The organism is Trichocoleus sp. DQ-A1, assembly GCF_039961955.1.
GTDB lineage: Bacteria > Cyanobacteriota > Cyanobacteriia > Cyanobacteriales > FACHB-T130 > FACHB-T130.
In genome coordinates this window covers 1-57,671 of sequence record NZ_JAMPKE010000007.1, presented here as the reverse complement: position 1 = coordinate 57,671, position 57,671 = coordinate 1, and the positions used below count along the sequence as shown (strand labels likewise).

Here is a 57,671-nt window from a genome sequence, read left to right as displayed (position 1 = left end):
ATTCCTCGAATTTTTTTCAGATCCCACTGCCAACATCCCTGTTTTAGGTTAAAGTTAAACAAATTTTCTTCATAAAGAGATTTTAAGAACTGAGTTAAAAAGAAGGGATTACCATTAGTTTTATTAAAAACTAACTTTGCCAAAGAATTCGTTTTTGTTGATTCAGATTTAAATGTGTCGGCAATTAGTAAATTAACATTGTTAATAACTAAAGAGTTAAGAGAGATATTATTTACTGCAATATTGCTCTTTTTCAGTTCGTCCAATGTCAGCATTAAAGGATGAGTTGCACTCACTTCATTATTTCGGTAAGCCCCAATCATGAGTAAGTATTTACTATCCGGATCGGTCATTAGCAGATAAATTAATTTTAATGAGGCTGAATCGGCCCATTGTAAGTCATCTAGAAATAAGACTAGGGGATGGTCTTTTTTCGTAAAAACACTGAGAAACTTTTGAAAAACTAAATTTAATCGATTTTGGGCTTCTGTCGGAGCAAGTTCCGGAACTGGTGGCTGTTTGCCGATAATGAGTTCCACTTCTGGAATTACATCAATAATGACTTGACCGTTGCAACCTAGAGATTCTAATAGTTGTGTTTTCCAAAAGTCTATTTTTTCTTGGGTTTCTGTTAAAAGTTGTCGAACTAATTCTTGAAAAGCTTGAATTAAGGAAGCATAGGGAATATTCCGTTTAAATTGGTCAAACTTGCCGGAAATAAAATAGCCTCTTTGCCGTACAATTGGTTTATGAATTTCATTAACTAAAGCTGATTTACCAATTCCAGAGAATCCTGAAACTAGCATCATTTCAGTCGAGCCAAGGCTGACTCTTTCAAAAGCTGCCATTAGAGAAGCAATTTCAGAGTCTCGACCATAAAGTTTTTGGGGGATTTGAAATTTATCAGAGATATCGTGTCTACCGAGTGGGAAATCGCTAATTTTCCCTGTACTTTCTAGATGGGTTAGACAAGTCTCTAGATCGGCCTTGAGTCCAAAGGCACTTTGATAGCGATCTTCAGCATTTTTAGATAATAATTTCATTACGATGTCAGACACCGCTGGTGGAATGTTTGGATTCAGATGATTGGGTGGAATTGGAAGGCTGGCAATATGGCAGTGAACTAACTCCATCGGATCGTTAGATTGAAAAGGCACCCTTCCAGTTAGCATTTCGTAAAAGGTGACACCTAAGGAATAAAAGTCGGTACGATAATCAATGGAGCGATTCATTCTCCCCGTTTGTTCTGGTGATATGTATGCAAGGGTGCCTTCTAGCAAATTGGGGTTGCCAATCATCTGGTTTTCTCTGGACAGACGCGAGGCAATGCTAAAATCGGTAATTTTTACCAATCCCGTTTCCGGATTAATAAGGATATTTTGAGGCTTAATATCCTTATGAATAATGTTATTTTGATGGAGTTGACTAATTGTTTCTGAAACATTAATAATTATTTGAATAATTCTTTTTAAATCAATTTTGTTTTTCAAGAGAAAATTTTGTAGCGAATCTCCTCCAAAATCTTCCAAGATTAAAAACAAATATTGATTATATCTTTCTAGTTCTAAAGGTTTAACAATTCCTGGGATAGGTAAGTTATAAGCAATTTCATATTGATGTTTAAGCTTGGCAATTTCCGTGAGAGCTGGATACTCTTGCCAAAGACTCTTAACAATAACAGGTTGCTCATCATGATGGCGATATCCTCGATAAACAACGGTTTTTGTTCCCTCGTAAATTTTTGATGTGATTGTATAACCTGGAATTTTTAGCATAATTTGGTTTGTGTCTCAACTGGTAACTAGAGTCAAATACAGTGTTCGACTGGTCAGGAATATGCCAGGGTATTTATACAGTAATCGTTCGCCAAAGTGCAAAGTTAATAATCTGGCTACAAATGTTGCTGTCAGCCTATCTTTGGTATAAGGTTAGCCACAAAAGTAATGACGCAGACTAAATTTAAACGGGGAATCAGTGTAAGAACTTCTGTATTTAAATGTTCAATCTGCTGGCAACACAGCGTCAGAATCGCTGATTCTGCTCTTGATGCCTGAAAAACAATCCAGCTTTGCTGTTTTCTGGGCATAGTGGTCTACCAAGGCCGTGAGTATTCTGATTGTACAGAGTGACGGCTGTGGCATCACTCTGTAGTAGAAACAAGCAATATTAAAACTCTTAATATAACCAATCTTTACGGGTAAACGGCAATTTCCACGCTTTATCTGCTCGTCGCCGCAATAGGACTTGATAAAGCCCCATGTGGTTCTGTTCAAAGGCAAGAGCGAAACCGATGAGATAGAGCCGCCATAATCGGACTTTACGTTCGCTGCTGAGGGCGATCGCTTTCTCCATCACTGCATCCAAATTAGCTGCCCAACAGCGCATTGTTTTAGCGTAGTGCATCCGCCAAGCATCAACATCGACAATCTCCCATCCCGTCTCTTCAGCGACAGCTAAAGAATCGGACAGCCTGGACAGCTCTCCGTCTGGGAAGATATAACGTTGAACAAAGCGTTCGTTGAGGCTGGAACCGTCCCATTTTTCTGACGCGGTGATGCCGTGATTGAGAAACAAACCCTCAGGCTTCAAGGTAGAGAAGGCACTCTGAAAATAAATCGGGTAGTTTTTAATTCCTACGTGTTCAACCATCCCAACTGAAACAATTTTGTCAAAGGTTGGCGTTTGGGGTAAGTTTCGATAGTCGAGAAGCTCGACTTTTAGCTGGGTGTCCAAACCTTCTTTCGCGATCGCTTGTTGGTTAAAAGCCAGCTGCTCTTTACTCAGAGTAATGCCATATCCCTTCACTCCGTAATGAGTTACAGCCCAGCGTAGCAAAGCTCCCCAGCCACAGCCAATATCTAATAAATATTCGCCGGGTTTTAATTGGAGTTTACGGCAGATCAAATCAAGCTTTGCCTGCTGAGCTTCTTGCAGGCTCATCTGAGGATGTTCAAAATAGGCACAAGAATAGACGAGTAAAGGATCGAGCCAAAGACGGTAAAAATCATTGCCAACATCATAGTGATATTGAACAACTGCCAAGTCGCGATCGCGACTATGAGCGATCAATTTCTGCCAAGGTGATTTCTCTGGCTGCGATAAAGGCAATTGGGGTAGACTCAGTGCTTCCATCCAAGCTTTGATTGCTGTGCTGCGATCGCATTGGGAAAAGGAAAGCGCTTCTAAGAGCATCAGATCGTCGATGTTACCTGTAAAGTCCAAAAAGCCCCGAAGGTAAGCTTCCGCTAGAACCAAAGGATCTTGACTCAGAATTAGCGTCCGGATGACTCCGGGATGATGAATCTGCAAAGTGAGTTGAGGAAGCAAGTCATCAAAAGTTTCATTGGTCATTATCTTGTCTGTCCCCCAGCAATCGATGCAGAATTTCAGAGGCAGGAGAGAAAACCGTTCGCTCAAGATATCTCGGATGCCGGTAGGAACAGAAGAATATGGCATAGTTGATTTAGCGTGTTAATGGTTATGTGTCAGTAGCAATTGGGGATTTTAGATTTGCTCTCACCAAACGGTGAGGCAACCTTAGCCTGACGATGTAGAGCAACAACGCCGAAATGGTACTAATGATGAGTTTTCAACTCAGCACCATTCATATCTACAGAGGAATAACCATTAATCACTAACAGCGCGTGAAATTTTTCTACACCTGTCTAATCGCAGGCGAGACAACTGCGCGATCGCAGATTCGCCAAAGTTGCATAAACATAGCGGTAGAAAATCTAGCAATTCTCTATCGGATACAGTATGGTTTAACCCCACCCCAACTCCTGCCCGCTTTTCCGGGAGGGATTCAATATTCCCTCTCCGTTCACGGAGAGGGGTTGCGGGTAAGGTTCTTTATATTGCACTAAGAGTGAAAACCCCTATAAACCTAATTTGTAGAGGCAGGTAATCTCCACTAAAAGTAGGGGCACGGCAATGCCGTGCCCCTAGGAAATTTTCGGATATCAGGGTGTAACGCTTTCTAACAACGCCTAACAACATTTTTGAGTTAGTCCAGGCGTTTTATATCAAAATGAGATGCTTTCAGCGGCTAATGGATCAAATTCACTCACTATCCAACTGAAGAAGTAATGCTTTTCAGTTCGATTTCGCTTGAGGATGGAACTTTGACATTCCAGACAAGCCCTAAGCGATTGAGGGCGAGGATACCCAACCAACCGAAATCAAGTTGCCACCATCTGAGTCCAAACCTTGCCGAGTGCTGGAAAGCATGGTGGTTATTGTGCCATCCTTCACCGAGGGTCATGATGGCGACGAAAAGGTTGTTTTTACTTTGATCGTCTGTAGGAAATTGGCGTTTTCCCCAAAGGTGGCAGACTGAGTTGACGCTAAAAGTAAACTGGTGCAAGAGGAAAATCCGGATACCTCCGCCCCAGATTAAGCCTCTCAATGCTCCCGACCACGACCCGGTTAAGACTCCACCCAGAAGCGTCGGAATTAACAGAGAAAGTAGCACCCAGAGGATGTAGAGCTGGTCGATTTTTTGGACAACTTTGTCACGATTGAGATCCGAGACATAGGGGTATGGGGGCGTCCAATCGACGTTTAGCAGCCAGCCAGTATGGGCGTGCCAAAAGCCTTGAACAACTCCCCAAAACCCTTCTCCGTGAATATTTGGTGAGTGGAAGTCTTGTTGAGTATCTGAGTAGAGGTGATGACAGCGATGGTGGCTCACCCAGCTGGCGACTGGGCCTTGACCTGCCATGCAGCCAGCGATCGCTAAAAAGGCACGCACAAATGCCCCAGCCTGAAAGGCACGATGGGTGAAAAACCTGTGATACCCCACAGTGATGCCAAAGAAAGTCAGGACATACATTCCTACGAGTAGGCTCAGATCCAGCGGCTGGACCCCACGTTCCCAGAAGATGATAGCCAGGGTCGCCGCGATAAATCCCACCACAGGCATGGCGACGACGATGACATTCAGTGTTTTCTGAAAATTGCTGATTTTAGAAGGATTCGAGAAAGAGATTGACACTTGTTTGGTTGAAATAGACTACTCGCGCAATAAAACTAAGAATATCTGATTGTTTGCCGTTAAATTCCCGGATAATTGTCCAGTTTAGGGCTGATACGAGTCAGTTTTCATGAGCCTAAAGGAAGGTAATCGGGTCTACAGGTGTGCCATTTTTACGCACCTCAAAATGGAGATGGGGTCCCGTAGAAAAGCCAGTAGAACCAACCGCCGCGATCGCATCGGCTCGGTTTACAGATTGTCCTTCCGAAACATAGATTTCGCTGGCGTGACCGTATAAGGTAGTGATGCCATTGCCGTGGTCGATAATTACCGCCTTCCCGTAACCTCCATACCATCCGGCAAAAATTACCTCTCCGCTGTTGGCGGCGCGGATCGTGCTGCCATAACTTCCCCCAAAGTCAAGACCAGAATGGAAACGGCGGTAGCCCAGAATCGGGTGGACTCGCCAACCAAAATTGCTTGTAATTCCCGCATCGCTGGGGTAGCTGAAAATACCCGTGCCGCGAATAATGTCCCTCCCGCGAAGAATGGCTTTGCTCGCTGCCGCTTCTCTTTCTCTTTTTGCCTTCGCTTCTGCAACTCGTTTTTGAATGAGAGTGCTAATCCCTGCGGAATCCTCTGCTAAAACGTTCTCGGCGGCTTCTAAGGCTTGCCGGTTAGTATTCAAGCGTTGAATGAGCTGCTGCTGAGCCTGTGTCTGAGCTTCAAATTCGGCTTTTTGTGCCAGCAATTGCTGGGTAATCAGAGCAATTTGGTTTTTCTGCTGTTCGATCTCGGTTTTTTGGCGATCGATTTGGTCGGCTTCCGCCTTCAAGTTTTTCAAGATTTGTTGGTCGGCTTGAAACACCAATTTGATCTGGCGACGCCGGTCGGAAAACTCACTGAGATTTTGGCTAGAAAGCAGCATTCCCCATCCTTGGTGAGAGAGCTGCTGGCGTTGCAGGAAACGCAAACGGGCGACTGTGGCGGCTTGCTTTTGTTGATAAGAGCGTTCCGCGATCGCCAGATCCTCTTGTAACGTCTTTAATTCCTGAGTGGCTCTTTGTAATTGGTACTGGTAGTCATTAAGCTGGGTGCCCGTTAATTCCAGGTTTTGCTGCAAGCCACTGAGTTGTCCCTTCGCGGCTTTTTGGAGTTTTGATAAGCGATCGCGTTCTTTAGAATAATTAGACCGCTGCCGATCTAGTTGTTGCTGCATCTGTCGCAGCGTTTCTATTGTGACGGGTGACGGCGATGGTAAATCTTCAGCGAGCACCGGCATCGCTAGCAAAAGCCAAAGGAAAATTAGGCTACAAATTAGGCTACCAACAACCGGCAATCGGCACTGATGCCAAAAATTTTTCCTTTTTCCTGAAGATGGTGCTTTCATCCTTTCAAACTCAGTCGTGCCAAAACGCCGAATTTCATCATGATGCCACCAGAAATTTTATTCACCTAATATTCCAGTCGGCTTGCCGAACAAGCATTGCCGAACCACTGCATTTGCTGCCCTCTCCACCCCCAACCCCTAAGCGAAAAGACAGAGGGATTGGGCGTGAGGTGTTCTAATCACGGGCAATTATCCAGGCTTGATATGACTGCAAGCTGCGGCAGTTTAACAATTTAGCATTTAGCTAGAGTGTCGATGCTGGACACTGGCGACGATTTGTTTTGACAACCGAATGAGTTGATAAGCACCAGCTTTGCCTAAATTTTGGTACTCCTTGGGCTGTATTTTTGTGTTCTCTAAATATTTAGGCTCAGTCAAAATCAGTACTGAAGGTGGCTTGGGTTGAGTCGCCGCGATCGCTTCAATGTATTCCATTGCCGAGCTAACTTTGGCAAAGTAATTCACCGGGCGCTGCGTGTAAAATACGACACTCGGTTTTTTGAAACCAATCATTAATATGGCTTCCCCTGGCTGCTGGACTTGGGCGATCCGTGCCGATAATTCCCGCAGCGGCATCTGACGTGCTCGATCCATCATGAAGTAGGCAGGCGTTACCACAAAGATGATAAAAGCCATAAATCCGATTAGATTTGAAGTCCACAGCCAACGCCACCGCCGTCGTTTCAGCAGCAACCACCCTGTCCAAATAGCGGTTGCTCCCCAGATGATGCCTCCCCACACCGTCAAACCGGATCGTTGAACCATTTGGCGCAGATCGGGCACAGCCGGGTCATATCCTAAGAAATTTGGGCTGTATAGAAGCGCACCTGCCAGAACTGATAAAAACACCGCATTGACAACGCCACTCCAAAACAAAGGACGGAGGAATGAGGGCTGAGGACTGAGGACTGAGGACTGAGTGGGGAATTCTCCTTCGGGCTGGTTAACTGCTAATTCTGAACTACCGACTTCTTCCTCAGTTCTCAATCCTTTCATCCCAGTCCTCAATTGGTCGCTGAACAAAAGTGCCACCAAAATTCCTGCTGCTGGCATTAAAGGCAGCACATAGCTGGGGAGTTTTGTCACCGCAACGGTGAAGAAGCCGAAGATCCCGGCAAACCAAAACAGAGCAAATAAACCTAAATGAGTAGAACGGGGGGAGTCCCGCCATTTGCCGCGCTGCCAAAAGCGGAGACGGGCGATCGCTACCGGCAAATAAATCGACCAAGGCGCAAAACCCAGCAGCACCACTAGGAAGTAAAAATACCAGGGTGCCCAGTGGTGATTAACAACGCCTGTGAAGCGTTCCAAGTTGTGATAACCAAAAAACTTATTAACGTAGTTTTCGCCGTTCCGCAAAATCACCAAAACATACCAAGGCACTGCCAAAACCAACACCAGTGCCAAGCCCCGAATCGGAAACATCTCCCGCAACACTTCCTGAGCCTTGCCCAGGTAAAGTAGAAAAGCCCCAATAATCAGAACGGGTAAGACAATGCCGACCGGCCCTTTCGTCAAGATTGCCAAGGCAACTAGCACGTAGAAAGCGAGATACCAACGAGTTTGGATCGCGGGTTGGTTGGTGTTGACATAGCCAAGAAAAAAAGAAAGTAGCGCACAACCCACGCAGCCGGTTAGCAGCATATCAGAGACACCTGTGCGTCCCCAGACAATCATTTCTGGATTTAGAGCGATCGCAGCCGCACCTAGTAAAGCCGATAGCCACAACTGACGCTGCGTTATCATCCCATCCCTAGCTTGCCCCGTCACCGCACTCGGAGAAGGAAGCCCATAGTAGCGCAACGTATAGAAGCCTAATCCCGTCACAGCGATCGCAGACAGCGCCGAAGGCAATCGCACCGCCCATTCATTGACGCCAATCAGTTTATAAGCGATCGCCATCAGCCAGTAAACTAACGGCGGCTTATCAAAGCGCGTCTCCCCGTTAAAATACGGTGTAATCCAATCTCCCGTCACCGTCATCTGGCGGGCAGCTTCAGCAAACAGCGGCTCAGTTTCATCAACCAGACCGATATTCCCTAAATTCCACACAAAAGCCAGCCAGCAAACCACTAGCACCCACAGAATCGATAGACTCACCAGCACGCTGGGATGCTTCTCCCAAGATTTCCACCAACTTCTAACCGTTCGCTCAACCCTAAATTTCATGAACCCCCGAACCGTCCGTCAGTAATGGGCAACCTCAAAAGGCATTTTCCCAGACCTTAATCTAGCTGGAAATGCGACGCCAGCGCACCCATTGCAAGATGTCATGACTCCCGCCTACCCAGCAGCACTTCCTGACTCTGGCAAAACCTATGTGTTCCCTAAATTGTCAGCGGTGAATGGGTACATTGATAAGAAGTCATGGGTAATTCGTCCGTAGAGGAGAAAAAACAACTGACTCCTAACTGCTGACTATAAACGAATGACCCCCGACTATCTACGACCTAAGATTGCAAAACCAGTTGCCATTCCGACACCTGAGCATTCCAGACAGGCAGAGGCGTCTCACCCACAACATACGGTCCCCAATACCGGCGGGAACCATCTTGGGCAAATGCCACCAGAATATCCCCCTTTTTTAGCTGCAAATCCCCTCCAGGCAGCGATAAAGTCACGCCCTGACTCCCCCCTTCTCCTGGAGCAAAATCCCAGTGTGCTGGCTCCCCATAAGATGTCGTGGGTGGCTGATAAGTCAGCAACGCCAGCCGTAGCGGATACTCCGTTTGATTCGTCACCCGTAAAGGCCCTTGACGAACCGCAATTAGCGGTATTGGTCGATCGTCTGTAGGTGAGGTAACTGGTGTAGAGTTCGGCAACTTTCCCGCGCCGGGAGGATTTTCCCGCAGTGAAGCATTCGTTTTTGAGAGCAACGAAGCATCTAACTTTGCCCAATTGAGTTCCACCCGCTCCTGAAGCAGTCCCAGTCCTAACCCGATGAGTCCTAAAAGCACAGCAATCAGAAACCCAGGGTAAACCTTTAAAATCATAAGCTTTTGGATAGTCTTTCAGGAGTTTACCTTCCTTGATGGCAAAAAGCTCCGCCAAAGATGGACTCCTCGCGTGAGCGATCGCGCCCATCGCCATTTTTCATCTACGCCACAAAACAAGAATCTTGGGTGAGGCTTCTAGACACTCAAGCTTTGGATGTTTCCCGCCCCTATAACACTTTTGAAAGGGCTGTCCTGAGCGGAATCTCAATCATAAACTTCGTCCCTTCTCCTGGCGCTGAGATACAGCTCAATTGCCCACCATGTTTATCTACGACAATCTGATAGCTAATGGATAAACCTAGCCCCATCCCCTTGCCTACCGGCTTCGTTGTAAAGAAGGGTTCAAACAGACGTTGCCGAACTTTTTCCGGCATTCCCGGTCCGTTGTCAGCAATCTGAATCGCTACTTTCTCACCATTAATTAGTTCCGTGTGAATCTGAATCTTTGGCAAGGGGTAATTCGCACTTTCGGGTCGATTATCGATTCCCCGTATCTTCTTACTCATTACCTCATCGATTGCATCAATTGCATTCGCCATAATATTCATAAACACCTGGTTAAGTTGTCCGGTGTAACATTCCACTAACGGCAACTCACCATACTCTTTCACCAGCTCAATTGCCGGACGCTCCACGCTCGCTTTTAGACGATGATGTAGAATCATCAACGTGCTTTCTAACCCAGCATGAATGTCCGCAGGCTTTCCGATTGCTTCGTCAACCCGCGAGAAGTTGCGTAAAGACTGCATGATCTCTCGAATTCGGTCAGTCCCTACTTGCATCGAAGTGAGCAATTTGGGCAAATCTTCCATCAGATAATCCAGCTCGATTGTCTCAGCTTCCTCTTCAATTTCGGCAGGTGGATTGGGAAAATGTTACTGATAAAGATTAACTAAGTTAAGTAAATCATGTACATACCCAGAAGCATGATGCAGATTACCGGAAATGAACCCAACAGGATTATTTACTTCATGGGCTACCCCCGCCACCAGTTGTCCCAGGCTAGATATTTTTTCGGTTTGAACTAATTGAGTCTGAGTTTGTTGTAACTGGTGAAGGGCTTGTTCTAGTTCCTGAGTTTTTTCCGATAAAGCGCTATTCTTAATTTCCAGTTCGTGAGAGTAAATTTGCAAGTTTTTGTAAATTTGGGCATTCTCTATTGAAATGGCGACTTGGGATGTCAATACTTTTAAAACTTCTAAGCGTTCTGAAGTAAAAACTCCTTGAGCCAAGCCATTTTCCAAGTAAAAAATCCCCGTCAACTGTCTTTTGTGAAAGATAGGCAACCCTAAGATGGGCTTGGGTTGGTTTTTCAGAATGTATGGGTCATTGATAAAGAGTCCTTCTGTAGTTGCGGAGTCTAAAACCACCGTTTCTTTAGTTCTTTCGATGTATTGGATTAAAGAAATCGGTAGATCATCGCAACTTTTAAGGGAAATTAAAGGTAAAGCCAAACAACTTTGTTTGCCCAAAAGTTTTTTAGCAACTAGCAACCATTGATTTGCTTTTTTTTAACAGAAGAATTCCTTTTCTCGCTCTGGCTGTCTCAACCAAGATATGGATCAACTTCTCCAGCAATTGTTCGAGAACAAGTTCTGATTAAATCGCAATTGACGCCTTTACAATTGCTGCTAAATCTAGTGCAGCAGAACCTGTTCCTGTTGTGGAAGTTGTTGTCAAATTTCTCTCAATGCTAATCGTTTCTCTAACAAGTAGCCGGGAGAAGAAATCAGAATATTTTGCTTCTAAATCTTTGGATTTTGCCGTTGCTCCCCACCGAATAAAAGTATAGTATGCTTCAGTTAAATAAAACTGAGCTAACTTCTCTCTACCAAGCGAGAAATAAAACTCTGCCGCTAGTTCATTAGCCAGTGCTCCTTCTTGGATATATCCTTGCTGTCTGGCTCTTTGAATGCTGATGTCATACAACTCCATCGCGCTAGAAGTTTGTTTTAATATCCGCGCCTTCTCTGCCTCTACTAAATCGTACTTATGTTGATAATTCAGTGGCGCATGGTACGCCCAATGTTTCATATTTTCTTGATTGGCATTTCCTGTATTTAGGTATTGTTGTTTCTCAGTATCGTTAACTTGGGGATAATGAGCCAAAAGAGCCAAGGAATGGTAGAAATTCAGTACGGCAACCTGCATAAAACCAAATGCAGAACCAGCTTGCTCTGCGGCTAAAGCTGCGCTTGCGATCGCACCCTCGTAATCTTTAAATTGATACAGAAGAATTGTCTTAGCAACATAGGCGACAAACAAGCCAGTGCCACCTTTCGATTCAATTAACTGGGGCAAGGTTTCGGCTTCATTAAAACTTTCTCCAATCAATAGGAATTTATCCGCAGCTTTGCCTTGAAAATTTAATCCCAGTCGTATCTAAATATTCGCAAAATGGATACCCGTAGGCAGGTTTATCTTTACAAGTACCTCAATGTAAGGGGCTTGTTGCTACACGATAGAATCTAAGCGATCGCCCGTAAAATATAAATATCCGCAAAAGTTAGCGCCACAATAACTCGCCCATTCAATGTCTCCCGTTTCCAAGCCGCTTTGAAGCCCTTGTTGGAAGTGAACAACACTATTTTTAGCGTGTTCTTTCCACGGTCTAATATTGGCGTTAAACAAGTTATAGACTTTCGCCTTGAGTTCTTTAGCATCAAATTGTTCTAGAAGCTTCAATGCCAATTTACCCGCATGATATCCAGCATCTATCTTTCCAAGCCCTGACAACAACAAGCTATAAAAACCATAAGCGAAAGCAGATATTGCCGAATTACCATGTTCAATGCAGATATTAATCATGGTTAATATTATTTGTGGAAAAATCTCTGGCTTTGCCATGAAGACAGGCGCACAAATCGTTTTTAAAATTCGCAAACCGGCTAGTTTATCCGGAGCTGTCATTAGGGGAATCTTGTCTAAGTCCGCGAGTCCGGGCAACTCAACTACCAAACTCTCGTCACTTGTTAACGTTACGAGAGTAATTCCCAGCCGTTCCAAAACTTGTAGCCCTGTATCGACGGCTTTAACCATCTGAAATTGACAGATATAAATCTGGATTTGTAGCTCGTTTACCTTTACTTCGTCGATTAAACTTGTAGATTGTTCTAGGGCAACTTCAGCTAAAGTAGCTGCCTGCTCAAAGTTGATATTTAAGTATTCTGCTTCCGCCGACTCAAGATGAAGTGTGAGCGTTAAATCATAGTGGCTTTGCCAGCTATTTTCAGTAAGCAGTCTTAGCCCTGCGGTTAAGTATCTGGCAGATGCTTCATAAGCCGATGCTGCTTTGGCTTTTTTCCCAGCCATCAGATTGAGTTGGGCAAGTTCATCTTTGTCTGCTTGGTTAGCAAGCAACTCCACCCCGATATTGAGCTGGTTGACAATATCAAAAACATTCTCTTCCAGCGCATATTTAGCTGTTTTATGTAACAACTGTTAACCAATTTTTAGGTGAGTTAATTTTTTCCGATCTTCCGGAATCAAAGAATAAGCTGCTTGCTGCACCCGGTCATGTAAAAATTTATAACTAATCCTGATATCCTCAATCAGTAAATCTCCTTTTTCTGATTGGTCAAAAAATAGAGGGATTTTATAGGTATTGCTCTTTCTCTAGAAAGACGCGATGAAATGCTGAAATCTATAATCTTAACTTGACCAGTTTTAGAATTCATCAGGATATTGTGTGGTTTAATATCTTTATGAATAATCTGGTTTTGATGCAAGGCGGCAAGGGTATCTGCTAGCTGAATAGCAATCGGAATAAACTGGTTTAAATCAGTTTTTAGGGGAGATTTGATAACTTTTTCTAGAGATTTTCCGTCAAAATATTCTAATACTAACGCTAGGCCGTTGTTATAGTTTTCTAATGCCAGTGATTTAACAACCTCTTCTATATCAAAAGGAAGTAAAATTTTATATTCATGTCTCAATCGAAAAATTTCTTCAAGAGCGGGATATTCGGCTTTAAAGGCTTTTACACTCACAGAGGTTTGTTCAGCCTCTCTATTACCCTGATAAATAACCGTTTTGGCTCCTTCATGAAGGGGCAAAGGAGAAAGCTGATAACCCGTTAAGTTGATGCTAATTTTTGGAAGTTAGATAAGTATAGTATTGATGTGTGATATTAATAGATTCTAGGAGAGGAGACTTCTTTCGAGAAATTTCTCCGGCATAAGTTGTCGCGAAATTGACACAAATTGAATTTATACCTTTTTTCTATAAACTCCGAATTCAATTTTTAAATCTTATAGAGCGTATGAGAGGTGTTGGGTTTTGGTTATTGCGTTTTATAAGTTACTCACGATTAGAAAATGAATTTGGACGAAGTGCAAACCTACGCTGGATATGTAAAATGGAGCGATCGCTGCGGCAATGGGGTAGCGCGATCGCTCCAATCCTAAGTTGTCTCCTGATTACCGTTGCCAGGGCTATCTGTATGCTGGTTGGCATAGGAGAAGGCACGGACACATCATCTCATCTGTATTGAGAATGCCCTTACTTTTAAGAAAATTTTTGATTCTAAATAAATCTCTATATTACAAACACAAATCTTTATTAAGGCGGCGCTAAGCGCGATCGCCGCCTCCAGCTTTATAAAACTTCCCAATCGAGGAAGTGGTAGGAGCATCAGATAATTAAAAAAAGCTTTTGGAAAGCAGGACATTACTTCGGAGTCAGCCTCAACGATGCAAAGGACTCGTCTCAACAATCTCTTTGATGTTGTCAGCCAACAGCTGAGGCGATGGTTTCGCAATCCCTGGCGACGGATATCGCTGGTGGTGATGAGCCTATTAGTGGGCGTGTTTCTAGGAACCGCTATTCCCACAACAGCGGGACAAACCGCTAACTGGGATGTGATTGCCGCTGGATTTTTAATTTTTTTCACCGAAACCGTGAATCGGTTCGTTTACGGCAGAAACCGGCGAGTTGTGCCAACAGGTGAAGGCGTTCCCAACCGCTTATTAGTGACAGAAATGTTGAATGCGCTGAAAATTGGTCTGACTTACAGTTTATTTATTGAAGCCTTTAAACTTGGTTCGTGATGGACTCTCTTCGCCAAATTTTTAACGATTGGATCGCTAGAAAAACGCCGACTTCAGCACAGTTGGAACATTTGGCAGCACAGGCGCTAGCAGATGACTTCCGGGCGAAAGCTTTTGGGATCGCACCCGCCAATGTGGAGGAAGTCATCCGCAAGCGATCGCATTTGTTCCTCTTAATCTATCCCCATCTTTCCTCAGTCCTTAGCCCGCAGTTCCTATCCCTCAGTTTAGAAACGCTGTGGAACCTCTGGCTTCCCCTAGCCACAAAACTAGCGCAGGATCGGCAACAGTTAGGACGCCCCCTCATCCAGGGAATTTTAGGGGGACAGGGAACTGGCAAAACGACTCTGGGAGCCGTCCTTACCTTAATTCTCAAACACCTAGGGAACTCGACACTCAGCCTGTCTCTAGATGACCTCTACAAAACCTATCGCGATCGCCTTGCCTTAAGACAGCAAGACCCCCGCTTGATCTGGCGCGGGCCACCCGGAACCCACGATATTCAATTGGGTTTAGACGTTTTGGACTGTCTGCGTCAGCCATCCGGGCAACCGATTCCAGTCCCTCGCTTTGATAAATCTGCCTGGGAAGGTGCCGGTGATAGGACGCAGCCAGAAATTGTCCAAGACATCGATATCATCCTGTTTGAAGGGTGGTTTGTCGGCGTCCGTCCCATAGACCCTGCTGTCTTTGACAATGCGCCACCGCCGATTCTAACCGCTGCTGAGCGAACGTTTGCCCGTGACATGAATGCCCGATTGCAGGACTATGTACCTTTGTGGGAACGGTTAGATCGGCTGATGATGCTGTATCCCGTTGATTATCGTCTGTCTGTGCAGTGGCGACGGCAGGCAGAACACGACATGATTGCTGCTGGTAAATCTGGCATGACAGATTCGGAAATTGATGAATTTGTCAAGTATTTCTGGAAATCGCTCCACCCAGAGTTATTTATCAAACCGCTGACGAGAAATCCTAGGACGGTAGACTTGGTGATTGAGATTAATCCCGACCACTCCCCCGGTGACGTTTATCGACCGAGCGATCGCACTGATTAAAACCAATAGCAGCCTAACAAGTAAACTCGCGGCTACTTCTGAAAAAATCTAGAACAAGTGCTGGAACTGGAGATTCACATGAATAATGGATTCGAGCGGATAGAAGCGGACAATGTTTTGTGTGTTAATACAAATACTCAGAGACTTTTAATTAATCACTCCACTTTCCAAGTGGGTGAATTCATTAACCGGATGCAGGCTCAGGTAGGAGCAACTGGTGAGCAAATAAAGTGGTTTAGTGAGGGTATAGATTGCAAGGTTCTAAGACCCGGTGCTAACTGGAAACAAGGAAAGGTTAGAGTAACTCTAGAATTTTGCCCGGATGAGCCAGAATCACCACTAGAGGATATTCGTCAGCAACTCAAAGAAGATGATAGCTAATGCCTAATCTTCCCCCTTGGACGCCTCTCCATGCTCAATTGCATCGAATTTTACGCGATCGCCATCTCTTACCGCGAAACCAGCCCCTATTAGTTGCAGTCTCTGGGGGACAAGATTCTCTCTGCTTAATCAAATTACTGCTAGATTTGCAGCCAAAGTGGGGATGGCATCTAGGAATTGCTCACTGCGATCACCGCTGGCGTCCGGATTCCCAAGCAAATGCTAACCATGTGGAACAGTTGGCGAGAACCTGGCAAGTCTCCTATTACTTGGAAACCGCCCCAGAAACGCCATCTATCACCTCAGAGGCAGCGGCGCGGCAGTGGCGTTATCAAGCCTTGAGTGCGATCGCCCAAACCAACAATTTCCCATACATTGTCACAGGTCATACAGCGAGCGATCGCGCCGAAACCCTCCTTTATAACCTGATGCGCGGCAGTGGTGCCGATGGATTACAAGCCCTAACCTGGCAGCGTCCGCTGACTTCAACACTGCATCCAACACTGCAACTGGTGCGCCCTCTTCTAGAAGTCACTAGGGCACAAACCGCTCAATTTTGCCAAGAATTTCAGATTCCCGTTTGGGAAGATTCCACCAATCAAGACTTCAAGTATGCCCGTAACCGTATCCGCCAAGAGTTACTGCCATACTTACAAACTCACTTCAACCCCCAAGTCGAGCAAACACTGGCGAAGACAGCAGAACTTTTACGGGCAGATGTGCAATATCTTGAAGAAGCCGCTCAGAAGCTGCTGCAACAAGCCTTAGAAAACGAAGACTCGCCACTCAACCCTGAGTATAGGCAGGGAGACGCCGCCCCTACAGCACTCAGCACTGACTCCAGACGTGACCCCAGACTCAATCGCCTCGTATTGCGTCAAGCCCCCCTAGCCCTGCAACGTCGCGTTATGCGGCACTTCCTCGCCTCAGTTCTACCCATCGCCCCCAGCTTCGAGCAAATCGAAAAACTGACTGCCTTAATTACAGCCCCCAACCGCTCTCAAACCGATCCCTTTCCTGGGGGCGCGATCGCACAAGTAGATGGAGCTTGGATTTCAATTAAAAACTAAAAATCCAAAATTAAAAATTCAGAACGACTCATTTTTAATTTTGGATCTTTAATTTTTAATTCTCATGCCGCATTCAACTAACCACCGATCAAGGTGAGGAGAACTTGCCGCATCTCAGTAATTGATTGCAGCTGATAGTCACCCGTTTCCTGAACCTGAGCCAACGTCCCCACGATTGCCTCCAACTTCTGCCGCATCTCATTCAGGCGATCCTGCATTGGCTGTAGCGTTTCCTGATAGGTATTTACCTTGCCCACGAGTTCCGCCGCCGCCGCCCTCATTTCCTGCAATTTCTGCTCTAGCTGCTTAATCTGCTGGCGCTCTTGCTCCTGTTCGCCAGCTTGATGGTCAATCATGCCTTGAGCTTGCTGAATGCTCATCCGCACCTGCTCAATCTGGCTTTCCAGCTTTTGTAGTTCCTCTGCCTGTTGTTGTCGTTGGCCCTCCAATTGACTCAGAACTGGACCCAAATCAATCTTTTGATTGTCCTGCCCTTCATTGTCCACAATTCCTTGCCGTCGCCGCAGCACCCGCAAGTGTTGATTTAAAACTTCTTCTCGCTCCCGCAGGTAGATGCGTTGGCCCACCAGCGTCTCATCCAGCATTTGGTAGCAATCCTGCTCCTCTGCTAGCTCATTTTCCAAACTGAGGCGGTCATACTCGCTGGCTTGCTCGATCTTCGTCTGCAATTCCTCAACCGTTTGACGCTGCAAGGTCAACTCTTCTTCTTGGTCATTGACAAAGCGCATCACTTTTTCCAAATCTTGCTGAAGATTTTGCACGGTTTCTTGCAGCTCGCCTAGGGGCATTTTCTCCAGCGCTTCCAGATCGACCTTTTGGCTAATCTTGACACCCGTTGAAGTTGTTGCCAGACGGTGAAGTTGCTCGTACAGCTCCTCCTGATTTCGCAACTGGAGACTCTGCATCTGAGCATACTCCTGCTTGATCTCCAGGGAATTTTGAAGCACCATCCGCTCTAAACGCACTTTTTCCAGAGCCTCTTGAGCCTGCTTTAACTCCTCCGTGCGTCTTTGCAGTTCCTGAGTTTGCTGGTCTACTTCCGCTTGCTTCTGTTGGGCATTGTTGCGTTGTTGCTCCAGATTTTGCCAGTGCTGGTCTAGGGTTCCCTGCTGCCCGTTGACAATTTCAAAAGCCAGATTCAGTTGTTCTCGCACTGCTTCCGTAGGAGGGATCGCCGAAGCTAAACGATCTAGTAATTCCCGAATCTTTTGACCTTGCTCCTCATCTAATACCGTTCCCTGTTGGAACTCCGCCTGTCGTTCCTCCAAGCGTCGCTGCTCGCCCCGCAAGTGTTCCCACGCTCCCTCCATCTCGATGCGGTTGCGATCGCACTCTTCCCGCAGTCGCTCAATTTCCTCCCGCGAACTGTCAATTTCTTGACGTTGCGCCTCCAACCGTTCAAAGTCTTCCTCCAACTGTTGCAGTTGTTCCACCCGCGCTTCCATTTCCATTTCGCGCCGGTTTAGCTCCTGACTCTGATAAGTCAGCGACTGCTTCCACTGTTCAATTTCTTCTTCCTGAGTTTTCGACTTTTCCAGTTGGCGAGAGAAATTCTGCAAGATATTCACCAACTGACGCCCCGCCTCTGTCGGCGGACGCTGCACTTGCCGATTCCCGCTTAGCTCAACCAGCACCAAGACGCCACCATTAAAATTATTGGCTTCTTCAGGAGCGGAAATCACTTCATCAGACGCAGCACGCCAACTCTGGTCATTCTGCTGACAAGCCAGCAGTTTTAGTTCGGCCTTGCCACCACCAAAAACACCGCCACTCTTTTTTTGTACTTCTGCTAGATACAGCACGCTGATGGTCCTCTTGATGTATCTTGTGCCCGCTTGTTGACCGATCTCTGGTCCCACCAGAGCCATGCCGCCATAATTCTCGCCCAGGCTTCATAACCAGAACGATCCTAACCTTTTCAGACCTTGTTGTGGAAGTGCCGACCCACGAGGCGCTTCCACCTTTGAATTCACACCCCGATCTAAAACGCGATCGCCTTTTGGTCAGTTTCTCCCTGAAGACTCCGTAATTTAGCCCGTGTTGGCAGCTACGTCAAGTCTTAAATTAAACTAAATATGTTTCGATTTCTTTCTTATTTAATATTTAACTTGAATCCTAGGCAATCCTGCCACAGACAATTCTCGGCTAGTTCCATTTCTAATTGAACCCGGCAAAAGCAACCAGACAAATAACTTGCATGGGTTTGACTTTTGTCAGTAAAGATTGTGCCTTCGCCAGAATCTCTTTCCCTGGTACTGTATTATCTGGCTCCATCCTTTACTCAAAGAAAAACTACCTAATTGTAAAGATTTTTATAGCAGGCACCGCGGAAAACTTGACAAATGCAACATTAACTCAGATTCAAACGGTTATTAGGAGCGCATTTTCATTACATGCAGGGAACGTTAAATGAAATTGATATACGCAGCATCCTGCAACTGATCGAATTAGGTCAGCGAACAGGCGAATTATTCGTGGAGGCATACAGCTCACCCGTTCAAGGAACGGGTGAGCATGTAGGGGCGCGACGTACCAGCATCCCCTACCGAGACGCAAAACTCAAAGAACCAGGGCCGTTCTGGTTTGTCTTCTTCCTCAACGGACAAATCGCCTATGCTAGCGATGGAACCGGCAGTTTGTTGCGTTTGCGCGACTACCTACGCCGTTATCGAGCCGAAACCTCCCTCAAAACTCTGGAAGTCCCCTTAATTGATGCGATTAATGCGCCCGAATACGGCTACTTGTGGGCACTGTTGGAAAATCATATTTTGACCCCCGCTCAAGGGCGCAGCATCATCCGCAGTATGGTGCATGAAACCTTATTCGACCTCCTCAGCCTTCATCAAGGCTCCTTCATCTTCGACATTGGCCCAGCGCTAGCACCACAACTTACCACCCTAGAAATTGCCCCCCTCGTCGCCAAGATCATGAAGCAGGTGCAGGAGTGGAAACAATTTCATCCCCACATTCAATCTCCCAATCACTGCCCAGTCATTGCCGATGCAGTTTCTTTACGCGCTGCCCTGCCAGAAAATGCTTTTAAAACCCTAGATCGCCAGCTAGATGGAAAAACCTCCCTACGGCAGCTAGCCCGATATCTAAATCGTGAAATTTTAACTGTGGCAAGAGCCATTTATCCCTATGTACAACAAGGTTGGGTACAACTGCAAAGTTGTACCAGCGACGAAACAGCAGCCAGTCGCCGAGTCGGAATTAGCATAGAATCCGATTCGACCCCAGCCAACAAAATTCCTCGCGTTGTCTGTATCGATGATGACGTTGCCATCGGTAAAACCGTCGAATATATCCTAAAACCACAAGGTTATGAGGCAACCGCGATTAGCAATCCTCTTAAAGCACTCAGTCTCGTCTTCCAACTCAAACCCGACTTGATTCTTTGTGATATTGCAATGCCCGACCTCGAAGGCTATGAGATTTGTGCCATGCTCCGGAAATCAACCGCTTTTCGACAGACCCCCATCATCATGCTGACTGGCAAAGATGGATTTATCGATCGGGTCAGAGCCAGGATGGTAGGCGCAACCGACTACCTAACTAAGCCTTTTGGAGAAAGTGAGTTATTAATGCTACTAGAGAGATATATTGGCCCTGGTGAAAAGGAATCAACGATATCAGAACCTTTAGACCCTACAGAGTTAAATCGAGAGATAGAAGAAACAGATGTACGAGTCGGGTAGAATTGCCCCACCGATGAGGCGGGGCTTCATTCAATGATGAAATTAGGAATAGACTATGGACTAGGGACTATCAACGACGGGCTACCGACTACAGATACTAAGCAAGTCGTGGGGGCAATCGTTTACCAGCGACTCTCCAAAGCAGGGGAGATATTTCGTAAACAGCGCCCGTACAGGAGTCTAAAGTTAGATGGGATACTTAAGTCATGACATGGTTGAGGGGTGAACCAATCGTGGCTTACGAGCGTTCATGTTTGAACCGGCAGACAGGTAGGTAGGGAGTTATGAGTGTAGTTCTGGTTGTAGAAGACAGTCCCGCACAACGGGCAATGATCTCAGACCTCCTCAAGGGAAGTGGGTTAACCGTAACGATTGCCACTGATGGTGTCGAAGCCTTGGAACAAATTCTCAAGTCTTGCCCCGACTTAGTGGTATTGGATATTGTCATGCCCCGAATGAACGGTTATGAGGTATGTCGTCGGCTCAAAGCCGACCCAAAAACCCAGAATGTTCCTGTGGTAATGTGTTCGTCGAAAGGAGAAGAATTTGACCGCTACTGGGGAATGAAACAAGGTGCAGACGCTTACATAGCCAAACCCTTTCAGCCAACCGAGCTAATAGGGACGGTCAAACAGCTGCTACGAGGCTAACAAGCCATTAGCCATTAGCCCAAAACTACTGACCTCCAAAGTTCTAGTAGCTTTTAGGTTTCGAGAAGTAACAAAAGCTAACAGCTAACAGTTAACAGCTAAGGAGATAGAATGGTCGGCAATCCGGACTTTTTAACAGGCAGCGGTCAAGATCACTCACCCGGATTTCAGGAACTGGAGAGTCCTGAAGGTGAATTACACCTGCGGTTTTACGTTCCATCCGGTAACGAATTTGCCCTAGGAGCCAGTGGAATCCGTGAAGTGGTTTCTCCATCACCAGACAGGATTACTCCAATTCCCAACGCTTCTCCCCTCCTGTTAGGAACGCTGAACTGGCGCGGGCAAGTGATTTGGGTCGCAGACCTCGGGCAGTTTTTAGGGGATTCATCTGCCCTGAACACAGACAAACCTGAGATTCCAGTGATTGCCGTTGAAGACCAGGACACCATGTTAGGCTTAGCCGTTGAGCGTATTGTCGGCATGGACTGGCTCGATATCGATCAGGTACAGATGCTTACTAACGTTCCAGACAGTATGGCACCTTTTCTTAAGGGTGAGTGGTTATTAGACAAAGAGAAAAATCAGTTTCTCCGACTATTAGACCAAGTCGCAATTGTTCGCTCAGCGCGATGGGCAGCATGAAATCAATTAAAAATTAAAAAGTAAAAAGGCAAAATGAATTTTTTAATTTTTAATTTTTAATTTTTACTTGTTTTGGGGGAAGCAAATGAAATCAAGTACAGATTACACACAAGAATATCAACACGCATTTTCGGCCTACACGCTGGGCAACTACGAAGAGGCAGCTGCCATCATCGATCGGTTAGTCGAAAATTTTCCCAATGACCCAAATGCTCGGATTCTACGGGGTCATATTTACTGTTATGGATTACAGCAGTACGCGATCGCGCAAGAACAATACGAGTTGGTGCCTCAGCTCACCGACGACCAAGAGTTTATCGATTGTGCCAACAACGGAATAGAATACGCCCTCTCTTGCCAAAACTACTCCGAATCGGTTGGTGCAACTTCCGATCCCGTTGGTGGCGAGTTGGAACCAGACGAATTTGCACTCAACCATGATGATTATGCGATTCCAGAAGCCAACGCAGCATGGCCATCCCTAGAAGAACCAGAGATGGCAACTCAGGACATCTCTTCTCTAGATGATTTCGACTCCGGAGATTTTCAGGATATAGAGTCTTACTCAGCGGCGAATCCGTTTGTCAGCTCGGACTATACAGATAGTGCAACAGCACAAACACCAGAAGCCTATCACGACCCCTTTGCACAATCATGGTCGCCCAGTTCTCTGGATGACGAGACTGGATCGCCCGCAACCAATACAGATTTTGATGCAGAGGCATTTCCGCTCGACGCCTTTACTGACTTCGATCAAACGGCGGATCGTGAATTTCAAATGCCATCGGGCAACTTCGAGAATGACAATTCGACATTTGAAATTCCCAATTCTTCCGACACTTTAGAAGAACCCAATTTCAATTACTTTCCTCTGGAAGACGAAACACTGTTAATGAGATCCGGAGAGCTGGAATCCAGAAGAACAGAGGAGGAAAGTTTCGGATATGACAGTCAGGATGCCTTAGGCGATACCGAACCTTATAGCAGTAGCAACGATCCCACCCGATCCCGTCACCGCCCGTTTGAGACTCATCCCTACGAAGACGATGCTACTTATGTCGCCCATTCCGATCAAAACGGGAATACCCGAAATGACCAATTTGACTTTGAAGCCTTTGACGATGCCATTAGCTATGACTCGTTTTCCTCAGAAAATCAACAGCGCAACCGGCTCAATGAAAGTAGCAGCGACTTCTTAGACGAATTTGGTGATTTTGGAGACGATTTAGGGAGCATTCCGGATTTCGATCTGTCCCATTCAGAAGGCAATAGCCAAGGATTCTCCGCAGGAATTTCTGACTTGGGAACCTCTTCAAGACGGGCATCTGGAGATTCCAAGCGGAAGGTAGAGACGCGAACTTTTACCGAATCTTCCGGAAGTTCAAGCTTGGGCGTTCACGATGATGAATTTAGCATCACCGGAACCTCCGAACAAAGCCCCGGAACGATTTCCTTTACTCCAGAAGGCTCCAAAGCAGAGCCAAACGTCACTATCGAACAAGGCCCTTTGGCTGCCTTTGAAAACGCCCCTCTGAGTAAAAAGCCGCTGATCTCTGCCGCCGCTGCCGGAATTGTCTCCGCCGTTGTCGTTGCACTTGTCAGCTTCATCTCCGCGAGTGCTGCTCCCCAAGACAGCAAAAACACTACAATCTCCCATCTCCGTAACACCAGCTGGGTGATGAGTCTGGCAGCGGGTGCCGCCACCTTTGGGACTACCCTGGCTTTAGGACGAATCACGACTCGGCAAATCAAAAAAACCACCGAAGACCTCCAAGCCCAGTTTGAGTCTGTCTCTGGTGGCAACTTTAATGCCCAGGCAACCGTTTACTCAGAAGACGAATTCGGTTCCCTTGCCGCTGGGTTCAACCAAATGGCTCGCGTCATCCTGACCACTACATCCGAAGCTCAACGCAAAGCTGAAGAGCAAGAACAAGCAAAAGAAGACTTGCAACGTCAAGTGATTCGACTGCTGGATGATGTAGAAGGTGCTGCCCGTGGGGATCTGACCGTGCAGGCAGAAGTCACCGCAGACGTTTTGGGAGCCGTTGCCGACTCCTTTAACCTGACCATTCAAAACCTGCGGGAAATCGTTCAACAGGTGAAGATGGCGGCTCGACAAGTCAGTAGAGGAGCGACTGACAGTGAAGTATTTGCTCGCGGTTTGTCTTCCGATGCGCTGCGACAGGCAGAAGAGCTGGCGGTGACTCTCAACTCGGTTCAGGTGATGACTGGCTCGATTCAGCGGGTTGCTGAAAATGCGAGAGAAGCAGAAGAAGTCGCCCGTGCCGCCTCTGCCACAGCCTTGAAGGGTGGTGAATCCGTAGAACGAACGGTGGCAGGAATTCTGCAAATTCGGGAAACCGTAGCAGAAACGACTCGAAAAGTCAAGCGCCTTGCTGAATCTTCTCAGGAAATTTCTAAGATTGTCGCGTTAATTTCAGGGATCGCTTCCCGAACCAACCTCCTAGCACTCAATGCCAGTATTGAAGCAGCACGCGCCGGTGAGGCGGGTCGGGGCTTCGCTGTGGTGGCAGATGAAGTGCGACAACTTGCAGACCGAGCTGCGAAAGCTTTGAAGGAAATTGAACAGATTGTGCTGCAAATCCAGAGCGAAACGGGTTCGGTGATGATGGCAATGGAGGAAGGCACCCAACAGGTAATTGATGGAACGAAGCGAGCAGAACAGGCAAAGCGGAGTTTGGAAGACATCATTCAGGTTTCAAATCGGATCGACGCCCTGGTTCGCTCGATTACTGCTGACACGGTGGAACAGACAGAAACTTCTTCTGCTGTTGCCCAGGTGATGCAATCGGTGGAACTGACCGCGCAAGAAACTTCCCAGGAAGCGCAACGGGTATCCACTGCGCTGCAAAACTTGGTCGGAGTGGCACGAGACCTGCTAACTTCCGTCGAACGCTTCCGCATCGAAGCTACTGAGGGGAAATAAATTGAGAAATCAGAAATTGTGGGGCAAAAACGACTGAAAATTACCCTGGAAACGCGATTAATCGGGTTTCTACAAATCGGGCAAAAATCAATGATGTCGATTCTGTATAGATTGGGTACATTAAAAGCAATCTAGTGGAGAAAAAAACTTCTTTCTCCTACTCAGCACTCCCTACGGGAAGCCGCCGTATGGGCGTCAATAGCACTCAGCACTCTCGAAGGATACTGCTATGCAGCCGGAGCAACAACAGCGAATCATGGGCTACTTCATTGAGGAGGCGAAAGACCACCTCAATACCATTGAACAGGGATTGGTGAATCTGCAAAGCACCATTGAAGATTCTGAAATGGTGAATGAAGTTTTCCGCGCCGCCCATTCGGTCAAAGGCGGGGCGGCAATGCTGGGAATCAACAGTATTCAGAGAACCTCCCACCGCTTAGAAGACTGCTTCAAAGTCCTCAAAGAGTGTCCGGTGAAGATTGACCAAAAACTAGAGTCCCTCTTTTTGAAGGTTTCCGATACCCTCAAGGAATTGATAGAACAACTCAGTGGCCCATTTGGTCTGACTGAGGAAATTGCTAACGGTATCATGTCAGGCGTCGAGCCGGTATTTGAGGAACTGAACCAGCATATGACATTCCTAGTGAATGGGGCTGGCGGGAATGTCTCCTTAGAGGCGGCTAGCGGCGCTCAAGAGGCAGGGACGGCAACGGCGGCAGGAGGCTACCTTCGAGATGGGCAAGCCCAAAAACGCTTTCAAAGCGACGTACTCAACCAGCTGCGCGAAATGTTGCAGCTATTTAAACAAACCGACCAACCCAGGTGCAGACAACAGCTTCAGGAAATCTGCGGTTCTTTGGAACGGATGGGCGAACAATATGAATGCCCGAAGTGGTCAGAACTGATTCAGGCTTCGGCAAGCGCGATCGCAAATCCAGAAAATTCCTATCGCACTCTGGCTACTGTCGTTATTAAAGAAATTAAACAAGCCCAAGAGCTGGTGCTAGCAGGTCGCGCTAGCTCAATTGAGCCGAGTTCCCAGCTCAATGCACTCCTACCATCCTCCGCCACTCCATCGCTTTTGGAGCAACTGGATGCCGAACCCGCGCTCATCTATTCAGCCCAAGAACTAGCTGGAGCAACGACTGCCGATTTACAGACCCGAATCGCGTCTGTACAATCGCAGCATTCTATGACCCCAGCAGAAGGCGGAATCCGTCAAAGCCGACCAAAAGCAACCGACCGTTTCAACTACTCAGAGACCTTTATCCAAGAAGAACGGTTTGGGGCTGGTGAATCGGGGGCTGGGTTGAAGGAACCCTCCCTTACCTCCGCGAATTCAGATACGACGTTCTCTCAACCGAGTATCAAATCATCTCGCGGTAAGGAATCTGCCAATCATCCAGCCGATCCCAACGGGCCGGAAGTCGGCATGGCAGAACTCAATAGCCTTGCTGATTTGTTTGAAGGGGAAGCCCCGGATCTGGATGAAACCTGGCAAGAAGAACAAGTCATTGGCGATGGGGCAGAGAATATGGGCACAGAGCGTCAGGAATGGTTGAATCTTGAACAAGAAAACGACTTTTCTGACTTACTGGGTGGTGATACAGATGGGTTAGGAAAATCTGCCACTTCAGCAACCGAGGAAGATGATTTAACTTTATTTGGATTTGGCGAAGACTTAGTAGAGGAAGGCGAAACGCCTTCAGCCGAAAGCGAACGGGAAGATGCTACACAATTGTTCGCAGGTAGCGTGTTAGATGGAGATGGAAATGGAGATGATGATTTTTCTGACCTGCTGTTTGCGGCAGATGCCCCAAGCGCAGCTTCAGAAGCAACCCCATCAGAGAATTTAGCCAATCTCTGGAGTGACAGTTTCTTAGAAGATGAAGGCTTTGAGCAACAGGAGAATGCCAACCTTTTAAGCGAGTCGCTTGCGGCTGCTACAGATGAAGATTTATTAGGCATTCTTACCTCTGAGAATTTAGACTTGGCACTCTTGGCGACAGAATCTGAAGCGTTAGAGTCGGATTCGGATGAAGATCTGTTTGGTGCTGCGGGTATAGATACTAACGAAAATGACTCGATCGAGGCAGCAGCGAGTCAGGAGTCGTCAGACTGGGAATTGATGACAACAGGAACGCTGTTTGGCGAAGCAGCCGAGAACAGCAACCAGGAAGTTTCAGAAGAGTTAGAAACTCCATCGATCATGTCTACAGAAGGGTCGGACTGGACTACAGATTGGTCGAGCGAGGATTTGCAGGTACTCGATAGTGTTGCTGCCGCCGAGCCAATCGCCACGACTGGTAACGATTTACCAGATTTTGTGTTTGAGGATGAGCAGAGTACGAGTACAGCTTTGACAGGCGATTTGGAGATGGGGAGCCTGTTGGAAGATGAAGTTGATTTAACGGCAGCAGGTTGGGAAGAAGAACCCGACTTTAGCAACTTGGATCTGTTTGAAACCCCACACGCCAGAGCAGACAATGGCGATGTTCTCGAGGAACTGATGTTGGATGACAACACAGATCTGTGGCTTGAAGAAACGATGCCAAGAAACGAGACAAACGACCTGCTGGACTTGAGTGCAGCAATAGGAACTCCTTTTGAGTCAGAAGCGATCGCACCCGAAATCGAAGCGGATGCGGTAGGAGATGTTAACCTCGACTTTAATTGGCCTGCCATACCAGGTGTGGAAGATATCGATGCCAGTACAAGCAGCGTTGACAGAGCTTTCCTAGAGGATTGGTCAGCAACAGACTTGGCGTGGGACGAGACAATCCAACCCGCGGGCTTCTCAGAAGTAACAGCAGCTCAAATGCCAGGAACGGCACGAGAAGACCTAGAAGATTGGGAAAACCAACTGGAGTTCAATGAAACTTTGGTTGAAGAGCCATTCTCAGCTTTAGACGATTTAGATATTCCCAGCAATTGGGCGTCTCCAGATGCATTTGCACTGGATACAAGCGCCTCAGACGCAAGGAACGAAGAAGCACTGGACTTGTTGGAGTTGGACAATCCACAAACCAGTCCCTTTAGCCTGGATTGGGAAAGTGAAGCGGAAAGCACTGGTAGCGAGATCGAGAACCTAGCGCTACAAGAAGATGCAGATGCGAATGGGGCGCTAAACTCTGTTCCTAATCTTACCGAAACTGTCTCGGTAGATGAGTTAGGTGATTTCTTTGGGTCGCAAGCAGCAGAGCTAGAAACAACAGAATTCGCATCTTTAGATGAATCTCTTGACATGAATGGGGAAAGCCATGAAGTGCCCCAACTTAACGCATTAGATAACTTCTTTGAGGCAGAGCCAGAAGCAACTGCAACAACTGAGTGGGATAGTTCTCTGGACTTTGCCAGCATGAGCCTATCCAATGGAAATACAGATGCTTTTGATGCTAGCCTAGGCGAGCCGTTATCCAGTTTGTTTGATCCTAGTCAGGAAGAGTCCCTTGTTTCGGCAGACGCCTCCGATGATTTCTTCGCTACAACCGATGCGTTTTTAGAGCTGCCGTCAGAGGAAACATCTCAAGAATCTCTGGATGCCGCAGAAAATCTAGAAACAATGTTAGGCGATGAGCCATCTTCCAGTACCGATGCGCTGGATGCGCTGGATTTGAATGAAGAAAATCTGTTAGCTACTGAATTCGACGCTGAGTGGGGAATCGACTCAGCAGCAGTACCTGTCGACGCAGCTTTCGAGCTTGATGAGGATCTCTTAGATTCCTCGTTGCCTGCGGAAGCCCCAGAGAATCTGGAAGCAATGTTTGGAGAAGCACCTGCACCAACTCCAGAAGCGCTGGAATTAGCAGATTCAGACCTATTTGGCAGCGACATGGACGATGCTGAGTGGGGAATCGACTTGGCGGCGGTGCCGGTGGAGTCAGACAATTTGGAAGCAATGTTTGGAGAAGAAGCATCATCTGCACCGACTCCAGAAGCGCTGGAATTAGCAGATTCAGACCTATTTGGCAGCGACATGGACGATGCTGAGTGGGGAATCGATTTAGCCGCGATGCCGGTGGAGTCAGACAATTTGGAAGCAATGTTTGGAGAAGAAGCATCACCTGCATTGACTCCAGAAGCGCTGGAATTATCAGATTCAGACTTATTTGGCAGCGAAACGGAAGCTGAGTGGGGAATCGACTTAGCAGCAGTGCCTACGGAAGCCCCAGAGAATTTGGAAGCAATGTTTGGAGAAGAAGCATCATCTGCATCGACTCCAGAAGCGCTGGAATTATCAGATTCAGACTTATTTGGCAGCGAAACGGAAGCTGAGTGGGGAATCGACTTAGCCGCGATGCCGGTGGAGTCAGACAATTTGGAAGCAATGTTTGGAGAAGAAGCATCATCTGCACCGACTCCAGAAGCGCTGGAATTAGCAGATTCAGACTTATTTGGCAGCGAAACGAGCGAAACGGAAGCCGAGTGGGGAATCGACTTAGCCGCGGTGCCGGTAGAGTCAGAGAATCTGGAAGCAATGTTTGGAGAAGCACCTGCACCAACTCCAGAAGCGCTGGAATTAGCAGATTCAGACCTATTTAGCAGCGACATGGACGATGCCGAGTGGGGAATCGACTTAGCAGCAGTGCCTGCGGAAGCCCCAGAGAATTTGGAAGCAATGTTTGGAGAAGAAGCATCATCTGCACCGACTCCAGAAGCGCTGGAATTAGCAGATTCAGACCTATTTAGCAGCGAAACGGAAGCTGAGTGGGGAATCGACTTAGCCGCGGTGCCGGTGGAGTCAGAGAATCTGGAAGCGATGTTTGGGGAACAAGAAGCACCAACTCCAGAAGCGCTGGAATTAGCAGATTCAGACCTAGACCTATTTGGCAGTAACGATACGGAAGCTGAGTGGGGAATCGACTTAGCTGCGGTGCCAGTGGAGTCAGAGAATCTGGAAGCGATGTTTGGAGAAGAAGCATCATCTGCATCGACTCCAGAAGCGCTGGAATTAGCAGATTTAGACCTATTTAGCAGCGACATGGACGATGCCGAGTGGGGAATCGACTCAGCGGCGGTGTCTCAAGAGGCAGCTTCCGAGTTAGAGGATCTCTTAGGTAGCGAACCAGTAGAGTTTGGGGATGGATTGGATTTTGAAGAGAATCTGTTAATTGGAGAAATTCCTTCAGAAAACCAAGCGTCTGACGCAGATGAGTTGAAGGAAGTTGACGATCTCTGGGACTTAGTGACAGAACAACAAGAGATTGCAAATCCTTCAGAGGCTGCTGTTTTAGATGAGTTGTCTTTGCTAGAGACAGTTGGAGAACAAGACCAAGACTTAGCCATCTCATTAGTGGAAAACGATGAGTTTGACGAATTAGAGGCAATGTTGGGTGAGGAAGTGTTCGCAGAACCAGCATCTAACTTGGCAAGTAACGATGAGTTTGACGAGTTGGAAGCACTGCTAGGCGAAGAGGAATCCGTGCCAGCGGCTTTTGATGCAGAAGACATGAATGAGTTTGCTGACTTGGAAGCTCTCTTGGGGGATGATGAACCTCAGCTTGTTCCTCAATTTGCTCAATCGCAGCGTTCTCCTACGAAGCCGATAGCTGAAACAACTACATCCGCAGACGCCCTTGACGATGGATTTGGGGATTTGGAGGAACTGTTGGGACAGGCTGAGGAGACGATGGGTGGGCCACGTAGTGTGAAAACAAGCCCAGGCCAAGTTCGCCCGGTTAATCGTCCCCGTCCGGTTAAAGTGTTTGAACAGACCATGCGGGTGCCGGTTAAGCACCTAGACAACCTCAGCAACCTGGTGGGGGAATTAGTGGTGAACCGGAACACTTTGGAACAGGATCAAGAACGCCTGCGACAATTTCTGGATAACTTGCTGCACCAGGTACAGCAACTCAGTGACGTGGGAGCGAGGATGCAGGATCGGTATGAGCGATCGCTCCTAGAAAGCTCTCTACTCGCCAGTCGTCAAAGCAATCGGTTCAACGCCCGACCTGACCATACGTCGGCAGCGCAGGAGGCTCCCGCCAACAGCCGTTTTGGTTTGGGTGAATTGGAACTCGATCTGTTTACGCCTTTCCACAGCCTTTCCCAAGAAATCATTGAGCTAATTGTCCGCGTCCGAGAGTCGGCGGCTGACATTGAATTCCTCGTTGATGAAACCGACCAGGTCGCCCGGATGCTGCGGCAGGTGACGACTCAGTTGCAAGAAGGATTGACGCGATCGCGCATGGTGCCTTTTGCCCAAACTGCCGACCGCTTGCCCCGTGCCGTCCGCGAGATTTCTCTCAAGTGCGGCAAACAAGCCGAGCTACAGATTGAGGGTCGGGAAACCTTGATCGATAAAGTGATCCTGGAACACCTCTACGACCCGATGACGCACCTGGTTAACAATGCCATCACTCACGGCATTGAACCGCCAGAAGTGCGTACAGCCGCCGGGAAGCCTCCCGTAGGTCGGATTACCATCCGAGCCTTCCACCAAGGCAACCAAACCGTTATTTCCGTCTCGGATGATGGTGCAGGTATTGATTCAGAACGGGTAAAGGCAAAGGCAGTCGAAAAAGGGCTGATTACCGCATCTGAAGCCAAGTCCATGACCCGTCTGGAAGTTTACGATCTGCTCTTCCATCCTGGTTTTAGTACCAAAGACAAAGCCGATGACTTCTCAGGTCGCGGCGTCGGGATGGATGTGGTTTGCACCAGTTTGAACGAAATTCGCGGTGTAATCACAACAGACTCCACCCTAGGCAAGGGCACTACCTTTACCGTTCGTCTGCCCCTTACCTTAAGTATTTGCAAAGCACTTTGTTGCCTGAGTGACAAAGCTCGCATTGCCTTCCCGATGGATGGGGTGGAAGATATGTTGGATGTGCCCCAAGACCGCATTCAAACGAACTCAGAAGGTGAGACCTGTATCTATTGGCGCGACTCTCTCATGCCCTTCCAACCTCTAGAGGAACTACTGACCTACCAGCGTCACCTCAGTCGAGGCACCGTTTATGGTGGAAACAGGGAAGATGACATGATTTCGGTTGTCGTGCTACGCAGTGCTGGCAATTTTATCGCCGTCCAAGTAGATCAGGTGCTGGGAGAACAAGAAATTGTGATTAAGCAACTGGAAGGCCCTGTGCCCAAGCCCCTAGGCGTCGCAGGTGCTACTGTCTTAGGGGATGGTCGGATCATGCCCATTGCTGACGTTCTAGAGCTGATTGACTTAGCGACGGGTCGGATTGGCAAAGACCGTAACGTTTCTCTGTGGGATAAGGCGGGTGTTTCCCTTCCTGTAGAGGCTCCAGCAGTGAAGACCGATCCGATGGTCTTGATTGTAGATGACTCAATTACGGTGCGCGAACTTCTCTCCATGACCTTTAACAAGGCAGGATACCGAGTGGAACAAGCCCGTGACGGTCAAGAAGCTTGGGATAAACTTCGGTCGGGTCTGCCTTGCGAGATTGTCTTCTGCGACATTGAAATGCCTCGCATGGACGGACTCGAGTTGCTCTCACGGATTCAGAAAGACCCCAGCCTCAACCATCTGCCGGTAGCCATGCTAACTTCTCGTGGCGCTAGCAAGCACCAGCAAATGGCAGCTCAGTTGGGAGCGAAAGGCTACTTTACCAAGCCTTATCTGGAAGAAGCGCTCCTCGATGCCGCCCAACGGATGATCAAAGGTGAGGTGCTGCTGAGTATTAACACGAACGCCTAATAGTAGGGGCGGGGTTTCCCCGCCCTTTCTAGATAAAACGGAAGATGAGAGTAGGTAAGGTGGGCAAGTGTCCACCTTTTTTGATATCCGGCTCCGGCGGGACAGTGGCACCCAGCCTGTTTCAGGCCGGGAAACATCAATCATGACCCAGGAAACCAGTGAGGTATTGGCTTTCACCAAGCGCTTGGGTCAAAAATCTACTGGTTGTTGCCCCGCCGCTACAGGCGCTACAGAATTTAACTTCAACTCTGGATGATCCGCTTGCACCTGCTGACAATTCCATTCGTTTCGGAACAACAGCACCGGACGCCCCCAGCTATCCTTCACCGTCACGGTGTTGAAAAGACGTCCCACTTTTTGCAGAGCCTCCCAGCCACCGGCTACCCAACGAGCCACACTATAAGGCAATAATTCTGTGTGAGTTTCAACACCGTATTCATTCTGCAAGCGAAATTGCACTACCTCAAATTGCAATTGTCCCACCGCTGCTAGGATTGGGTCGCGTTTGCCTTCATCCACTGAGTACATGATTTGCACTGCACCTTCTTCCCGCAATTCCGAAACCCCCTTGTGGAATTGCTTGAACTTAGAAGGGTTGGGGTTTTTCAGATAAGCAAACAATTCCGGAGAGAAGCAGGGAATACCTTCGTACTCTAGCTTCTGACCCGTATAAATCGTATCGCCAATTGCGAAGACGCCAGGATTGTTCAATCCAATAACATCGCCGGGATACGCTTCTTCAATCGATTCTCTATCTTGAGCAAATAGTTTCTGAGGACGAGACAAGCGAACGGTTTTGCCAGTACGGGCATGATTCACTGTCATGTCTTTTTCAAACTTGCCGGTACAGACGCGCACAAAGGCTATCCTGTCGCGGTGCTTCGGGTCCATATTGGCTTGCAGCTTGAAGACAAAACCCGTGAATTCTGGGTAAGTGGGTGGAATTGCACCATTGCTGCTTTGCCTTGAGCCGGGTTTGAGGGCGTAGTCGAGAAACGCATCCAAAAATAACTCCACCCCAAAGTTGGTCATGGCGCTACCAAAGAACACGGGTGTCATGGTGCCATTGTGAACGAGGTTTAGATCCAGTTCTGAGCCAACGCCTTCCAAAAGTTCTAAATCTTCTTTGAGCTGATAGTAAAGTTCTTGCTCTAGCAGTTCTTCAATTCGTGGATCTCCCACGTCTACAACAGTATCCAGGGCTTCACGCTTGCCATGTGCGCTACGCTCAAATAGGTGAATTTTCTGCTGTCGTCGGTCGTAGACGCCCTTGAAGCGATCGCCCATTCCTATTGGCCAGTTTACGGCATAGGTTTGCAATCCCAATTCCTGCTCAATTTCATCCAGCAGTTCCAATGGTTCCCGTCCGGGGCGGTCGAGTTTATTCACAAAAGTGAAGATGGGGATTTTTCTCATCCGGCATACTTCAAATAGCTTCCGTGTTTGCGGTTCCAAACCTTTCGCTGCGTCAATCAGCATCACCGCATTATCTGCTGCCGCCAGCGTCCGATACGTATCTTCACTGAAATCTTGGTGTCCCGGAGTATCCAGCAAATTAATCTGACAGTTGTGATATGCAAACTGCAACACCGTCGAGGTAATCGAAATTCCCCGCTGTTGCTCCATCTCCATCCAGTCAGAAGTCGCCTTTTTTTGCGCCCGACGCGCTTTCACCGCCCCCGCTTCGTGAATCGCACCTCCGTACAGCAACAGCTTTTCGGTCAGCGTTGTTTTACCGGCGTCGGGGTGAGAAATAATCGCAAAGTTACGCCGACGCTCAACAGCTGCTTGTATTTCAGATTGAGTGGTTGCTTCTGGGGACTGGAAATCAGTAAACATTCGGATGCCTGGTTCGGTACTTTCAACAAAAATTATAAAAGGTTAGATTGTGAAACGATGAAGCGTATCCGTATACAACAGACGGAACAACCCAAACCGGAGATAGCCTTTTTACTTTTATTCGTTCTAGGTTTCCGATTGGACTAAGACGCGATCGCTTCTTTCAGTAACATTCCCGATTAACAACTCTCACCTTCATCAAAAATTTAGATTCACTCCTGCTAGCCGCAATTCGCTAGCAGTTTTGTCTAAGGAGGTAAGTCCAATTAACCGGAAAACCTTGCCCATTCGCCTGCTGTGTTGACAAGCTTTGCTCCTCCATTCGCGAGAACCTAATGCTAACAGAGGTTTCCTCTGTTAAGATTTTTCGCCCCTAAAAAGGGAGAAAGTTTCTCTCTTTCGTCAATAAAAATTCTCACCCTTCTTCCCCCGACTTGTGGGGGAACTGAGAACGCAGGGAAGGTTCGTTTAAGGTTGCACTTTCTTTATATCTATCTACTTAATTTAATTCTAAGCGGATATATTCCGTTAATACTCGTCTCCTATCTCAAATTACGCACTGCTGACGAATCCAAATACAAGGCGCTAAGCAAAGCAAGTTTTTTTTGAAGTTCTACGCTAAGAAACCAACCGTCTTTTTGCAAGAGCAAAACCACTGTAATTTATCCGGTGCAGACCTACCCGTGCCAGCTCTCGCAAGCGAGCGATATTCAGCTATAAAGTAGCAACCCCAAGGAGACTTTATGCCATCACTCTTGCACAATCTTTTTACTTCCGGGCAATTTATCCCGCACGGACACTGCTACTTATGGAAAACAGGGCTAGTGTGGCTGCATATTCTGTCAGATGGTTTAATCGCCCTGGCTTATTATTCAATTCCGCTGCTGTTGGTTTACATTGTCCGCAAGCGAGGCGATTTGCCCTTTGATTGGGTATTTCTGTTGTTTGGCAGCTTCATCATCGCTTGTGGGACGAGTCATGTGTTGGAAATCTGGACCCTATGGCACCCAATGTATTGGCTGTCAGGGTTGGTGAAAGCTGTAGCTGCTGTGATTTCTGTGGCGACAGGTATCGTATTGATGTCATTGATTTCTAACATCCTAGCACTGCCCAGTCCCGCTCAGATCGAGGAAGCCAACCGCCGACTGAAATCAGAAATTCAGGAACGTCAGCAGATAGAGGCGCAGCTGCGAAGTCAAGAATACTGGCTGAATACCCTGATTGATGCGGTTCCGAACGTGGTGAATATGAAAGACGGTGAAGGACGCTGGCTGATCTCGAATCAAGAAGGACTGAAGCTTTTTCAGCTCGAAGGTGTCGATTATCAGGGCAAGACAGACGCAGAACTAGAAGAGTATACAGAATTTTATCAGGAAGCTCTTTTTGGTTGTCAAGAATCCGATGAAAGAGCGTGGCGTGCAGAAACTATTAGCCATTACGAAGAAGAGATTTCATTACCCGATGGTTCAGCGAGGAAGTTTGATGTCGCCAAGGTGCCCTTATTCAACCCAGATGGAAGCCGTAAAGGGATTGTAGTCGTAGCAAGCGACATTACTCAACGCAAGCAAGTAGAGGCGGCATTGCGTGAAAGCGAAGCGAAAAATCGCGCCTTCATCCAAGCCCTACCGGATATGTTGTTTCGGATTTGCAGTGATGGGACTTTTATGGACTTTCAAGCGCCCAGAGAAGATGCTCTGGCGATGCCTCCCAGTCACTTTTTGGGGAAAAGCGTGTGGGAGGTATTACCTGCCGAGTTGGCTGAAGCTACCATGTACAACGTATCGAAAGCGATCGCTTCCGGTGAAACACAACTCTACGAGTATCAAATGACTTCCCTAGACGGCAACCAGCACGATTATGAGGCTCGGTATGCGCGTAGCTTAGAATCAGAAGCTTTGGTAATAGTACGCGATATTAGCGAACGGCAAGCCGCGCTTCGCGAACGCAAGCAGGCAGAAATTGCTTTACAAAAATCGGAAGCGCAATTAAGACAACAGACACTTCATCTAGAAAAAACCTTATGTGAGTTGAAACAAACCCAATCTCAATTGATTCAGAGCGAAAAAATGTCTAGCTTGGGTCAATTGGTTGCTGGTGTTGCTCACGAAATTAATAACCCTATTAACTTTATTTACGCCAATCTAATTCACACCGACGAATATACAAAAGAATTACTACATCTGATTCGCCTCTATCAGCAACACAATTGCGAACCTGTTCCTGAAATTGCCGCAGTCGTGGAGAACCTTGACTTAGATTTTCTTCAGGAAGACTTACCCAAAATGCTGTCCTCAATGAAGGCGGGGACGAACCGTATCCGCGAAATTGTCTTATCGTTGCGAAACTTCTCGCGCTTGGATGAGGCAGAGGTGAAGGCGGTTAATCTCCACGAAGGCATTGACAGTACCCTGCTGATCCTGCAAAACCGCTTGAAAGGGAAACTGGGACGCCCAGCGATTGAAATTATTAAAGAGTATGGCAATCTGCCCCCCATCGAGTGTTATGCGAGGCAACTGAATCAAGTATTTATAAATACCATCACCAATGCAATTGATGCCTTAGAAGAGGCAGAGGCACAGAGGCGCAGAAGTCCAGAGGAGAATTTGGTACACTCTCCTCAGCAGCTTTGTTCCCCAGCGTCCCTGCCTTGGATTCGGATTCGCACTGAAGTTCAAGACGATCGTCAAGTTGTGGTTCGGATTTCTGATAATGGTCTTGGGATAACGGAGGAGGTACGCCAAAAGCTTTTTGACCCCTTCTTTACAACTAAACCTGTTGGTAGCGGCACAGGTTTGGGGTTATCTATCAGTTATCAAATTGTAGTCGAAAAACACGGCGGCAGCTTGAAATGCATTTCCACATCGGGACAGGGGGCGGAGTTCGCGATCGCGATTCCAATTCGGCAGCAACATCAGCAAACGGCTGCGGTCAGTGACCGAAATTCTGCCGCTGTTTCAGGATAACTTCTCTCTGCTTTAGTACCAGAAGCTTTTGTGCCTTTCGGGTACGGAAAGCCGTTCGCTAGCGTGCGGCTCACCCCCAGCGATCGCGTGTTACAGTCTTGACTAGAGGCAACGCAACAGAAGCATTAGGGGGTTTAGATGTACGACACGGACAAGCGAAAGTTGTTGTCGGTACTATCTCATGGCTCGATCTTTCTTAGTACGACACTGGTGTCTATCGGGATACCCGTCGCGATGTTATTTGTATCCGATGATCCAGTTGTGAAAGACAATGCCAAAGAAGCAATCAACTTTCACTTCAATGTTTGGTTCTATGGAGCGATTATTGCCTTCTTAACTTTTATCACCCTTGGTTTATTGGGCTTTATCCTCGGACCTATCGGGTTTATCGTTCATTGGGCACTGACGATTCTGGCAATTACTCACTGTTTGGGTAATCCCGATCAACCCTACCGCTATCCCTTCACCTTCCGCCTGCTTTAAAAAAAGGCACCCAAACCAGAAGTGTACTAGAGATTCGCTGGCTCTTAAAAGGTGCTTGAAGTCGAGAAGGTTGTTAGTTGATTCATCGTAATTTTCCAATAAGAACCCGTTTTCTTTGAGAAGACGGGTTCATGCATATTTTTGAATTTTGTCAATATGGCAATTATTTTACAATGAACAAAGTGCGATCGCTTCCGGTTCACCAATCCAGAGCGATGTGCGATCGCTGGCAAAATTCTAGAGCCTCAAGAGGTTAAAATCCTAATCTGACCCGATCAAACTCCTCTCCTCTACTGTACCGATGGCAGAAACTTTATTCTTCAACGCCCTCCGCGCAGCCATAGACGAAGAAATGGCCCGCGACTCAGCCGTATTTGTCCTTGGTGAAGATGTCGGTCACTATGGCGGCTCGTACAAAGTCACCAGAGACCTGTACAAAAAATATGGTGACTTGCGCGTACTCGACACCCCCATTGCCGAAAACAGCTTCACCGGCATGGCAGTAGGTGCTGCAATGACAGGTCTCAGACCAATTATCGAAGGCATGAACATGGGCTTTTTGCTCCTTGCCTTCAACCAAATCTCTAACAATGCTGGAATGCTGCGCTATACTTCCGGCGGCAACTTCAAAATTCCGATGGTGATTCGGGGGCCAGGTGGCGTCGGTCGTCAATTGGGTGCCGAACACTCTCAGCGCCTAGAAGCTTATTTCCAAGCGGTGCCGGGTTTAAAAATTGTTGCCTGCTCCACACCTTACAACGCCAAAGGATTGTTAAAGGCTGCCATCCGCGACGATAATCCGGTTTTATTCTTTGAACACGTTCTCCTCTACAACCTGAAAGAAGATTTACCAGAGGAAGAATATGTGCTGCCCTTAGATAAGGCAGAAGTCGTGCGGCAAGGCAAGGATGTCACAATCCTTACATATTCGCGGATGCGTCACCATGTCATGCAAGCGGCAAAACAGATGGAAAAAGAAGGTTTCGATCCGGAAGTGATTGACCTGATTTCCCTCAAACCACTGGATTTCGATACCATCGGCGCTTCCGTCCGGAAAACCCACCGGGTGATTATCGTAGAGGAATGCATGAAAACCGGCGGAATTGCGGCAGAATTGACAGCCTCAATTAACGATCGGCTATTTGATGAGCTAGATGCGCCCGTTCTGCGGCTATCTTCCCAGGATATCCCCACACCTTATAACGGAACGCTGGAGCGGTTGACGATTGTCCAACCAGAGCAAATTGTGGAAGCCGTGCAAAAGATGATGGCACTCCAAGTGTGATCGGTCATTAGTCCTTAGTCCCTAGTCTGAGTCAATTGCCAATGACGAATGACTAATGACTAATGCCCGCTGACAATCAATCCGGATCGACCAGCCCAAAAGGGATTATCATAGCATTTGTTTGAGCGGGTCGTGGTATGCAGAGACAGCGTTCTTTATTAGCCTTAATTCTGGTTCTGGTGATTGCTTCTATCACCGTGCTTGCCAGAATTCCAATTCGGCTGGGATTAGACCTTCAAGGGGGATCGCAACTGACGCTTCAGGTGAAACCCACTGAAGGCAAAGAAATCACGCGAGATGATTTAGAAGCAGTTCAGAAAGTCGTAGAAAACCGGATTAACGGTCTTGGGGTGTCTGAAGCAATCGTGCAAACGGTCGGACAAGACCAGGTTTTGGTGCAGCTACCGGGGGTCAGCGATCCGGAGCAAGCAGAACGGGTGCTGGGTGGCACTGCTCAATTGGATTTCCGCGAACAAAAACCGGGTTCGGAAACCCAGTTGCAAATTGAACAACAGCTGCGACGGGAATTAAAAGCGAAGCAGGATGAGTTAAGAAAGACGAAAGATGAAGCGGAGATCGCTAAAAATCAGGAAGCTCTCCAGCGGAGTAACCAAGCGATCGCAGCTTTGTTTGAGCGCACCAACCCCCCACTTACAGGCAAAAACCTCACAGGAGCCACCGCTCGACCTTTTCAGACGAGCGACAACTGGAGTGTCAACATTTCCTTTGATCCTGAAGGAGGCGGACGCTTTGCCCAGTTGACCAAAAATATTGCTGGGACGGGACGCACTTTGGGAATCTTCTTAGATGAAGAACTGCTCAGCGCTGCTACCGTTGAAGTGAAGTATGCCCAAGAAGGCATCAGCGGCGGAGGTGCCGAGATTACAGGCAACTTTAGCTTAGAAGAAGCCAACGAGCTGGTCGTCCAGTTGCGAGGCGGTGCCCTACCCTACCCCGTAGAAATCATTGAAAACCGTACCGTGGGGGCAACCCTGGGGCGAGATAGTGTCCAAAGCAGTATCAACGCTTCTATCGGCGGTCTGATTCTAGTGTTGATCTTCATCGGTGTCTATTACCGCTTACCGGGGGCAATTGCTGGGATAGCCCTATTCATATATTCGCTATTGTGCTTATCTGCCTTTGTTTTACTCGGCGTTACCTTGACTCTCCCTGGGATTGCTGGTTTTATTCTCAGTATCGGGATGGCAGTAGATGCCAATGTACTGATTTTTGAGCGGACTCGAGAAGAATTAAGAGCCGGGAAGAGTTTATATCGCTCGGTAGAATCTGGTTTTTATCGGGCATTTTCCAGCATTTTGGACGGTAACGTAACGACGTTAATTGCTTGTGGTTTTATGTTTTGGCTGGGTTCGGGTTTGGTCAAAGGGTTTGCTCTGACGCTAGCAATTGGAGTTTTAGTGAGTATGTTTACAGCGATTACTTGTAGTCGCACCCTGCTCATGACAGCCATCAGCTTTCCAGAATTACGCAAGCCACAATGGTTTTGTCCAAATCTACCAGCATCAAGGAAGTCTGAGCCAGGGGTAGGATCATGAAACTAAATCTAATCAAACGGCGATCGCTCTGGTGGACGATTTCTGCCGTCCTTATCCTGGTTGGGCTGATTGCAATGGCAATCAACTGGACGCAGATTGGTGCGCCGTTACGTCCCAGTTTAGATTTTGTCGGCGGTACGCGGTTACAGTTTGAACTCGACTGTTCTAAACCAAATAACTGCGATAAACCGATTGATATCGGGGCAGTTCGGGAAGTTATCGCAGCTCAGGGTTTGGGTGACAGTAGCATCCAAGCTTTAACTCAAAACGCTTTAGGGCAAACTCAGCCGGGTTTGTCCATCCGCACCAAAGCGTTGGATGTTAACCAACGTACCAAACTGCAAAATGCCTTAAACCAACTCAGAGCCTTCGATCCCCAAAAGACTCAGATAGACACGGTTGGCCCTACCCTTGGACGCCAGTTGTTTGCCTCTGGTCTACTGGCTATCTTGCTCTCCTTTATGGGTATTTTTGTTTACCTGACCTTTCGCTTCCAGTTCGATTACTCCTTGTTCGCCTTTGTTGCCTTGCTCCACGATGTTTTGATCACCCTGGGGTTTTTCGCCATCTTGAGCTTGGTGTTCGGTACTGAGGTAGATAGCTTATTTGTCGTCGCTATCTTGACTATCATCGGTTTCTCGGTCAACGATACGGTGGTGATCTACGACCGGGTTCGGGAAGTCATTAAACTGAATCCTGGAGAGCATATTAACCAGATTGTCGAAGACGCGGTTAATCAAACCCTGACTCGTTCGATTAACACCACCTTTACAGTGTTGCTGACTTTGTTTTCCATCTTTTTCTTTGGTGGAGAAACGCTGAAAAACTTTGCCTTAGCTCTGATTGTTGGGTTTGCCGCCGGTGCTTATTCCAGTATCTTCATTTCGAGCACCCTTTTAGCTTGGTGGAGAGAACGGACGGGTCAAGCGATCGCTATTGCGGCAACGGAACCCAAAGCTTCTGATGAAATCTGAAGGGCATAAGGCAAGAAGCAATGAATCAGGCAAGAGACGATCGCAGGGAGCAAGGGCGCAGAGGAGCTGGAGAGCCGGAGAGTGGGGAAGTACAGGATAATCTAGATTCAACTTCTCCTCTACCCCTGTGCCCTTCTGAACCTCTGACCCGCAACCCCCTCAGCCATGCTGATGACCCAAGCTTCCAACAGCAAGTGCAAAGGTTACACCGGCTGACTGTCTACGGCAGGTGGTTGGTCGCCGGGTTGCTTTGGATTACGATTGGTCCCTTGAGTCTCTGGGGCTTGCGCTACCCAATTTTTCTATTGCGGGAATACTTTACCTGGGCGGCAGTGCGATATGGACTTTATTACAATCCACTGCCAGCTCTGGGACTTGCTTTGTGCATTGGCATGACAGCTTCTGTATTGGTGTGGCAAAGCCGGAATATTTTACTAGGAATATCCAGCCGGGAACAACATCGCTTAGAGCAACAGGTATATCGGATTCGCCAGCAAGGGAAAAGTCATCCACTTTGGAAGTGGGTTTGTCAAGTCAATTAAAACTTTAATTTCTAACTTTTAATTGTTTCTCAGGCGCACCGAGACAGAGCTGGTTCGGAACGAGTCTGCCGAATCGGAATTTCAATTAAAAACTCTGCCCCCTTTCCCGGTTCGGAAACACAAGTCAATTGACCGCCGTGCTTTTCGACGACAATCTGATAGCTAATGGACAAGCCGAGTCCCGTACCTGTGCCTATCGGTTTCGTGGTAAAGAAGGGGTCAAATAACTTACGACGGACTTCCTCGTTCATCCCAGGGCCATTATCAGCAATCCGGATGGCGATGCGATCGCTGTCTTTGACCTCGGTACAAATCCGAATACAAGACTGAGGAGCCGGGGAGCCAGAAAGCCAGGGAGATACCATCTCCTGTGCCCCTTTGCTTCTGGGTCCCTCTGCCTCCTCCAGGGCATCAATCGCATTATTGAGGATATTCATTAATACCTGGTTGAACTGACCGGCATAGCACTCCACCAATGGTAGGTCGCCATATTCTTTAACGACCTCGATCGCCGGATGGGTAGCGGTAGCTTTTAAGCGGTCTTGCAGCAATCTCAGAGTGTTGTCAATGCCTTCGTGAATGTTGACCGACTTCTTTTCTGCTTGGTCATGGCGCGAGAAGTTCCGCAGAGAGGCGACAATTTGCCGAATGCGGTCAGCCCCTAACTTCATTGAGGACAGCAGTTTCGGCATATCTGCGATCACGAAATCGAGATCGATTTCATCTATCAGATCCTGGATTTCCTCAGGGGGTTCGGGGGAGTGTTTTCCATAAAGTTGCAACAAGTCGATCAAGCTTTGAATATAGTGAATGGCGTAGTCGAGATTCCCGTAGATGAAACTGACGGGATTGTTGATTTCGTGGGCAATACCAGCCACCAATTGCCCCAGACTGGACATTTTTGCACTTTGAATCAGCTGGGTTTGAGTTTGTTTTAATTCGCTTAAGGCCTGTTTTAGCTTTGCTGCTTTTTCTCGCAATTGCGCTTCTGATTGTCGCAAAGCTTTCTCCGCTTGCTGACGCTCTTTAACTTCCCTCTTTAGCAGCTCATTGGCGGCTTTTAATTCAGCGGTGCGTTCCTCGACTCGTCTTTCTAAGTCGTTATTTGCTTGTTCCAGCGCTGCTTGCGATCGCTTGCGTTCGGTGATATCCCTCGTTATTGTGGCAAAGCCGCGCAGCCGTCCATCTTCACTTCGTAAAGCTGTCACGACAACATTTGCCCAAAACTGCGACCCGTCTTGGTGTAAGCGTAAAGTTTCCCATTCACACCGACCGTCTAATGCTGCCTTTTGTAGAACTTGCTCAGGTTTGCCGCTCCTGCTCTCGCTGGAAGGAAAAAAGCAGGAGAAATGCCGACCAATAATTTCCTCTGCCTGATACCCGTTCAGCCTCTCCGCCCCTTTGTTCCAACTAATAACTTTCCCGCTGGTATCGAGCATATAAATTGCATAGTCTTTGACATTTTTGATTAACAAGCGGAAACGCTCTTCGCTTTGCCGCAGTTCCTCTTCTGCCTGTTTGCGCTCGGTAATGTCACGGGCAGCGGCGTAAATTAATTGTTCTTCCGCGCACAGAGCGGCATTCCACAGCAGCCATTTGTAGGTTCCGTCTTTGCAGCGAAAGCGGTTTTCAAAAGTGACCGTCTCCCCGGTGCTGGATAGTTCCTGCAATTGAACCAGAGTAGATTCCCGGTCTTTGGGATGAATAAATGCAATCCACGGCTTGGCTAGAAATTCCTCAGATGTGAACAGGAGCGTTTTTTCGCACATCGGGTTCAGTCGCTTGAAATAGCCATCGAAACCAGCGATGAAAAACATATCCAGTGAGAGCGTGAAGAAACGATTATTCTCTGCTTCCACTTTGCTGCTCTCGGTAATTGGGGATTCTGCCGCTGGGATTGCCATTTTTCACTTTACCTACCTAGTTCGCTCAAATCATCTCCTTGATGCTTTCCCTGATGTTGACGGAGACTCTAGTCCTGATTAATTCTCAAATCTGGCGATGCATGTTTACACATCATATAGTTTTTTATTTATTACTTGACAGTTATTAACAATTTTTATGCGGAAGATTTAGATTTTGCATGTAAAATGCCTTGCCATATATTGCTGGCAAGAAATTTTTAATCCTTAAGCAGAGGATAGCAATCTTCTGTGAAGAGTTCCAGGAAATATAGCTTCTACAAGCTTGGGTGGGTATGATATCGTCTAGGCAACCTCTGTCTAGCTCCAGGCAACAGGGCTTGTCGGGTATATTTTCAAGCCACGAGGAGGCACTATCCTCAAGCGGAGATACAAATAATGAGTTTCCCGGTTTATTTGTGGCTGGGTTCGGTGCGGATTCACCCTCATATTTTGTTTGAGTCGTTGGCGTATGCGATGGCTTTCCGTTTATTAATCAAAAATGCTCGCAAAGATGCGATCGCACCCACGCAGCGCAGTTCGGTAATTGTCGGTGGCTTGGTTGGGGCGCTAGTTGGTGCGAAAGCGCTGGTTTTACTACAGCACATCGATTTAATTGGGAATAATTGGCAACTATTCTTTTTGGTTCTCCTTCAAGGAAAAACGGTCGTAGGGGCGTTACTCGGTGGATTGATTGGTGTAGAAATTACCAAGAAAATGATTGGTGTCAATCGATCTACCGGCGATGTTTTTGTTTATCCCTTGATTGTGGGAACGGCGGTGGGACGGATTGGCTGCTTTTTGACGGGATTAAGCGATCGCACTTACGGCATTTCCACTCAATTACCTTGGGGAGTAGATTTTGGTGATGGCATTCCCCGGCATCCGACTCAATTATATGAAGTTATTTTTTTACTAATTTTACTGATATTTTTACAAATTCGCAGCCGCTACCATCGGCAAGAAGGCGAATTATTTAAGTTTTACATGGTTTCTTATTTAAGTTTTCGCTTTTTCATAGATTTTCTAAAACCCGATTTTCACCCTATCGTGGGACTGAGCGCTATTCAACTTGCTTGTTTATTGGGGATTTTATATTATCGGAGCAGTATTCTAAAATTGTTCGTTTTTGAATCATCTAATGCAGTTTACTGTCAAGGGAAATCAAGAAAAAGTAATCATTCGCCTTCAAGGGATAAATAATCTCATTGCAGACGATTATTGGGATAGAAATTGGATTAATTCAGAAATTGAGATAATCTTACCTGGCTATCACGCTAATTTTTTGGGTGATATACGGACTGAGGAAATATTTAGTTTCTTGGAACAACTTAAAGAGATATCTCAAAGGCTATCTGGTATTGCAGAGCTAAGTACAATGGAAGGATTGATAAACCTAAAAGCAGAAATTAATAATTTAGGACACATCCAATGGACTGGAAAAACAACTTATCCAATTGGTAATGGCAACACTTTAACCTTTAATTTCTCTAACGATCAATCTTTTCTCTCAAATCTTATAACTGAGTTGCAAATGATAACGAAGCATTTTTCTATAATTGGAAACCTGTGAATCCATACACCTAGAATCAATCAGGAAAGCTGATCAACCGATTGTAATCATTTTAACAAAAAAATATATGCCTACTCGAAACTACCTTTTCTATGCTTTAACTAACAGCGTTTGCTCTAAATGTCTCGTCAAAGTAGAGGCAAAAATTATCTTTCGAGATGATTGCGTTTACCTGGTAAAGCACTGTCCTACCCACGGACATCAAGAAGTCTTAATTGCTGATGATATCGATTATTACAAACTCTCCCAGGAATTTATCAAACCAGGGGATATGCCGCTTAAATTTAATACTCCCATAAAATATGGCTGCCCCTATGACTGCGGACTTTGCCCCGATCACGAACAACATAGCTGTTTAACTTTAGTAGAAGTAACAGATCGCTGCAATCTTTCCTGCCCAATTTGTTACGCAGATTCGGGCACAGAAGAAGTTTCTCAACATTCCAGTCAATCCCGGCGTCATCGCAGCTTAGAGCAAATTGAAAGAATGATTGATGCGGTGGTGGCGAATGAAGGAGAACCCCAGGTTGTGCAAATTAGCGGGGGCGAACCAACGATTCATCCAGAGTTTTTTAAAATTCTGGATATTACTAAAAGTAAGCCAATTCGCCATTTAATGATCAATACCAATGGTATTAGAATTGCCAAAGACCGAAGTTTTTGCGATCGCTTGAGTCAATATATGCCCGGAATTGAAGTCTATCTCCAATTTGATAGCTTTGAGGCGGCAGCATTAGAGGAGTTACGTGGGGCAGATTTGCGAGAGATTCGGGAACAAGCGATCGCACATCTCAACGAGTTTAACATCTCTACAACTTTGGTCGTTACCTTGAAAAAAGGGCTAAACGACGGCGAAATCGGCAAAATTATCGAATACGCCTTGCAGCAGCGATGCGTGCGGGGTGTTACCTTTCAACCGATTCAGGCAGCAGGGCGTCTGGAGGGATTCGAGCATGAGCGCGACCGCTACACTCTCACAGAAGTTCGTCGCTCTATCTTACAGCAGAGTCCCTATTTTAAACCAGAAGATATTCTCCCAGTTCCTTGCCATCCCGATTGTTTAGCAATGGCTTACGCGCTAAAAGTTAAGGGCAAAGTGATACCCTTAACTGGGCTTTTGGAGCCAAATAATTTTGTAAAAATCATGCCGAATTCTGTTCTTTATGAACAGGATGATGAGCTAAAGCGAAATATTTTTAATCTGTTTTCCACTAGCCATTCACCCACATCTTCTGCAACCTCTTTAAAACAGTTACTTTGTTGCTTGCCACTACTACCTGTTCCTGAAGGAATTACCTACGAAAATATATTCCGAGTGATGATTGTACAGTTTCTTGACCCCTTTAACTTCGATGTCCGTTCTGTAAAACGTTCCTGCATCCACATTGTGCATCCCGATGGGAGGATTATTCCATTTGATACGTTTAATATGTTTTACCGAGAGGGAAGTGCTGGATATCACTTGGTTAATAATCGTCCGGCATTGGTTTAAGTGATATATAACCATTATTAACAACAAATATTAATTTGATTCAGCAGGAGTTTTATGGAACATCAAAATGAATTTCTTGGGGTACTTTCCGGAATGCTGTTGTTATTAGGTATGCATCTTATCGCCGGTCTAGCAGTATTTTTAGTAAGTTTTCCTATTGCTGCTTTGCTAGGAGGAGGATACGCTATTTTAATCGTTTGGGCGTTTTCTGCTATTTCTATATTCTTATGGCAGCTTTTATATGTGATTCCGCTTATTTTTTGGCTAAGACGGCGACAGCGACGGGCAATGGTGAAAGGGGTGATTATTTGTGCAGTTCTTACCGCTTTATTAAATGGGGGCTGTTATTTACTGTACTTTAGTTCTTTGTAAAACGCTATATCTTAGAACCCAACGATCTAGGAGCAAAAAGCTTATCTTTATAGGAACAAGATTATGAGGTCGATAAATGAAACTCCCGGAATAATTGGCGGTATATTCCTACTATTAGGAATAAATATTTTAGTTTTTGTTATTGTGGTATTTTTATCTGTTTTTACTACGGCTACTCCAATTTTGGGAATACCAATTCTTTGTATTGGTTTATTTCAATTTCTCTATGTAATTCCAATTAGTTTTTCTCTAAGACGGCAACAAAGATGGGGATTGATGAAAGGAGTGATTATTGGTGCAGTTCTCACTGCTTTACTCAACGGTGGTTGCTGGCTCTTAATCCTTTCGGTAAGCCGGTAAACATTATAATTCCCCGACCCAGCAGCACTATATTGAGTGGCTGCTATTCGCACCTTTCTCCCTCTTCTTTTCGATTTTGAAAGAGATAGGACGAGGCGATTGAGGCGTGAGGTTCGATGAAGATTGGCTATAAACAGAACGCATAGCTGGCGGCGTCTGGTCTTTAATCGGCGCTGGTTCGTCTTCGTGGCTTCGCAAAAAAGGAAAGCTAGATAGTTTGTCGTAGTTAGATGCGATCGCTAAAAACGCACCTCCCAGAATATACACCGGCAACGGCAGCGTGAACTGTTTCAACCACTGATAGATTTCTGCAAAGCCAAACAGCAGCAAAAAACTGGCAACCCACACTCTCATATTTCTACTCAACCCAATCCCAAAATTTATATCTCTATTAAAACCTAGATACCTAAAATAAAATGCGAGAGCCTTTTGTCAGTCTCTCGCGTCAGCAATTCACTTAGATAGCCTTTGCTAGAAGGCTTTGAACGCAATTGTAGGGACTCACGAGCGTGCGTCCCTACCCTTGGGGGTCTAGTTTATACTTTCGTCGCTGCCAACGGTTGGCTCTTTCCAGACGTTAACCGCTCGTAGGTTGCCCGCATCTTCAGACCGACCAGCACTTGGAACAAGCCAGTTCCGTTATTGGAGCCTGGATATTCCCGGTGCTTTAGCAAGAGTTCGGTCAGTTCCCCGTGGTACTTAGCGGCAGTCTTGCTGAGGTGGCTTTCGATATAGATGACTTCCTCTAGCTTGTCGAACTGACCATCTACTTCCAAAACGGACACCTCATGACCATAGTAAGAGTCTGGGCCATAGTACATCTTGATGCCAGGGTAGCCGCAGGTTAGCTTACGACCGCAGGGTCTCCAATCAATCGTAGACCCTTCATCAAATAGATAAGCTGGCTCAAAGCCTTCCACGCCATCGCGCTGAAGCAAGCGCACCCGCAGGATTTGACCTACCTTCTCTTCCTTGACTAATTGCGTCGGCAACACCTGGATCACAACGTCAGCGTGTTCCTTCTGCGGCTCGATGTAGGCAGTAAAATCTGGGCGGCGAGCGTTGATGGCAGCGAGTACGTCTTCGTATCGGTGCCCGCGCTCAGCCATATCCCGCTGAATCTTCCAGGCAATCTTAACGTCATCGCTGATGTCGAGATAAACGCTGAAGTCGAGGAGCGATCGCACCCGCTCATCATACAAAGGATGAAGCCCCTCAATCACAATAATATGGTTAGGATCGACTCGCTCTGGAGGATCGATCTCGCCGGTTTCGTGGTTGTAAATTGGCTTTTCAATGGACTGACCGTTCTTGAGCGCTTTGATCTGCTCGGCCATCAGATCGAAGTTATTCGCCTTGGGGTTCAGCGCCGTAATTCCAGTTTCTTTGCGCTGTTTCCGATCCAGGCTATGGTAATCGTCCAGGCAAATCACCGTGACGAAATCTTCCCCAAACAAATCTGTTAATCGGCGCAAAAATGTAGATTTACCGCATCCGGAGTCTCCAGCAACACCAATTAGAACCACGCGATCCAGCTGACTGGTCATAGCTTCCCTCTAACGCAAAAAATTTTTTCTCATTGAGTTTTAAGCAATCTAAATCCTCAGCCCGGAGGGCACCCCGTTGGTTACTCTTGCAGCTCTTGCGACACAGCAAGAAGGCATAACCAGTAGGAGCTTACAGCACCCTAGAGTAAGGCCCGTTGGGGAAGACTCAAGCTTCGTCCAGTAAGTATTTAATACTAGATGTTACACAGTATCTTACCAGAACGGGATAGACGCTACAAGCTAACCCCAGTGGAATCATCTCGCTCAGTATTTATGCTACGGCGTGCCGTGCATTTTTAGAAAGGAAAAATTAAATTGACTCAATGGAGACATTATTTAAATAAATTGCTGGCTACCCTAAAAAAAGCTAGCGTAGGGTTTCTCAGGTAGCCATCCGGCTACGAAGAATCTCCCTAACATTGGCAACGTTCACTATCCAGATTCGGTCATTGCCCTTTTTTACCTGCCCTCGGTTAGCAGAGCGATATGTGGTGGAAAGACCGCTTTGTAGCAGAATGTTAACAGAAGGTGGGTTCGGAGATATTTAAGAGCAATGTACAATTCCACAGCAGCCAACGGTACTGCCAATTCAGAATCTGGTAGCCGCGTCTTTGTTTATGAAGTGGTGGGCCTGCGTCAGAACGAAGCAACTGACAACGTAAACTACCCGATTCGTCGTAGTGGCAGCGTGTTTATCACAGTGCCCTACAATCGCATGAATCAAGAAATGCAACGGATCGCTCGTTTAGGCGGCAAAATTGTCAGCATCCACCCTCTGGGTGCTGACAACGGAGCGAATGGCTCTAAGGGTAGCTCCCCCAGCGCCCCTGCTGCGGCAAGCGTTACGTCCGGTGCAAAAGCGACGAATGCTCCTGCCACTTCACAAACCGTCGCACAGGACACTCAAGCACCAAAAGAGAGTAAGCCTATGACTCAAGCAAAGGAAAAAACGGAAAAAGATATTCCCGTTAATATCTACCGCCCGAATAATCCCTTTATTGGTAAGTGTCTGAGTAATGAAGAGTTAGTGGGTGAAGGTGGTATCGGCACCGTTCGTCACCTGATCTTTGACATCTCCCAAGGGGATCTCCGTTATTTAGAAGGTCAAAGTATTGGCATCATCCCGCCGGGAAATGACAACAAGGGCAAACCCCACAAACTTAGATTGTACTCGATTGCCTCGACTCGTCATGGCGACAACGTTGATGACAAGACTGTTTCCCTGTGTGTCCGGCAACTAGAGTACAAGCATCCAGAAACGGGCGAGATGGTCTATGGTGTTTGTTCCACCCATCTGTGCAATCTCCAATCTGGGGACGATGTGAAAATTACCGGGCCAACTGGTAAAGAAATGTTGTTACCAGAAGATCCGAATGTCAACGTGATCATGCTGGCAACCGGAACGGGTATTGCGCCATTCCGCGCTTACCTATGGCGGATGTTCAAGGAAAATGAAAGAGCAGTTAACACCGACTACGAATTCAAAGGTTTGGCTTGGCTCATTTTCGGGATTCCGACCAGCCCCAACATCCTGTACAAGGAAGAACTTGAAGAACTGCAACAGCAGTACCCTGAAAACTTCCGCCTCACCTATGCCATCAGCCGGGAACAGAAAAACCCCGAAGGCGGCAGAATGTACATTCAGGATCGGGTGGCTGAACACGCTGATGAACTCTGGAAAATGATTCAGCAAGAGAATACCCACACCTATATCTGCGGTTTGAAGGGTATGGAAGGGGGCATTGATGAAGCCCTCTCCGCCGCTGCTGCCAAGGATGGGGTGACTTGGAGCGAATACCAAAGAACGATCAAGAAGGCTGGTCGTTGGCACGTAGAAACCTACTAGGTTACTACTGGCTGGAAGTCCTGCCTAGTCGTCTCTCCTTGACTCTCATAAAAACCCAGTTTCTTAAAGAAACTGGGTTTCTCAGTTTGATGGCGATCGCTTCAAGCCAACTGGCGCGTCTGTCTTACCAGAATTGAAACTGGGAAGCAGGCGCGTCAATCCTTTGGAGGAAGGTTATTTTCCTGATTCATTGCAAGATATTCAGGCGTGGGCGTAGATTCGCACAGATGAATATCTGCAATGATTATTTTCTCTTGACAAAAGTCCTCAAAGGATATAAGCAAAGCAGTCAGTTGATCCAATGATGAGAATTAAGTTAAATTTAATTAAGTTCACGTTTAAGGTGCCAATGTTCGCCCTATAGGGACAAGCCTAAATGTCCTGGTGGTAGCAAATCCAGCTTTTGGCTGGGATTTTCTGCCTAAAGTCTTGCTCAATTAGGTAAAAAAAGGAATGTTTCAGTTCCTTCAATCAGCTCTCATCCCTTGTTTGTGATAACGCTTTATCTGCGCTGAATCTGCTTCTATTAGCCGTATCTAGAGACAACCGATTTATGAAATTTTCCTGGAGAATATTAGTACTTTGGACATTACCCGCCTTAGTCATAGGGTTTTTCCTCTGGCAAGGGGCATTTGCTGCTGCTCCCACCGATATGGGCAAAAACACTGCTAGTACCCGCATGACCTATGGGCGCTTTCTGGAATACCTAGATGCCCAAAGAGTTACCAGTGTTGACCTCTACGATGGGGGTCGGACAGCAATTGTCGAAGCCGTCGATCCGGATCTGGATAACCGCATCCAACGGCTGCGGGTAGATTTGCCAACAACTGCCCCAGAATTGATTGCTAAGCTCAGAAACGCAAATATCAGCTTTGATACCCATCCCGCTCGCAACGATGGAGCTATCTGGGGATTTTTGGGGAATTTAATTTTTCCAATTTTGTTGATTGCTGGGCTGTTCTTCCTATTCCGTCGCTCTAGCAACATTCCTGGCGGTCCGGGGCAAGCCATGAACTTCGGGAAATCAAAAGCTAGATTTCAGATGGAAGCCAAAACCGGCGTCAAATTTGACGACGTCGCCGGGATCGAAGAAGCCAAAGAAGAACTCGAAGAAGTCGTCACCTTCCTCAAACTCCCAGAGAAATTCACCGCCGTAGGTGCGAAAATTCCCAAAGGCGTCCTGTTAATTGGCCCTCCTGGAACCGGGAAAACATTACTCGCCAAAGCGATCGCAGGGGAAGCTGGGGTTCCCTTCTTCAGCATCTCCGGCTCGGAATTTGTGGAGATGTTCGTCGGCGTCGGTGCATCCCGCGTCCGGGACTTATTCAAAAAAGCCAAAGAAAACGCTCCCTGCTTAATCTTCATCGATGAAATCGACGCCGTCGGACGGCAAAGAGGCGCAGGAATTGGCGGCGGAAACGACGAACGGGAACAAACCCTCAACCAGCTCTTGACAGAAATGGACGGGTTTGAAGGCAATACTGGAATTATTATCATTGCCGCGACCAACCGTCCCGATGTTCTGGATTCGGCGCTGTTGCGTCCGGGACGGTTTGACCGACAAGTGATGGTGGATGCACCGGATCTCAAAGGGCGTCTGGCAGTTCTGGAAGTCCACGGACGGAACAAAAAAATTGCTCCCGAAGTTTCCTTAGAAGCGATCGCCCGACGCACTCCAGGCTTCACAGGTGCTGACTTAGCGAACCTGCTCAACGAAGCTGCCATTTTGACCGCTCGTCGTCGCAAAGACGCCATCACGATGATGGAAATCAACGACGCCGTTGACCGGGTGGTAGCGGGTATGGAAGGCACGCCACTGGTGGATAGCAAGAGCAAGCGACTGATTGCTTACCACGAAGTAGGACACGCAATCGTCGGTACCCTAGTGACCGACCACGACCCAGTCCAAAAAGTCACCCTCGTGCCACGGGGTCAAGCGCGTGGCTTAACCTGGTTCACTCCCAATGAAGATCAAGGCTTAATCTCCAGATCCCAGCTATTGGCACGCATTACGGGCGCTTTGGGCGGACGTGCGGCGGAGGAAGTCATCTTTGGTGATTCCGAGATTACTACGGGTGCTGGCGGAGACTTGCAACAGGTGACAGGGTTGGCACGGCAGATGGTGACGCGGTTTGGAATGTCTACCCTCGGCCCGCTGTCTTTAGAAAGCCAAAGTGGTGAAGTGTTCTTGGGGCGCGATTGGACGAGCCGTAGCGAGTATTCTGAGGAAATTGCTTCCCAGATTGATGTGCAAGTGCGGTCAATTGTTGCTAAATGCTACAAAGATGCCTGCAAGATCATGAGCGAAAATCGGGAAGTCATCGATCGACTCGTAGACTTGTTGATTGAGAAGGAAACCATTGACGGTGAAGAGTTCCGCCAAATTGTTGCTGAGTACACAGATGTACCAGAAAAAGAGCAATTTGTGCCGAGTTTGTAAATTGTCTTGAGTTTAGAGTTATGAACTAATTCATAACTCTTTAGGATATGGGGATGAGGTAGCTCATCCCCGTTTTTTTTATTTGTGCTGGGAGGAAGGTGAATGCGATCGCTACATCTTCTCATTAAAAATCTTGCGACTTGGTAGCACCCGCTTGCTTGAGTAATTCAATCACCTCGGCGTGTTGTCCACCTTTGTGATGCCCTTCCATAATGCCCAATTCAGCATATTCAAGAGGATTACAGAAACCTTCCGCATTCACATCTGCACCCGCTTCTACAAGAGCGCGAACAATCTCAAGATGTCCTGCGTAAGCAGCATCAAGTAGTGGATAAAAATAGCCTTCGCTGGTTCTTTTGTTTACGTCTGCACCCGCTTCAATCAGCATCCTCACGATTTCATCATGCCCCCTTGAAGCTGCATTGCATAAAGCGGTGCTATTCATCCTACGATTAATGTCCGCGCCTGCTTGAATTAACGCTCTAACCTGTTCGACATTTCCGTCAGAAGCTGCTTCAATTAAGGCAATTTCATTCATTCCCTCTTCTGAAGCACCCGCTTGTTTGAGCAGGCGAACAATTTTAGGATGTCTGTAACCCTCAGCCAGCATCATTGCTGTATTGCCATCATCATCTCTGGCATCCAGGTCTGCACCGGCTTCTATCAAAGCTTGTGTTGAATCGGCATAACCAGCGATCGCAGCACACATCAGAGCGGTACGACCATCCTTACCTTTGAGATTGATATTCGCCCCCGCTTCCACTAACATTTTGACCACTTCAGCCCGTTTTCCTGTTGCGAAAAAGCTTCCGGCTACGTGCATCAAAGCAGTTTTCCCCTCACCGAGTCCATCTTCTTCGCTCAAAATATCTAACTCAGCACCTGCATCAATTAGAGTTTGAACTACAGGAATATGAACGTAATGAGCCGCATACATTAAGGCAGTTTCACCGTTAGAGCCAATAGCATTGATGTCTATCTCCTTCTCAATGGCTGCTTTTACCGCTTCGACTTTTCCAAACATTGCCGCATCAATGGAATCTTCGACATCCTTCTTCTGTAATCGCTCCTTTTTCTTAACACCTTTCTCAATTTCTCTCTCCCCATACTTCCGGATATCTTCAGCAACTAAGGGATACAAATAGTCGTAGATTTCACGATGCCCGTTATAAGCTGCGTAGCGCAAAGGAGTATTAGAGCCTTCATACCAAGCATTAACATCAGCTCCTGCTTCTACCAGCATTTGCACCATCTTAAATTGACCGTTGTTAGCCGCTCCCATTAAAGCTGTGTAACTACCTTTGGGGTAGTTGATATCTACGCCAGTCTTCAGCAGAAGCTGCATGATTTCTATATTTCCATGTTCCGCAGCTAATGCTAGAGAAGAGCAACTAGTATCTCCTCCTAGAGGGTTAGCGCCTGCCTCAAGAAGAACTCGAACAATCTCAACTTGTCCATACTCAACTGCTATGCCTAAAGGTGTGAATTCAGAATTCAGGTCAAATCTATTAACTTCAGCACCAGCAGCAATGAGGGCGTGGACAATTTCAAGCTGTCCATGTTTGGCAGTAACTACAAGAGGAACCGGATCATCCCAAGCTGTTGGATTGACCTCAGCGCCTGCTATCAGCAAAGCTTTTACAACCTCAACATAACCGGAAGCGATCGCTACTATCAATGCCGTCTTTTCTTCCTCCTCATCAAAATTTTCCTCTTCGTCAAACTCTACACCTTCATCTTGGGAGGAGTTTTGCTGCTCATTGGTACCCGCACTACTGATGCTGTTTTCATCTGAGAAAGCATCAACGAACTGCGTAAAGCCTGCAAAAAAGCCTTTTGCTTGATCGGGGGCATCTTCAAGCGCTTCGCTTATCATCTCGCCTAAACTGGCATTTTCTGGTACGGATGACACAGAAATAGTTGGGTTAAACTTGAGACTTTTAGCTATTCCAGACTTAGCATTGACATTTGCCCCTGCCTCCAGCAATGCCTCCACAATGTCTAGATTTCCGATGCTAGAAGCTAACACCAGTGGATGTTGACCCCTGGAATAATTCTTGCGGTTAGCATCAACTCCAGAATCTAGAAGTTGATTGACTTGCTCGACATCAGATGACTGAATTGCCTCAAATAATCTTTCAATTTTGTTTTCAGCATTCACAAGTTTTCTGCACTCCAATATTGCACGGCGGGGGCATTGATGCCGATAGCGTAGCCCTGATTTGAGGCAGCATCTACCGTGATTTCACCAACAACAAAAAGGCTCCTATTGGAAAACAGGAGCCTTTTTATTTATCAGTTATAAGTCTCTAATTCAAAACTCAAACTAATTAGTCGAGGTCAGGCATAGATAGCACTGGCTCGGTTTCACGGTCAATTCCTTTCTCGAAACCAGCAGCAGCAGCGCGAGCGCGACCGGCGTGCCACAAGTGACCAACTAGGAAGAAGAAACCCATAACAAAGTGGAAACAAGCCAACCAAGAACGGGGAGAGACGTAGTTAAACGAGTTGATCTCCGTAGCAACACCACCCACAGAGTTCAGTGAACCCAAAGGAGCATGGGTCATGTACTCAGCAGCGCGACGCGCTTGCCAGGGTTGAATGTCATTCTTGATCTTGTTCAGGTCAAGACCATTGGGACCGCGTAGCGGCTCCAGCCAAGGACCACGGAAATCCCAGAAGCGCATTGTTTCACCACCGAAGATGATTTCGCCGCTAGGAGAGCGCATCAGGTATTTACCTAAGCCAGTGGGACCTTGTGCAGAACCGACGTTCGCACCTAAGCGCTGGTCGCGGATCAGGAAGGTCATTGCTTGAGCTTGAGAAGCTTCAGGGCCAGTGGGACCGTAGAATTCGCTGGGATAAACAGTGTTGTTAAACCAAACGAAGCAAGAAGCAATGAAAGCCATCAAGGACACAGCACCGATGCTGTAGGAGAGATAAGCTTCTCCAGACCAGATCAAGGCACGACGTGCCCATGCAAAAGGCTTGGTGAGAATGTGGAAAATGCCACCAGCAATGCAAATCAGACCAACCCAGATGTGACCGCCGACGACATCTTCCAGGTTATCAACGCTAACAATCCAGCCGTCGCCACCGAAAGGAGACTTGAGCAGGTAGCCGAAGATCACTGCTGGGTTGAGCGTAGGACTGGTAATGACGCGAACATCACCACCACCAGGTGCCCAAGTGTCATACAAACCACCAAAGAACATTGCCTTAATCACCAACAGGAAGGCACCAATTCCCAAGAGGATCAGGTGAATCCCGATAATGGTGGTCATTTTGTTCTTATCTTTCCAGTCGTAGCCAAAGAAACCGGAGTATTCTTCCAGAGTTTCCGGACCGCGAATTGCATGGTAAATTCCACCCAAGCCTAGAACGGCGGAGGAAATCAGGTGCAAAACACCAACGACAAAGAAGGGGAAAGTGTCGATCACTTCTCCACCTGGACCCACACCCCAGCCTTGAGAGGCTAGGTGAGGCAGCAGGATTAATCCCTGTTCGTACATCGGCTTTTCGGGCACAAAGTGAGCGACTTCAAACAAAGTCATCGCTCCAGCCCAGAAGACAATCAGACCAGAGTGGGCAACGTGAGCGCCCAACAGCTTACCAGACAGGTTGATTAGACGGGCGTTACCCGCCCACCAGGCGAATCCAGACGACTCTTGGTCGCGTCCGGCACCTGATACGAAACCACTATTAAATGACGTTTGCACGGGGTAAAACCTCTATTGTCATTAACCAAACAAGGTACCGACCTTAAGATTTTAAATTTTAGATTTTAGATTTTAGATGAATAATTATCCAAAATCTAAAATCCAAAATCCAAAACATTACAGAGCGTTACCGCGAGGCAGAACCTCTTCAGGGAAGATAAAGTTCTCGTGGGGTTGATCCTGAGGAGCCATCCAAGCCCGGATGCCCTCATTGAGCAGAATATTCTTGGTGTAGAA

43 protein-coding genes and 1 pseudogene (1 of these 44 running past the window's edge) are annotated in these 57,671 nt (G+C 47.1%); 25 read left to right on the top strand and 19 right to left on the bottom strand.

Annotated features, from left to right (window positions below; all coding sequences use genetic code 11):
- The 4 genes from NDI33_RS09355 to NDI33_RS09340 form a co-directional block, all read right to left on the bottom strand.
- Positions 1–1,775, bottom strand: partial view of an ATP-binding protein gene (locus NDI33_RS09355; RefSeq protein WP_190676535.1) — the 5' end (the start) only. It extends 5,287 nt beyond the left edge of the window; 1,775 of the gene's 7,062 nt are visible here — the first part of the coding sequence; the start codon lies at positions 1,773–1,775; the stop codon falls past the left edge of the window.
- Positions 1,776–2,175: 400 nt separating this feature from the next.
- Complete coding sequence (locus NDI33_RS09350) at positions 2,176–3,456, bottom strand: class I SAM-dependent methyltransferase (RefSeq protein WP_190676533.1); 1,281 nt, start codon at positions 3,454–3,456, stop codon at positions 2,176–2,178.
- A gap of 613 nt (positions 3,457–4,069) precedes the next feature.
- Positions 4,070–4,996: an acyl-CoA desaturase gene (locus tag NDI33_RS09345; protein ID WP_190676531.1), complete on the bottom strand. Its 927-nt coding sequence runs from the start codon at positions 4,994–4,996 to the stop codon at positions 4,070–4,072.
- Between the two features lie 115 nt (positions 4,997–5,111).
- Positions 5,112–6,257 (bottom strand): M23 family metallopeptidase, encoded by a 1,146-nt coding sequence (locus tag NDI33_RS09340; RefSeq protein ID WP_242033172.1) that lies wholly within the window; start codon positions 6,255–6,257, stop codon positions 5,112–5,114.
- Between NDI33_RS09340 and NDI33_RS09335 the strand changes: the two genes are divergently transcribed.
- Positions 6,230–6,544, top strand: a complete 315-nt coding sequence (locus NDI33_RS09335) for a hypothetical protein (protein ID WP_242033171.1) — start codon at positions 6,230–6,232, stop codon at positions 6,542–6,544. The genes NDI33_RS09340 and NDI33_RS09335 overlap by 28 nt on opposite strands.
- Positions 6,545–6,605: 61 nt before the next feature.
- Here NDI33_RS09335 and NDI33_RS09330 read toward each other — a convergent pair whose 3' ends face one another.
- The 7 genes from NDI33_RS09330 to NDI33_RS09300 all read right to left on the bottom strand — a co-directional run bounded on the left by NDI33_RS09330 (position 6,606) and on the right by NDI33_RS09300 (position 13,416).
- On the bottom strand, positions 6,606–8,534 hold the full coding sequence (locus tag NDI33_RS09330; RefSeq protein WP_190676527.1) for a glycosyltransferase family 39 protein: 1,929 nt from the start codon (positions 8,532–8,534) through the stop codon (positions 6,606–6,608).
- A gap of 281 nt (positions 8,535–8,815) precedes the next feature.
- Entirely contained in the window at positions 8,816–9,358 is a 543-nt protein-coding gene (locus tag NDI33_RS09325; RefSeq protein WP_190676525.1) for a hypothetical protein, read from the bottom strand.
- A 170-nt stretch (positions 9,359–9,528) separates the two neighbouring features.
- Entirely contained in the window at positions 9,529–10,173 is a 645-nt protein-coding gene (locus NDI33_RS09320) for an ATP-binding protein (protein ID WP_347275915.1), read from the bottom strand.
- A gap of 63 nt (positions 10,174–10,236) precedes the next feature.
- Positions 10,237–10,815 (bottom strand): GAF domain-containing protein, encoded by a 579-nt coding sequence (locus NDI33_RS09315; protein ID WP_347275914.1) that lies wholly within the window; start codon positions 10,813–10,815, stop codon positions 10,237–10,239.
- Positions 10,816–10,960: 145 nt separating this feature from the next.
- On the bottom strand, positions 10,961–11,695 hold the full coding sequence (locus NDI33_RS09310) for a hypothetical protein (RefSeq protein ID WP_190676523.1): 735 nt from the start codon (positions 11,693–11,695) through the stop codon (positions 10,961–10,963).
- Positions 11,696–11,815: 120 nt separating this feature from the next.
- Entirely contained in the window at positions 11,816–12,799 is a 984-nt protein-coding gene (locus NDI33_RS09305) for a hypothetical protein (RefSeq protein WP_190676522.1), read from the bottom strand.
- A gap of 113 nt (positions 12,800–12,912) precedes the next feature.
- Positions 12,913–13,416, bottom strand: a complete 504-nt coding sequence (locus NDI33_RS09300; RefSeq protein WP_190676520.1) for a protein kinase — start codon at positions 13,414–13,416, stop codon at positions 12,913–12,915.
- A gap of 636 nt (positions 13,417–14,052) precedes the next feature.
- Here NDI33_RS09300 and NDI33_RS09295 point away from each other — a divergent pair.
- The 4 genes from NDI33_RS09295 (at position 14,053) to tilS (ending at position 16,918) form a co-directional block, all read left to right on the top strand.
- Complete coding sequence (locus NDI33_RS09295) at positions 14,053–14,409, top strand: DUF565 domain-containing protein (protein ID WP_190414525.1); 357 nt, start codon at positions 14,053–14,055, stop codon at positions 14,407–14,409.
- On the top strand, positions 14,409–15,467 hold the full coding sequence (locus NDI33_RS09290) for a glycerate kinase (protein ID WP_190676517.1): 1,059 nt from the start codon (positions 14,409–14,411) through the stop codon (positions 15,465–15,467). Before NDI33_RS09295 ends, NDI33_RS09290 begins: the two co-directional genes overlap by 1 nt.
- 78 nt (positions 15,468–15,545) lie before the next feature.
- Positions 15,546–15,848: a KGK domain-containing protein gene (locus NDI33_RS09285; protein ID WP_190414523.1), complete on the top strand. Its 303-nt coding sequence runs from the start codon at positions 15,546–15,548 to the stop codon at positions 15,846–15,848.
- Positions 15,848–16,918, top strand: a complete 1,071-nt coding sequence (gene tilS, locus NDI33_RS09280) for a tRNA lysidine(34) synthetase TilS (protein ID WP_190676515.1) — start codon at positions 15,848–15,850, stop codon at positions 16,916–16,918. The genes NDI33_RS09285 and tilS overlap by 1 nt, the downstream gene beginning before the upstream one ends.
- A 77-nt stretch (positions 16,919–16,995) precedes the next feature.
- Here tilS and hmpF read toward each other — a convergent pair whose 3' ends face one another.
- On the bottom strand, positions 16,996–18,807 hold the full coding sequence (hmpF, locus tag NDI33_RS09275) for a pilus motility taxis protein HmpF (protein WP_348245631.1): 1,812 nt from the start codon (positions 18,805–18,807) through the stop codon (positions 16,996–16,998).
- Between the two features lie 525 nt (positions 18,808–19,332).
- Between hmpF and NDI33_RS09270 the strand changes: the two genes are divergently transcribed.
- The 5 genes from NDI33_RS09270 (at position 19,333) to NDI33_RS09250 (ending at position 32,542) form a co-directional block, all read left to right on the top strand.
- Positions 19,333–20,637, top strand: a complete 1,305-nt coding sequence (locus tag NDI33_RS09270) for a response regulator (RefSeq protein ID WP_190414519.1) — start codon at positions 19,333–19,335, stop codon at positions 20,635–20,637.
- A 284-nt stretch (positions 20,638–20,921) separates the two neighbouring features.
- Positions 20,922–21,287, top strand: coding sequence for a response regulator (locus tag NDI33_RS09265; RefSeq protein WP_190414517.1), 366 nt, complete (start codon positions 20,922–20,924; stop codon positions 21,285–21,287).
- A gap of 111 nt (positions 21,288–21,398) precedes the next feature.
- On the top strand, positions 21,399–21,929 hold the full coding sequence (locus tag NDI33_RS09260) for a chemotaxis protein CheW (protein ID WP_190414516.1): 531 nt from the start codon (positions 21,399–21,401) through the stop codon (positions 21,927–21,929).
- Between the two features lie 85 nt (positions 21,930–22,014).
- The gene (locus NDI33_RS09255) at positions 22,015–24,876 is read left to right on the top strand and encodes a methyl-accepting chemotaxis protein (RefSeq protein WP_190676511.1); all 2,862 of its coding nucleotides are present in this window, start codon (positions 22,015–22,017) and stop codon (positions 24,874–24,876) included.
- A gap of 229 nt (positions 24,877–25,105) precedes the next feature.
- Positions 25,106–32,542, top strand: a complete 7,437-nt coding sequence (locus tag NDI33_RS09250) for a hybrid sensor histidine kinase/response regulator (protein WP_199302483.1) — start codon at positions 25,106–25,108, stop codon at positions 32,540–32,542.
- A gap of 189 nt (positions 32,543–32,731) precedes the next feature.
- Here the strand turns inward: NDI33_RS09250 and prfC are convergent, their stop codons facing one another.
- The gene (gene prfC / locus NDI33_RS09245; RefSeq protein WP_190676508.1) at positions 32,732–34,381 is read right to left on the bottom strand and encodes a peptide chain release factor 3; all 1,650 of its coding nucleotides are present in this window, start codon (positions 34,379–34,381) and stop codon (positions 32,732–32,734) included.
- Between the two features lie 743 nt (positions 34,382–35,124).
- On the opposite strand from prfC, the gene NDI33_RS09240 reads away from it, so the two are divergent.
- The 7 genes from NDI33_RS09240 (at position 35,125) to NDI33_RS09210 (ending at position 42,184) form a co-directional block, all read left to right on the top strand.
- A complete protein-coding gene (locus NDI33_RS09240) occupies positions 35,125–37,344 on the top strand; it encodes a PAS domain-containing protein (RefSeq protein WP_190676506.1) in 2,220 nt (739 codons plus the stop codon).
- 138 nt (positions 37,345–37,482) lie between these two features.
- On the top strand, positions 37,483–37,827 hold the full coding sequence (locus NDI33_RS09235; protein ID WP_190414512.1) for a DUF4870 domain-containing protein: 345 nt from the start codon (positions 37,483–37,485) through the stop codon (positions 37,825–37,827).
- Positions 37,828–37,958: 131 nt separating this feature from the next.
- Positions 37,959–38,084: a hypothetical protein gene (locus NDI33_RS09230; RefSeq protein WP_277878908.1), complete on the top strand. Its 126-nt coding sequence runs from the start codon at positions 37,959–37,961 to the stop codon at positions 38,082–38,084.
- Positions 38,085–38,128: 44 nt separating this feature from the next.
- Entirely contained in the window at positions 38,129–39,112 is a 984-nt protein-coding gene (locus NDI33_RS09225; protein ID WP_190523941.1) for an alpha-ketoacid dehydrogenase subunit beta, read from the top strand.
- A 137-nt stretch (positions 39,113–39,249) separates the two neighbouring features.
- A complete protein-coding gene (gene secD, locus NDI33_RS09220) occupies positions 39,250–40,668 on the top strand; it encodes a protein translocase subunit SecD (RefSeq protein WP_190676503.1) in 1,419 nt (472 codons plus the stop codon).
- The gene (gene secF, locus NDI33_RS09215) at positions 40,665–41,642 is read left to right on the top strand and encodes a protein translocase subunit SecF (protein ID WP_190676501.1); all 978 of its coding nucleotides are present in this window, start codon (positions 40,665–40,667) and stop codon (positions 41,640–41,642) included. The genes secD and secF overlap by 4 nt, the downstream gene beginning before the upstream one ends.
- A gap of 125 nt (positions 41,643–41,767) precedes the next feature.
- A complete protein-coding gene (locus NDI33_RS09210; protein WP_190414526.1) occupies positions 41,768–42,184 on the top strand; it encodes a hypothetical protein in 417 nt (138 codons plus the stop codon).
- Positions 42,185–42,213: 29 nt separating this feature from the next.
- Here the strand turns inward: NDI33_RS09210 and NDI33_RS09205 are convergent, their stop codons facing one another.
- Positions 42,214–44,088: a PAS domain S-box protein gene (locus tag NDI33_RS09205; protein WP_190676498.1), complete on the bottom strand. Its 1,875-nt coding sequence runs from the start codon at positions 44,086–44,088 to the stop codon at positions 42,214–42,216.
- A gap of 396 nt (positions 44,089–44,484) precedes the next feature.
- Between NDI33_RS09205 and NDI33_RS09200 the strand changes: the two genes are divergently transcribed.
- The 5 genes from NDI33_RS09200 (at position 44,485) to NDI33_RS09180 (ending at position 47,882) form a co-directional block, all read left to right on the top strand.
- Positions 44,485–45,288: a prolipoprotein diacylglyceryl transferase family protein gene (locus tag NDI33_RS09200; RefSeq protein WP_190676497.1), complete on the top strand. Its 804-nt coding sequence runs from the start codon at positions 44,485–44,487 to the stop codon at positions 45,286–45,288.
- Positions 45,227–45,658 carry a hypothetical protein gene (locus tag NDI33_RS09195; RefSeq protein WP_190676494.1) on the top strand — a complete coding sequence of 144 codons (432 nt, stop codon included), beginning with the start codon at positions 45,227–45,229 and terminating at the stop codon, positions 45,656–45,658. The genes NDI33_RS09200 and NDI33_RS09195 overlap by 62 nt, the downstream gene beginning before the upstream one ends.
- Before the next feature lie 67 nt (positions 45,659–45,725).
- Positions 45,726–47,150 carry a radical SAM protein gene (locus tag NDI33_RS09190; RefSeq protein ID WP_190676492.1) on the top strand — a complete coding sequence of 475 codons (1,425 nt, stop codon included), beginning with the start codon at positions 45,726–45,728 and terminating at the stop codon, positions 47,148–47,150.
- Between the two features lie 54 nt (positions 47,151–47,204).
- Complete coding sequence (locus NDI33_RS09185; RefSeq protein ID WP_190533574.1) at positions 47,205–47,522, top strand: hypothetical protein; 318 nt, start codon at positions 47,205–47,207, stop codon at positions 47,520–47,522.
- 63 nt (positions 47,523–47,585) lie between these two features.
- A complete protein-coding gene (locus tag NDI33_RS09180; RefSeq protein ID WP_190676490.1) occupies positions 47,586–47,882 on the top strand; it encodes a hypothetical protein in 297 nt (98 codons plus the stop codon).
- A gap of 27 nt (positions 47,883–47,909) precedes the next feature.
- On the opposite strand, the gene NDI33_RS09175 is transcribed toward NDI33_RS09180, so the two are convergent.
- The gene (locus NDI33_RS09175) at positions 47,910–48,236 is read right to left on the bottom strand and encodes a hypothetical protein (protein ID WP_190676489.1); all 327 of its coding nucleotides are present in this window, start codon (positions 48,234–48,236) and stop codon (positions 47,910–47,912) included.
- Positions 48,237–48,418: 182 nt separating this feature from the next.
- On the bottom strand, positions 48,419–49,429 hold the full coding sequence (locus tag NDI33_RS09170) for a phosphoribulokinase (protein ID WP_190414500.1): 1,011 nt from the start codon (positions 49,427–49,429) through the stop codon (positions 48,419–48,421).
- Between the two features lie 553 nt (positions 49,430–49,982).
- On the opposite strand from NDI33_RS09170, the gene petH reads away from it, so the two are divergent.
- The 3 genes from petH (at position 49,983) to ftsH2 (ending at position 53,715) form a co-directional block, all read left to right on the top strand.
- Positions 49,983–51,275: a ferredoxin--NADP reductase gene (gene petH, locus NDI33_RS09165; RefSeq protein WP_190676487.1), complete on the top strand. Its 1,293-nt coding sequence runs from the start codon at positions 49,983–49,985 to the stop codon at positions 51,273–51,275.
- The gene (locus tag NDI33_RS09160) at positions 51,254–51,412 is read left to right on the top strand and encodes a hypothetical protein (protein WP_190676486.1); all 159 of its coding nucleotides are present in this window, start codon (positions 51,254–51,256) and stop codon (positions 51,410–51,412) included. The genes petH and NDI33_RS09160 overlap by 22 nt, the downstream gene beginning before the upstream one ends.
- A 416-nt stretch (positions 51,413–51,828) precedes the next feature.
- On the top strand, positions 51,829–53,715 hold the full coding sequence (gene ftsH2, locus NDI33_RS09155; protein ID WP_190676484.1) for an ATP-dependent zinc metalloprotease FtsH2: 1,887 nt from the start codon (positions 51,829–51,831) through the stop codon (positions 53,713–53,715).
- A gap of 124 nt (positions 53,716–53,839) precedes the next feature.
- Here ftsH2 and NDI33_RS09150 read toward each other — a convergent pair whose 3' ends face one another.
- The 3 genes and pseudogenes from NDI33_RS09150 to NDI33_RS09140 form a co-directional block, all read right to left on the bottom strand.
- Positions 53,840–55,876 (bottom strand): ankyrin repeat domain-containing protein, encoded by a 2,037-nt coding sequence (locus tag NDI33_RS09150; protein WP_190676482.1) that lies wholly within the window; start codon positions 55,874–55,876, stop codon positions 53,840–53,842.
- A gap of 169 nt (positions 55,877–56,045) precedes the next feature.
- Positions 56,046–57,434 (bottom strand): photosystem II reaction center protein CP43, encoded by a 1,389-nt coding sequence (gene psbC, locus NDI33_RS09145; RefSeq protein WP_190414496.1) that lies wholly within the window; start codon positions 57,432–57,434, stop codon positions 56,046–56,048.
- Positions 57,435–57,551: 117 nt separating this feature from the next.
- Positions 57,552–57,671 (bottom strand): annotated as a pseudogene (locus NDI33_RS09140) (photosystem II protein D2); the annotation flags it as partial.

Excerpts from the sequence above, each read along its gene's own strand:
- NDI33_RS09170 (WP_190414500.1), bottom strand. The coding sequence starts at position 49,429 with ATGACCAGTCAGCTGGATCGCGTGGTTCTAATTGGTGTTGCTGGAGAC.
- tilS (WP_190676515.1), top strand. The coding sequence starts at position 15,848 with ATGCCTAATCTTCCCCCTTGGACGCCTCTCCATGCTCAATTGCATCGA.
- NDI33_RS09340 (WP_242033172.1), bottom strand. The coding sequence starts at position 6,257 with ATGCCGGTGCTCGCTGAAGATTTACCATCGCCGTCACCCGTCACAATA.
- NDI33_RS09180 (WP_190676490.1), top strand. The coding sequence starts at position 47,586 with ATGAGGTCGATAAATGAAACTCCCGGAATAATTGGCGGTATATTCCTA.
- NDI33_RS09325 (WP_190676525.1), bottom strand. The coding sequence starts at position 9,358 with ATGATTTTAAAGGTTTACCCTGGGTTTCTGATTGCTGTGCTTTTAGGA.
- ftsH2 (WP_190676484.1), top strand. The coding sequence starts at position 51,829 with ATGAAATTTTCCTGGAGAATATTAGTACTTTGGACATTACCCGCCTTA.
- NDI33_RS09270 (WP_190414519.1), top strand. The coding sequence starts at position 19,333 with ATGCAGGGAACGTTAAATGAAATTGATATACGCAGCATCCTGCAACTG.
- NDI33_RS09285 (WP_190414523.1), top strand. The coding sequence starts at position 15,546 with ATGAATAATGGATTCGAGCGGATAGAAGCGGACAATGTTTTGTGTGTT.
- NDI33_RS09195 (WP_190676494.1), top strand. The coding sequence starts at position 45,227 with ATGCAGTTTACTGTCAAGGGAAATCAAGAAAAAGTAATCATTCGCCTT.
- petH (WP_190676487.1), top strand. The coding sequence starts at position 49,983 with ATGTACAATTCCACAGCAGCCAACGGTACTGCCAATTCAGAATCTGGT.
- NDI33_RS09230 (WP_277878908.1), top strand. The coding sequence starts at position 37,959 with ATGCATATTTTTGAATTTTGTCAATATGGCAATTATTTTACAATGAAC.
- NDI33_RS09240 (WP_190676506.1), top strand. The coding sequence starts at position 35,125 with ATGCCATCACTCTTGCACAATCTTTTTACTTCCGGGCAATTTATCCCG.
- NDI33_RS09255 (WP_190676511.1), top strand. The coding sequence starts at position 22,015 with ATGAAATCAAGTACAGATTACACACAAGAATATCAACACGCATTTTCG.
- NDI33_RS09295 (WP_190414525.1), top strand. The coding sequence starts at position 14,053 with ATGCAAAGGACTCGTCTCAACAATCTCTTTGATGTTGTCAGCCAACAG.
- NDI33_RS09200 (WP_190676497.1), top strand. The coding sequence starts at position 44,485 with ATGAGTTTCCCGGTTTATTTGTGGCTGGGTTCGGTGCGGATTCACCCT.
- NDI33_RS09250 (WP_199302483.1), top strand. The coding sequence starts at position 25,106 with ATGCAGCCGGAGCAACAACAGCGAATCATGGGCTACTTCATTGAGGAG.
- NDI33_RS09265 (WP_190414517.1), top strand. The coding sequence starts at position 20,922 with ATGAGTGTAGTTCTGGTTGTAGAAGACAGTCCCGCACAACGGGCAATG.
- NDI33_RS09225 (WP_190523941.1), top strand. The coding sequence starts at position 38,129 with ATGGCAGAAACTTTATTCTTCAACGCCCTCCGCGCAGCCATAGACGAA.
- NDI33_RS09290 (WP_190676517.1), top strand. The coding sequence starts at position 14,409 with ATGGACTCTCTTCGCCAAATTTTTAACGATTGGATCGCTAGAAAAACG.
- secF (WP_190676501.1), top strand. The coding sequence starts at position 40,665 with ATGAAACTAAATCTAATCAAACGGCGATCGCTCTGGTGGACGATTTCT.
- NDI33_RS09320 (WP_347275915.1), bottom strand. The coding sequence starts at position 10,173 with ATGGAAGATTTGCCCAAATTGCTCACTTCGATGCAAGTAGGGACTGAC.
- hmpF (WP_348245631.1), bottom strand. The coding sequence starts at position 18,807 with ATGGCTCTGGTGGGACCAGAGATCGGTCAACAAGCGGGCACAAGATAC.
- NDI33_RS09260 (WP_190414516.1), top strand. The coding sequence starts at position 21,399 with ATGGTCGGCAATCCGGACTTTTTAACAGGCAGCGGTCAAGATCACTCA.
- NDI33_RS09190 (WP_190676492.1), top strand. The coding sequence starts at position 45,726 with ATGCCTACTCGAAACTACCTTTTCTATGCTTTAACTAACAGCGTTTGC.
- NDI33_RS09330 (WP_190676527.1), bottom strand. The coding sequence starts at position 8,534 with ATGAAATTTAGGGTTGAGCGAACGGTTAGAAGTTGGTGGAAATCTTGG.
- NDI33_RS09335 (WP_242033171.1), top strand. The coding sequence starts at position 6,230 with ATGGTAAATCTTCAGCGAGCACCGGCATCGCTAGCAAAAGCCAAAGGA.
- NDI33_RS09175 (WP_190676489.1), bottom strand. The coding sequence starts at position 48,236 with ATGAGAGTGTGGGTTGCCAGTTTTTTGCTGCTGTTTGGCTTTGCAGAA.
- NDI33_RS09205 (WP_190676498.1), bottom strand. The coding sequence starts at position 44,088 with ATGGCAATCCCAGCGGCAGAATCCCCAATTACCGAGAGCAGCAAAGTG.
- NDI33_RS09350 (WP_190676533.1), bottom strand. The coding sequence starts at position 3,456 with ATGCCATATTCTTCTGTTCCTACCGGCATCCGAGATATCTTGAGCGAA.
- secD (WP_190676503.1), top strand. The coding sequence starts at position 39,250 with ATGCAGAGACAGCGTTCTTTATTAGCCTTAATTCTGGTTCTGGTGATT.
- prfC (WP_190676508.1), bottom strand. The coding sequence starts at position 34,381 with ATGTTTACTGATTTCCAGTCCCCAGAAGCAACCACTCAATCTGAAATA.
- NDI33_RS09185 (WP_190533574.1), top strand. The coding sequence starts at position 47,205 with ATGGAACATCAAAATGAATTTCTTGGGGTACTTTCCGGAATGCTGTTG.
- NDI33_RS09235 (WP_190414512.1), top strand. The coding sequence starts at position 37,483 with ATGTACGACACGGACAAGCGAAAGTTGTTGTCGGTACTATCTCATGGC.